Origin of the sequence: Methanosarcina sp. 1.H.A.2.2, from assembly GCF_000979975.1 — an archaeon.
Taxonomy (GTDB): domain Archaea; phylum Halobacteriota; class Methanosarcinia; order Methanosarcinales; family Methanosarcinaceae; genus Methanosarcina.
The window spans coordinates 1-57671 of the sequence record NZ_JJQL01000053.1 but is presented as its reverse complement, the minus strand read 5'-3'; the positions used below and the strand labels follow the sequence as shown (position 1 = coordinate 57671).

The 57671-nt window shown below is 44.1% G+C and carries 56 protein-coding genes, 2 tRNA genes, 1 other RNA gene and 1 pseudogene (1 of these 60 running past the window's edge); 24 read left to right on the top strand and 36 right to left on the bottom strand.

Going from position 1 to position 57671, the window contains the following annotated elements:
- Nucleotides 1–83, bottom strand: partial view of a M20 family peptidase gene (locus tag EO93_RS07950; protein ID WP_052735412.1) — the start only. The gene continues 1441 nt to the left of window position 1, outside the view; 83 of the gene's 1524 nt are visible here — the first part of the coding sequence; its start codon is at nt 81–83; the stop codon falls past the left edge of the window.
- Nucleotides 84–138: 55 nt separating this feature from the next.
- Here EO93_RS07950 and EO93_RS18435 point away from each other — a divergent pair, with 55 nt between their 5' ends.
- Complete coding sequence (locus tag EO93_RS18435; protein WP_255350204.1) at nt 139–267, top strand: hypothetical protein; 129 nt, start codon at nt 139–141, stop codon at nt 265–267.
- Between the two features lie 310 nt (nt 268–577).
- Here the strand turns inward: EO93_RS18435 and EO93_RS07945 are convergent, their stop codons facing one another.
- Nucleotides 578–946, bottom strand: a complete 369-nt coding sequence (locus EO93_RS07945; protein ID WP_048161927.1) for a hypothetical protein — start codon at nt 944–946, stop codon at nt 578–580.
- A 208-nt stretch (nt 947–1154) separates the two neighbouring features.
- Here EO93_RS07945 and EO93_RS07940 point away from each other — a divergent pair, with 208 nt between their 5' ends.
- A complete protein-coding gene (locus EO93_RS07940) occupies nt 1155–1439 on the top strand; it encodes a hypothetical protein (protein ID WP_048134731.1) in 285 nt (94 codons plus the stop codon).
- Between the two features lie 153 nt (nt 1440–1592).
- Here EO93_RS07940 and EO93_RS07935 read toward each other — a convergent pair whose 3' ends face one another.
- The gene (locus tag EO93_RS07935) at nt 1593–2510 is read right to left on the bottom strand and encodes a S16 family serine protease (protein ID WP_048161905.1); all 918 of its coding nucleotides are present in this window, start codon (nt 2508–2510) and stop codon (nt 1593–1595) included.
- Between the two features lie 137 nt (nt 2511–2647).
- Nucleotides 2648–3103, bottom strand: a complete 456-nt coding sequence (locus tag EO93_RS07930; RefSeq protein ID WP_200898096.1) for a CU044_2847 family protein — start codon at nt 3101–3103, stop codon at nt 2648–2650.
- 264 nt (nt 3104–3367) lie between these two features.
- Here EO93_RS07930 and EO93_RS18660 point away from each other — a divergent pair, with 264 nt between their 5' ends.
- On the top strand, nt 3368–3499 hold the full coding sequence (locus EO93_RS18660) for a Cys-every-fifth RiPP peptide CefA (RefSeq protein ID WP_200898097.1): 132 nt from the start codon (nt 3368–3370) through the stop codon (nt 3497–3499).
- 88 nt (nt 3500–3587) lie between these two features.
- Here EO93_RS18660 and EO93_RS18430 read toward each other — a convergent pair whose 3' ends face one another.
- Nucleotides 3588–3713, bottom strand: coding sequence for a hypothetical protein (locus EO93_RS18430; RefSeq protein WP_255350203.1), 126 nt, complete (start codon nt 3711–3713; stop codon nt 3588–3590).
- A 187-nt stretch (nt 3714–3900) separates the two neighbouring features.
- Here EO93_RS18430 and EO93_RS07925 point away from each other — a divergent pair, with 187 nt between their 5' ends.
- A complete protein-coding gene (locus EO93_RS07925) occupies nt 3901–4752 on the top strand; it encodes a winged helix-turn-helix domain-containing protein (protein WP_048161924.1) in 852 nt (283 codons plus the stop codon).
- A gap of 102 nt (nt 4753–4854) precedes the next feature.
- Here the strand turns inward: EO93_RS07925 and cysS are convergent, their stop codons facing one another.
- The 6 genes from cysS to EO93_RS07895 form a co-directional block, all read right to left on the bottom strand.
- Nucleotides 4855–6276 (bottom strand): cysteine--tRNA ligase, encoded by a 1422-nt coding sequence (gene cysS / locus EO93_RS07920; protein WP_048161903.1) that lies wholly within the window; start codon nt 6274–6276, stop codon nt 4855–4857.
- 147 nt (nt 6277–6423) lie between these two features.
- The gene (locus EO93_RS07915) at nt 6424–7017 is read right to left on the bottom strand and encodes a Maf family nucleotide pyrophosphatase (protein WP_048161902.1); all 594 of its coding nucleotides are present in this window, start codon (nt 7015–7017) and stop codon (nt 6424–6426) included.
- An 80-nt stretch (nt 7018–7097) separates the two neighbouring features.
- Entirely contained in the window at nt 7098–9116 is a 2019-nt protein-coding gene (locus tag EO93_RS07910) for a cation:proton antiporter (RefSeq protein ID WP_048161901.1), read from the bottom strand.
- A 504-nt stretch (nt 9117–9620) separates the two neighbouring features.
- A complete protein-coding gene (locus EO93_RS16510; protein ID WP_052735411.1) occupies nt 9621–10280 on the bottom strand; it encodes an isoprenylcysteine carboxylmethyltransferase family protein in 660 nt (219 codons plus the stop codon).
- An 88-nt stretch (nt 10281–10368) separates the two neighbouring features.
- Nucleotides 10369–10737, bottom strand: a complete 369-nt coding sequence (locus tag EO93_RS07900; protein ID WP_235284153.1) for a rhodanese-like domain-containing protein — start codon at nt 10735–10737, stop codon at nt 10369–10371.
- 230 nt (nt 10738–10967) lie between these two features.
- On the bottom strand, nt 10968–11681 hold the full coding sequence (locus EO93_RS07895; protein WP_052735410.1) for an isoprenylcysteine carboxylmethyltransferase family protein: 714 nt from the start codon (nt 11679–11681) through the stop codon (nt 10968–10970).
- A gap of 348 nt (nt 11682–12029) precedes the next feature.
- Here EO93_RS07895 and EO93_RS07890 point away from each other — a divergent pair, with 348 nt between their 5' ends.
- On the top strand, nt 12030–12437 hold the full coding sequence (locus tag EO93_RS07890) for a PaaI family thioesterase (protein WP_048161898.1): 408 nt from the start codon (nt 12030–12032) through the stop codon (nt 12435–12437).
- 146 nt (nt 12438–12583) lie between these two features.
- On the opposite strand, the gene EO93_RS07885 is transcribed toward EO93_RS07890, so the two are convergent.
- A tRNA-Gly gene (locus EO93_RS07885) sits at nt 12584–12655 on the bottom strand.
- A gap of 76 nt (nt 12656–12731) precedes the next feature.
- On the opposite strand from EO93_RS07885, the gene EO93_RS07880 reads away from it, so the two are divergent.
- The 4 genes from EO93_RS07880 (at nt 12732) to EO93_RS07870 (ending at nt 15766) form a co-directional block, all read left to right on the top strand.
- The gene (locus EO93_RS07880; protein WP_048161897.1) at nt 12732–12920 is read left to right on the top strand and encodes a hypothetical protein; all 189 of its coding nucleotides are present in this window, start codon (nt 12732–12734) and stop codon (nt 12918–12920) included.
- A 194-nt stretch (nt 12921–13114) separates the two neighbouring features.
- Entirely contained in the window at nt 13115–14377 is a 1263-nt protein-coding gene (locus tag EO93_RS07875; RefSeq protein ID WP_048161896.1) for a diaminopimelate decarboxylase, read from the top strand.
- Nucleotides 14378–14919: 542 nt separating this feature from the next.
- Entirely contained in the window at nt 14920–15075 is a 156-nt protein-coding gene (locus tag EO93_RS17760) for a hypothetical protein (protein WP_162198692.1), read from the top strand.
- Nucleotides 15076–15100: 25 nt separating this feature from the next.
- Nucleotides 15101–15766, top strand: coding sequence for a hypothetical protein (locus tag EO93_RS07870; RefSeq protein ID WP_048161895.1), 666 nt, complete (start codon nt 15101–15103; stop codon nt 15764–15766).
- Nucleotides 15767–15905: 139 nt separating this feature from the next.
- On the opposite strand, the pseudogene EO93_RS18655 reads toward EO93_RS07870, so the two are convergent.
- The 7 genes and pseudogenes from EO93_RS18655 to hpt all read right to left on the bottom strand — a co-directional run.
- A pseudogene (locus EO93_RS18655) lies at nt 15906–16167 on the bottom strand (DUF2148 domain-containing protein); the annotation flags it as partial.
- A gap of 175 nt (nt 16168–16342) precedes the next feature.
- Complete coding sequence (pscS, locus tag EO93_RS07860; RefSeq protein WP_048134722.1) at nt 16343–17503, bottom strand: O-phospho-L-seryl-tRNA:Cys-tRNA synthase; 1161 nt, start codon at nt 17501–17503, stop codon at nt 16343–16345.
- A gap of 389 nt (nt 17504–17892) precedes the next feature.
- Nucleotides 17893–18171, bottom strand: a complete 279-nt coding sequence (locus tag EO93_RS07855) for a DNA-directed RNA polymerase subunit L (protein WP_048134721.1) — start codon at nt 18169–18171, stop codon at nt 17893–17895.
- A gap of 116 nt (nt 18172–18287) precedes the next feature.
- A complete protein-coding gene (locus EO93_RS07850; protein WP_048161893.1) occupies nt 18288–19298 on the bottom strand; it encodes an exosome complex RNA-binding protein Csl4 in 1011 nt (336 codons plus the stop codon).
- A gap of 439 nt (nt 19299–19737) precedes the next feature.
- Nucleotides 19738–20331, bottom strand: a complete 594-nt coding sequence (locus tag EO93_RS07845) for an METTL5 family protein (RefSeq protein WP_048134719.1) — start codon at nt 20329–20331, stop codon at nt 19738–19740.
- A 62-nt stretch (nt 20332–20393) separates the two neighbouring features.
- Nucleotides 20394–21401 (bottom strand): diphthamide biosynthesis enzyme Dph2, encoded by a 1008-nt coding sequence (dph2, locus tag EO93_RS07840; RefSeq protein WP_048161892.1) that lies wholly within the window; start codon nt 21399–21401, stop codon nt 20394–20396.
- Nucleotides 21382–21951 (bottom strand): hypoxanthine/guanine phosphoribosyltransferase, encoded by a 570-nt coding sequence (hpt, locus tag EO93_RS07835; RefSeq protein WP_048161920.1) that lies wholly within the window; start codon nt 21949–21951, stop codon nt 21382–21384. The genes dph2 and hpt overlap by 20 nt, the downstream gene beginning before the upstream one ends.
- Nucleotides 21952–22173: 222 nt before the next feature.
- Here hpt and EO93_RS17360 point away from each other — a divergent pair, with 222 nt between their 5' ends.
- Nucleotides 22174–22497: a hypothetical protein gene (locus EO93_RS17360; protein WP_156161262.1), complete on the top strand. Its 324-nt coding sequence runs from the start codon at nt 22174–22176 to the stop codon at nt 22495–22497.
- Here EO93_RS17360 and EO93_RS07830 read toward each other — a convergent pair.
- Both EO93_RS07830 and cofD read right to left on the bottom strand, forming a co-directional pair.
- Nucleotides 22444–23601 carry an FmdE family protein gene (locus EO93_RS07830; protein ID WP_235284152.1) on the bottom strand — a complete coding sequence of 386 codons (1158 nt, stop codon included), beginning with the start codon at nt 23599–23601 and terminating at the stop codon, nt 22444–22446. The genes EO93_RS17360 and EO93_RS07830 overlap by 54 nt on opposite strands.
- A 335-nt stretch (nt 23602–23936) precedes the next feature.
- Complete coding sequence (gene cofD / locus EO93_RS07825; protein ID WP_048161890.1) at nt 23937–24860, bottom strand: 2-phospho-L-lactate transferase; 924 nt, start codon at nt 24858–24860, stop codon at nt 23937–23939.
- Nucleotides 24861–24990: 130 nt separating this feature from the next.
- On the opposite strand from cofD, the gene EO93_RS07820 reads away from it, so the two are divergent.
- The 5 genes from EO93_RS07820 (at nt 24991) to EO93_RS07800 (ending at nt 28198) form a co-directional block, all read left to right on the top strand.
- Nucleotides 24991–26196 (top strand): HD domain-containing protein, encoded by a 1206-nt coding sequence (locus EO93_RS07820; RefSeq protein ID WP_048161888.1) that lies wholly within the window; start codon nt 24991–24993, stop codon nt 26194–26196.
- 18 nt (nt 26197–26214) lie between these two features.
- The gene (locus EO93_RS07815; protein WP_048161886.1) at nt 26215–26595 is read left to right on the top strand and encodes a hypothetical protein; all 381 of its coding nucleotides are present in this window, start codon (nt 26215–26217) and stop codon (nt 26593–26595) included.
- The gene (locus EO93_RS07810) at nt 26595–27146 is read left to right on the top strand and encodes a UbiX family flavin prenyltransferase (RefSeq protein WP_048134714.1); all 552 of its coding nucleotides are present in this window, start codon (nt 26595–26597) and stop codon (nt 27144–27146) included. Before EO93_RS07815 ends, EO93_RS07810 begins: the two co-directional genes overlap by 1 nt.
- Before the next feature lie 152 nt (nt 27147–27298).
- Nucleotides 27299–27373 (top strand) — tRNA-Pro (locus EO93_RS07805).
- A gap of 396 nt (nt 27374–27769) precedes the next feature.
- A complete protein-coding gene (locus EO93_RS07800) occupies nt 27770–28198 on the top strand; it encodes a hypothetical protein (RefSeq protein ID WP_048134713.1) in 429 nt (142 codons plus the stop codon).
- A gap of 179 nt (nt 28199–28377) precedes the next feature.
- Here EO93_RS07800 and EO93_RS07795 read toward each other — a convergent pair whose 3' ends face one another.
- From EO93_RS07795 to EO93_RS07780, 4 genes are all read right to left on the bottom strand, one after another.
- Nucleotides 28378–30423 (bottom strand): ATP-binding protein, encoded by a 2046-nt coding sequence (locus tag EO93_RS07795; protein WP_235284151.1) that lies wholly within the window; start codon nt 30421–30423, stop codon nt 28378–28380.
- The gene (locus tag EO93_RS07790; RefSeq protein WP_048134711.1) at nt 30413–31753 is read right to left on the bottom strand and encodes a DNA double-strand break repair nuclease NurA; all 1341 of its coding nucleotides are present in this window, start codon (nt 31751–31753) and stop codon (nt 30413–30415) included. The genes EO93_RS07795 and EO93_RS07790 overlap by 11 nt, the downstream gene beginning before the upstream one ends.
- Nucleotides 31754–32087: 334 nt before the next feature.
- A complete protein-coding gene (locus tag EO93_RS16505) occupies nt 32088–33926 on the bottom strand; it encodes a TIGR04279 domain-containing protein (RefSeq protein ID WP_052735409.1) in 1839 nt (612 codons plus the stop codon).
- Between the two features lie 879 nt (nt 33927–34805).
- Nucleotides 34806–35012, bottom strand: a complete 207-nt coding sequence (locus tag EO93_RS07780; protein ID WP_235284150.1) for a hypothetical protein — start codon at nt 35010–35012, stop codon at nt 34806–34808.
- Nucleotides 35013–35282: 270 nt separating this feature from the next.
- On the opposite strand from EO93_RS07780, the gene EO93_RS07775 reads away from it, so the two are divergent.
- From EO93_RS07775 to EO93_RS17355, 8 genes are all read left to right on the top strand, one after another.
- Nucleotides 35283–36287 carry a PHP domain-containing protein gene (locus EO93_RS07775; RefSeq protein WP_200895054.1) on the top strand — a complete coding sequence of 335 codons (1005 nt, stop codon included), beginning with the start codon at nt 35283–35285 and terminating at the stop codon, nt 36285–36287.
- A 515-nt stretch (nt 36288–36802) separates the two neighbouring features.
- Nucleotides 36803–38563 carry an ABC transporter substrate-binding protein gene (locus EO93_RS07770; protein WP_235284149.1) on the top strand — a complete coding sequence of 587 codons (1761 nt, stop codon included), beginning with the start codon at nt 36803–36805 and terminating at the stop codon, nt 38561–38563.
- Between the two features lie 14 nt (nt 38564–38577).
- Nucleotides 38578–40227: an ABC transporter substrate-binding protein gene (locus EO93_RS07765; RefSeq protein WP_052735408.1), complete on the top strand. Its 1650-nt coding sequence runs from the start codon at nt 38578–38580 to the stop codon at nt 40225–40227.
- Between the two features lie 132 nt (nt 40228–40359).
- Entirely contained in the window at nt 40360–41307 is a 948-nt protein-coding gene (locus EO93_RS07760; RefSeq protein ID WP_048135710.1) for an ABC transporter permease, read from the top strand.
- Nucleotides 41304–42218, top strand: a complete 915-nt coding sequence (locus EO93_RS07755; RefSeq protein WP_082107603.1) for an ABC transporter permease — start codon at nt 41304–41306, stop codon at nt 42216–42218. Before EO93_RS07760 ends, EO93_RS07755 begins: the two co-directional genes overlap by 4 nt.
- The gene (locus tag EO93_RS07750; RefSeq protein ID WP_048161881.1) at nt 42215–43180 is read left to right on the top strand and encodes an ABC transporter ATP-binding protein; all 966 of its coding nucleotides are present in this window, start codon (nt 42215–42217) and stop codon (nt 43178–43180) included. The genes EO93_RS07755 and EO93_RS07750 overlap by 4 nt, the downstream gene beginning before the upstream one ends.
- Nucleotides 43171–43863, top strand: coding sequence for an ABC transporter ATP-binding protein (locus tag EO93_RS07745; protein WP_235284148.1), 693 nt, complete (start codon nt 43171–43173; stop codon nt 43861–43863). Before EO93_RS07750 ends, EO93_RS07745 begins: the two co-directional genes overlap by 10 nt.
- 256 nt (nt 43864–44119) lie before the next feature.
- On the top strand, nt 44120–44449 hold the full coding sequence (locus EO93_RS17355) for a hypothetical protein (protein ID WP_156161261.1): 330 nt from the start codon (nt 44120–44122) through the stop codon (nt 44447–44449).
- Here EO93_RS17355 and EO93_RS07740 read toward each other — a convergent pair.
- The 4 genes from EO93_RS07740 to EO93_RS07725 all read right to left on the bottom strand — a co-directional run bounded on the left by EO93_RS07740 (nt 44396) and on the right by EO93_RS07725 (nt 48025).
- Nucleotides 44396–45115: a dihydromethanopterin reductase (acceptor) gene (locus EO93_RS07740; protein WP_048135704.1), complete on the bottom strand. Its 720-nt coding sequence runs from the start codon at nt 45113–45115 to the stop codon at nt 44396–44398. The two genes, EO93_RS17355 and EO93_RS07740, sit on opposite strands and share 54 nt — an antisense overlap.
- Nucleotides 45116–45226: 111 nt before the next feature.
- Nucleotides 45227–45856 carry a DUF447 domain-containing protein gene (locus EO93_RS07735; RefSeq protein WP_235283035.1) on the bottom strand — a complete coding sequence of 210 codons (630 nt, stop codon included), beginning with the start codon at nt 45854–45856 and terminating at the stop codon, nt 45227–45229.
- Nucleotides 45853–46899 (bottom strand): triphosphoribosyl-dephospho-CoA synthase, encoded by a 1047-nt coding sequence (locus EO93_RS07730; protein ID WP_048161878.1) that lies wholly within the window; start codon nt 46897–46899, stop codon nt 45853–45855. Before EO93_RS07730 ends, EO93_RS07735 begins: the two co-directional genes overlap by 4 nt.
- Entirely contained in the window at nt 46886–48025 is a 1140-nt protein-coding gene (locus tag EO93_RS07725) for a methanogenesis marker 9 domain-containing protein (protein ID WP_048161877.1), read from the bottom strand. Before EO93_RS07725 ends, EO93_RS07730 begins: the two co-directional genes overlap by 14 nt.
- Before the next feature lie 405 nt (nt 48026–48430).
- Here EO93_RS07725 and rnpB point away from each other — a divergent pair.
- An RNA gene (rnpB, locus tag EO93_RS16515) (RNase P RNA component) lies at nt 48431–48791 on the top strand.
- A gap of 202 nt (nt 48792–48993) precedes the next feature.
- Here the strand turns inward: rnpB and EO93_RS07720 are convergent.
- The 7 genes from EO93_RS07720 to hdrE all read right to left on the bottom strand — a co-directional run bounded on the left by EO93_RS07720 (nt 48994) and on the right by hdrE (nt 57014).
- A complete protein-coding gene (locus EO93_RS07720) occupies nt 48994–50163 on the bottom strand; it encodes a geranylgeranyl reductase family protein (RefSeq protein WP_048161874.1) in 1170 nt (389 codons plus the stop codon).
- A 530-nt stretch (nt 50164–50693) separates the two neighbouring features.
- Entirely contained in the window at nt 50694–51692 is a 999-nt protein-coding gene (locus EO93_RS07715) for an NAD(P)/FAD-dependent oxidoreductase (protein ID WP_048161873.1), read from the bottom strand.
- 656 nt (nt 51693–52348) lie between these two features.
- Nucleotides 52349–53464, bottom strand: a complete 1116-nt coding sequence (gene tnpB / locus EO93_RS07710) for an IS200/IS605 family element RNA-guided endonuclease TnpB (RefSeq protein ID WP_048161870.1) — start codon at nt 53462–53464, stop codon at nt 52349–52351.
- A 168-nt stretch (nt 53465–53632) separates the two neighbouring features.
- Nucleotides 53633–54256, bottom strand: a complete 624-nt coding sequence (locus tag EO93_RS07705; protein WP_048161868.1) for a DUF116 domain-containing protein — start codon at nt 54254–54256, stop codon at nt 53633–53635.
- Nucleotides 54249–54884 (bottom strand): DUF116 domain-containing protein, encoded by a 636-nt coding sequence (locus EO93_RS07700; RefSeq protein ID WP_048135690.1) that lies wholly within the window; start codon nt 54882–54884, stop codon nt 54249–54251. Before EO93_RS07700 ends, EO93_RS07705 begins: the two co-directional genes overlap by 8 nt.
- A 100-nt stretch (nt 54885–54984) precedes the next feature.
- Nucleotides 54985–56229: a dihydromethanophenazine:CoB--CoM heterodisulfide reductase subunit HdrD gene (gene hdrD / locus EO93_RS07695; protein WP_048161866.1), complete on the bottom strand. Its 1245-nt coding sequence runs from the start codon at nt 56227–56229 to the stop codon at nt 54985–54987.
- A gap of 2 nt (nt 56230–56231) precedes the next feature.
- Nucleotides 56232–57014: a dihydromethanophenazine:CoB--CoM heterodisulfide reductase subunit HdrE gene (gene hdrE, locus EO93_RS07690; RefSeq protein ID WP_048135685.1), complete on the bottom strand. Its 783-nt coding sequence runs from the start codon at nt 57012–57014 to the stop codon at nt 56232–56234.
- Between the last annotated feature and the right edge of the window lie 657 nt (nt 57015–57671).

Genomic DNA, 57671 nt, shown 5'->3' with positions numbered 1-57671 from the left:
GCAGCTACATCCTCATCCACCGGCACCTCCACCACAGCGACATCTATCATCTGCAACGAATCAAATTCTCTCTCGGTAACCATGCAATTCCCCCTTGATATACGAAATTATTTTTCGCACGTTGTCTGCACAACGATTGTGCGAGGCACTCGTCGAATACCTGAACGCCTCGATCTAACTTTTCTGGAAACTCGTGGCAATGAACCATGCCAGAATCTCTTCCTCCTGCTTGCCCGTGCCGAACTACACCGCGACGGTAATGCTTGATGGAGATTATAGTTCGTCTTTCTGTAGAAGGAGAGGGAGCAGGGGATGGCTTATTACATAAAAAATACACGTGGTTTTATAAAAAAAGGCATATTAATCAGATGTACTGAAATTAGATAAGGGATTTTAAAATCGAATTTGAGATCCTTTGCAATAGCATATACTGGCACCGAGCACGGAGTAGAAGCCTATCCGGAAGAATCTGTTTTTGATGAAGCGGCTGTCATATTAAAGTCGCCGCTATCAAATAAAAGAGGATGCCGAAAAGAAAAATTTCAGGAATTAACTCATTTACCACACTCAGTGCTAATCACAACTCTTTTTCCGAAAGCTTTTCGACCTTTTCCGAGAGCTCTTTGATCATCTTCCGCATCTCGGCAAGCTCGTCCTGCACCTCAAGGATCCTGTCATACATGGGGCTCCGGTTGTCTTTAACGGCCTGTTCCTGGGAAAAACGCTGTTTGCTCGGCAGGACATAAACGTACACAAACCACATCGCAACAAAGCCTATGATACTCAACCCCGCAAAAAAGAGGAAATACTGCGGAAAAACGGTCCTGATATACGAATCCCCTTCACTATAATACTGAAGCCGGGAAATCATCAGGAAATTGAGGATTGAAAACAGAAACATTGCCTCCCCCATAAGGGTAAGCAGCCCCCCGACCCGGGTGGACATTTTCCTCTGTTTTGGTATAAGTTTTTCAAACACTTTGGTCACCTTTGGAATCAAAAATAGGAGATAGAAGTTTAGATATAAAAATTATGACTATCAAAGAATATAAAACATGGCAGGATTCGGCTCATTAATTATTCGGGTTTCCGGGGAAGAGTTCAAGCAAGCTTTTTTTATAAAAAAGCCCATATTATAAAAGAGGGGAATTGCTATGGTATATGTTGTTATAAAGCATAAAGTAGAGGACTATTCCAGATGGAAATCTATTTTTGACGAACACGGAACTACAAGAGGGAAAGCAGGATGCAAAGGCGGGCAGCTTTTCTGCAGTTCGGACGAAACAAACGACCTTTGTATCCTTTTAGAATGGGATAAAAAAGAAAACGCAACAGGATTCTACGAATCCGAAGACCTGAAAAAAACAATGCAAAAAGCAGGGGTTATTGGCAAACCGGAAATATATTTCTTAGAGAAAATAGAAGATTTTCCGGTCTGATTTGTAAAATATCCCATAAAAACCGTTAAGGCAAAATGAAAGGGAGAGGAAAAATCCCTTTCCCTAACTTTGTTAGAAATAAAAAAGGTAAGACAGCTTCGATTTTACTTATCATCAATCTTGCTTCTTATTCGATTTTACGTCCCATTGATTTTAAATTTCATACTTCAGCACGTCCTCAATCGTATCCACGTACTCGATATCTATCCCGACATTATCCTCGATATATTCCTCGGCGTCCACAACTTCCGGGACTCTTTCAATGACTTCAAAGCCGCTGACTTCCCTTTTTACTAATTTGTAAGTGACAAGCTCCCTGTTTTCACCTGGAAGAAGGAAGAGAGTTTTTCCCCCGGCTTCTGCTGCCGTAGCTTTTTCGAAAACTCCGCCTATAGCGCCGATATTGCCTTCATCGTCAATGGTGCCGGTAAGGGTGATGCTATCATTAAGTTCAGTGCCGTTGATAGCGGAAATTGTAAGAAGGGCCATTAGAGCCCCTGCACTCGAACCGTCAACACCCGGGATTTCCTGATCAGAAGTAATGCTGAAAATAACATCGCTGCCTGAGAGAGAAACTCCGGTCTCCTTCTGGGCCACGAAAACTGCAGTATTTGCAGCGTCCTGAAAAATCACGCCCATAAGAGGAGTGGTCTGGACAAGCACCCGGCCTTTCCCAGGCCTGGTTTCAACCGAGATATTGAGAAGGGTACCCTCTTCAGAAACCGCCTCCCGGATAAAAGGACCTGACCTTTCCAGTTCAACTTTCTGGAAGACGGCAGGCGCCTGCAACGTGGCAAAACCTTCCAGACCTGCAGGGCATGTTTGAAGGGTATTTTCGAGTTCAAAGACTCTCTCACGGTAGAAGTCCACCTGGGAAGCATAGGACTGGAGAGACTGGTTATTCTGAGTTATTTTTGTTTCAAGCCTTTGATTCTCTTTTTCAAGGGAATTTATACGTGCCTGCATTTCCCGGACCTGCTCCCCCTCAACCGGAGCTTGATATAAAAAAACAAAGTAAGCATTCGCAACAAGCGAAAGGGCAAGGATAAGGGCAAGAAGCCTGGATTTCATATAATGAATTATTTTGCTCCGGCTCGTACTTATTTCTTCCTTAAAGAAACCCGTATTTTTGAGCAGATACATTTGCTGAACAGAAACTTATCAGGAAGGTTACCTATAACCGGTTTTTGGCTCGGACAGCTGGTCTTTCAGGAGTATAGCCCTCGTTTTACATCACTTTCCTCTATATATTGTTCCCTGCCTTGCTCTATAATTTCTTCCCCGTCTTTCCCGTCGTGCTTCCACATCAGTGTTACTTTCAGATTTGTTTCCTTTTCGGACTTGGTAATGACTGCCCTTCCATCCGTAGTCAGGCGAAGGCTAAAAGCCAGCTGTACCTGAGAAGGTCTGCGCTCAACAGGGATTTCCTCAACAGTGTCTCCAACCTTTCTCGAGAGCTCCTTGATAATAAGCATTGCACTGGAAATTGAATCTATGGACTTCTCTTCCACGGCTTTCGGAGATACTAGCGTCATTTTTATCGTGCCTGGAGCATGCCCCAGTTCGGCTAAAATCGGCCCTGTTTTTACAACTTCCTTGCCGGACTTTTCATTATCATCTTTATTGTTGCTCGCGTCTTTATCAAATATGCCTTTAAAATTCATGCATTGTCATCCCCCGGAGGCGTTAAAGGGACGTATGACAGAAAAAAGAATACGGCCCAGAAAGAGCGAAATAAGATAGATAAAATAGTATATAATTGGATAAATAATTGATGATATATTTTAGATGTTGCTGGCTTTTGCAGTTAATCTCTCTGTCTGAAATTGAGGAGAAGCAATAAAAATAGAAAATTTGGAGAAAACAACTAAAAACAGAAAAGTAAGGGGAAAACAGCTAAAATAGAAGGTTGAAGAGAGAACAATAAAATAACAGAGAAACTTTGCAGTATAGATTTTTGCAGTATAGATTTTTGCAGTATAGATTTTTGCAGTATAGATTTTTGCAGTATAGATTTTTGCAGTATAGATTTCCAGTTTTCAAAAAAGAGAGTGCATTAATTACCCTTATTAGAAGGGCAATTAGTGCTGTAGACATCTTTTTCGGGTGGTGTGTAGTTAGTTAAATGGTATTCATACCATTCATATCTCACTTTTTCTTCTTTTCCTGTTCTTCCGCAAGAGCAACCTTTTTACCGCAAAGGTCGCAGTTCCCTTCTTCAGTTATACAGGGCTGTTTCGGAGCTTCCCCTCCACAAATTCCGCACTTTACCATACTATTTTCACCTCCCCTTCAAGTCCCTGGCATTTATGCCATTAGTAATCAGCCAGTCATTGATTTATACTTAATCGGCATCAAAATATACTAAATGCACTCCAGTACCCGAGGGAATTAGTATATCCCAATGACCTTCAGGGTCGTAACAGAAACTTTATAAGTGAAGCCGGAAGATGTAAAAAATATGAAAGACAGCGGCAAGAAAAAAGAAAACTTTTCTGAAAACCCGGAAGATCCGGAAATAGCGGAAATGGCGGAAATAAAAGCTATCAGGGAAAAGCTTTGCGATATGCATAGCGATATCAAGAAAGTTATGGAATATTCGAACAGGCTGCGCTTTGAAACTGCTATGGAATGTTCGAGGCAGGAATACTCAAATGCAGTCCTCAGCCACCTTATTGAAGATATCGATACCGGACTTGAAAGAAATATGGTAAAGAAATGCCCTGAAAAAGAAAACTGCAGGTCTTCCTTTACAGCCCTTCTTCAAAGGAATGCAGGGCTTATAAAACAGGGCAGAGTAGATGAGATACTCCTTTCAAATAATAGGGAAAAACTCGAAGAAATGAGATGTGGAGCCCCTTACAGCAAATGTGACCAGTGTTTTTCCGAAGTATCCGGCCTTTTCACAAAACAGGTCAACCTTATGCACTCGATGAGGATTTATGCTGGAAATCAGGAACAGAAGCCCGATATTTTAACCCTTGAGCCCGGCGCACTTGTGAGAGAAATCCTTGAACCGGTATCCAATCCCCAGCGCCTGGAAATCCTGAAGGCTGTGGCTTTTGAGACGAAAAGTTTCTCAGCCTTTTCCGAAATTACAGGCCTTAGAGGCGGAAACCTGCTCTTCCATCTACAGAAGCTTATGGACAGCGGACTGATCCTGCAGCAGCACGAAAGAGGGGATTATATGATTACGGAAAAGGGGTTCAAAATTCTGCAGGTATTAAACGAATTATATTCCTCACTTCAATACTCCCCACTGCAGCTCCCTGCCAGAAAAACACCCGGGGAAAAAGAAGAAATTCGGATTTAACTCTTTTACCCGGAGCCGATCAGGGAAGGAAAAAGCTAAGATTTAGGCAAAAAACTGAGTAGTCAGGGGTATCTGTTATTCCTGATTTCAACTCTTCTATTTTCAAATTTCTTCGGCTTTCTTTACGTTAGGCCCTTCTTTTGTGTCCTGTACGACATAGCCAAGTGCCTTTATTTTCTCCCGGAGGGCATCGGAAGCTTCCCACTCTTTCTTTTTTCGGGCAGCCTCGCGTTCCTCCACAAGCCTAACAACTTCTTCCGGGATTTCCTCTTTTCCTGTTTGTGCAAAAAGGCCCAGAACATCCGAAAACTGTCTGTAAAGGGAGTAAACTTTTTCCAGAACTTCCCTGTTTTTACAGGATTCAAGATATACGTTAGCTGCGCGCGAAAGTTCCCTGAAAACGGTCAGGGCTTTAGGGGTATTGAAATCGTCCTCAAGGGCCTGCCTGAACTGAGTCTCAAGTTCCGGAAGAGTTTCAAGGGTTTCAAGGTCTCCGGGGTACGCTTCATCTTCTGCGCCCTTCAGGGCAAATTCAAGGTTATCGAGAGTCTCTTTAAGCCGCAGATAATTGTTTTTTGCATTTTCGGCAAAGGCTTCGGAATAGTCCAGCTTTTTCCGGTAGTGCACTGAAAGGAACATGAAACGTACGACCTCACCCCCGTACTTTTCAACGATCTCGGGAAGAGTGAAAACGTTTCCTTTGGATTTGCTCATCTTCTCCCCTTCAACTACAAGGTGCTCTCCATGAATCCAGTTGCGTACGAAGGGCTTTCCGGTTGCACCCTCTGACTGGGCGATCTCGTTTTCATGGTGCGGGAAGATCAGGTCCACACCTCCGGTATGGATGTCCAGGGTCGGACCAAAACTGTTCATTGCCATTGCCGAGCATTCGATATGCCAGCCAGGACGGATTTTCCCCCAGGGGCTTTCATAATAGATCCCCCTTTCGATTTCCTCAGGCGCAGAGGCTTTAAGGAGAGCAAAATCCCGCGGGTTGTCTTTATCATACTCGTCCACGTCCACAGACGCGCCAATTATGATGTTATCAAAATCAATCTTTGAAAGCTTGCCGTAATCCGGAAACCCTGAAATCCTGTAATAAACAGACCCGCCTTTTTCGTAAGCCAGCCCCTTATCGATCAGTTCCCGTGCAAGTTCGATCATGCCTTCAACGTTTTCTGTTGCCCGCGGATACAATGACGCCCGCTTTATGTTCAACAGATCAAGGCCTTTGAAGAATTCTGCCGTGTATTTATCCGTAAAGTCCTTAAGAGACATCCCGGCTGCTTTTGAGTCCCTGATAGTTTTGTCATCGATGTCCGTAATGTTCATTACGAGTTTTACCCTGTACCCGAAGTATTCGAGAGCCCGGGCAATATTGTCTGTCATCAGAAAGGTCCGATAGTTTCCTATGTGGGGCATATTGTAGACCGTAGGCCCGCAGGCATAAATCGAAACCTCACCTTCCTTTACAGGTTTGAATATCTCTTTTTCTCTTGTCAGGGTATTGTAAACTTGCAGCATTCGGAACACCTCTGGTTATTTAATAATGGGAAAAATTAGCCCAATCTGTTACTGTTACTATTACTTCTAATTGCTTTATTACTTTTGGAGCTCCTGGTAAACAATCCTGAATCAAAAAGCCTGAAGCTCCCGAGCAGGAAAGGAGAGTCAGGAAAAGCCTTCTTCAAACACCGATACCCCAAGCCTTTGCAGAATTTTACCCAGCCGAAAAAGAGGAAGTCCAACCACATTAAAGAAATCCCCCTCAACTTTTTCCACCAGCACCGCCCCTTTTCCCTGAGCTGCAAAAGCCCCTGCTTTATCCAGAGGTTCTCCCGTCCTTACGTAAGCTGAAATCTGTTCTTTACTTATGTTAGCCATCCAGACGTTTGTTGACTCGGATTCACTGATTTCCTGCGCGCTGTCAAGGTCCAGAACCGTGAGTCCGGTTATAACCTGAATCTTCTTTCCACTTAACTTTTCCAGCATTTCCTTAGCTTTTTCCGGCAGGTGCGGTTTTCCCAGGATTTCTCCATTATAGAGCACCGACGTATCAGCAGAGATTACAATCCCGGAATCGAAGTGTTTTGCCACATCCCTGGCTTTTTCAACGGAATGCTTCAGAAGAAGCTCTTCAGGGTTCAGCTCCGGCTGAGGAGGTTCTTCATAAGAACTTGGACAAACAACAAAATTGTCCCCGATCAGCTGTTTAAGCAGTTCTTTTCGCCTTGGGGATGCGGACGCGAGAATTATCCTGCGCATGGGGAAAAAATCTGGACGGATAGGATATATTTGTATGGATGGAATGGGAGAAATTAAAAAAATAAGAGGAGAAGTGCCGGTTATCCCCGGGCACTTTTAAAAAACTTTCTTACGTTATACAGTTCCTCAGGTTTTCCCAGGAGGATACAGGCATCATTTTCCTGAAGAAGGAAGTCCCCGGCTGGAGTAGAGATCATATTTGAACGCCTGCGAACCGAAAGTACAGTTACTCCATGCTTTTTCCTGAACTCCAGGTCTGCAAGGGTTTTTCCGTCGAAATCAGAGCCTCTGCCCACTTTAAGGACCTGAATATCGATTCCCGGAAGCCCGTCCTTTATGCTGAACCCGCTGTCAACGCCTGTGTCAACAACAAGTTTTCGCAATCTCCTGTAACCGTTAGCCCTCACATCATCGACCATTTTTTCGATGTCTTCCCTGGGGACAAGATATTTTTCAAGCAGGCGGACAAAGATCTCTACTGAAGTTTCGTATTCTTCCGGGATTATTTCATCTGCACCCAGTGTATTGAGCCGCTTCATTTCCTGCAGGTCGTGTACCTTTGCAATGATGCAGATGTTAGGGTTCAGCTCCTTTGCCTTCTCTACTATTTTCCTTGTAGCATCTGCGTCGGAGATACCAATTACAAGGACTCTTGCATTCTTTATTCCCGCATGTTCCAGTACAGCCCCAAATACTGCATCTCCATATTGTATTCGTTCCCCTTTCATCGTTTCCTGCTTAACAATTTCAGGGTTTGATTCTACAATAATATATGGGATGTCTGCGGTTTTTGCTGCATTTGAGATTGTCTTCCCGGAAAAACCAAATCCTACGACTATAAGGTGGTCTTTCATGTCAGGCTCGACATTTTCTTTCTCTTCAAAGGATTCGGAGTACAACCCTTTTACCAGTTTCATACCGAAATCAGTGCCAGATACCTTCTTGATAAGAAAGTCAGCAGGTTTGTAAGAAGCATTAATCAAAAAGGGTGTAACTCCCATAGTAACGATTGAAACTGCCAGAAATGCCTGGTAAGTCTCCTCTGTCAGAAGAGAGTATTCCAGCCCCAGCCTCGAAAGGACAAAGGAGAATTCTCCTACCTGTGAAAGTGCGAGTCCTGTAAGTATAGTTGTACGTAGCGGGTATCCCAGGAGGAAGGTTATAGCGACCCCTGCTACTGCTTTTATAAGAATAAGGGCAACTGCTGCAAGGATAAGAAGAGGGAGATTATCAAGAAGATAACTGATATTAAGAAGCATACCTATGGACACGAAAAAAAAACTCATGAACATGTCTTTCAAAGGTAAGATATTACCCATTGCCTGCTGGCTGTACTGGGACCCTGATATAACGATCCCGGCTAAAAAGGCTCCGAGAGCTAGAGACAGCCCGATACTGGAAGTAAAGACTGCTGCGGATAAGCAGATGAAAACAACACTCACAAGAAAGAGTTGTTTGCTACCTGTCCTGCCTACATGGTAAAATATCCAGGGAACCAGAAATTTGGCGCTCAGGATAAAAACCAGTATAACGAGGGAACCTTTGAAGAACATACTCTGAAGGGCTCCATCAAAACTCACAGAACTTCCTGCAAGTATAGGAGTGATCAGGATCAGAGGTACGATAGCCAGGTCCTGAAAGATCAGAATTGCAAGCGATGTTTTTCCCTGGGGAGTATAGACTTCATTTCGGTCCTGAAAAACTTTGAGTACTATCGCAGTACTGCTAAGTGAAATTAAGAAACCGAGAAAAGTAGAGGTAGCAGGACTAAAACCGAGATATGAGCATACAATAAGAACTATCGCGGTCGTTAAGAGAATCTGGAGAGAACCCCCGACCATTACGGCCGTTTTCATTTTCCAGAGTTCTTTTAAGGAGAGGTCAACTCCTATCGTAAAAAGCAAAAAGACAACCCCGAGCTCGGAATTCAGGTCTACATTCTGCCCACCGTTAAGAATTCCAAGCCCATAAGGCCCGATCAGCATTCCGGTTACAAGAAAGCCCATCACCGGAGGGACTTCAAATTTGGAAAATATGGTAAGGATGAAGATGGCAAAGCCAAGAATGACATCAACATGTGCCAGTACAGAGAATTCCATTTCGTTTTGCGCCTCTGGAAATCAGAACAAAGATAGATTAAAATTTCTGTAAGTGAAGTTTCTTGAATCTTTAAGGGACATAATAGCTCGGAGTATAGATGAAACACTTAACTCATTATGAAACACTTTATACTCACCTGTCCAGTAAATAATTTATACTGTAGATAAACAAATATTTATCAAGAGATATAGTGTTTACGATAGGATATTGGGTATATAAATATTTGTGATTGTTCTCATTAGCAGGTGAAATTAGAAGAGAAAAAATGTAGCAACCTGGTTTAAAAAAAGAGATGAAGATTAATAATTTAAAAATGTTTGGGCACAAAAGAGTATAGAAGTTTGTGAATAGGCCCGGTCCGTTCATCAGTCAAGAAATATCAATTGTTGCCTGACTGATTGCCTGACTGATTGCCTGACTGATTGCCTGACTGATTGCTTGACTGTGTTTAAGCTTATCATAATTTAAATCTACGATATTTTAGTCCACCATACTTTTTGGGTTTACCACACCTTCGGGACCAGCCTGTCCGTTCTTTTTACATAATCTCTGTACCCTTTCACTTCCCGTATTAAGACTTCTTCTTCGAGCTTTAACCTGTATAAGAACAGGAAGATAAGTACTGCCGATATGCTGAGGGAATAGTAAGCATTGAGGATAAGAGGAATTCCTGCAGCCTGTATTATATTTCCTGCATAAGCCGGATGCCTGATGAATTTGTAAGGGCCGTTTTCGATAAGCTCATGGTTGTCCTGGATCTCTATATGGACAGAGAAGTATTTACCAAGTGTCCATATACCCCAGGCCCGGAGAACCGTCCCAATTACTGTCAGCACTGCTCCTGTAATTATAACGGCAAAGTTGTACCGCGGAAAAAGGCTGTATTCGAGAGCCGGGACAATTAACAGCAGCCACCAGAAGAATAAAAGCAGGTGGTGAGTCCATTTATTTGACTGTGTTCCTGAAAGGTCCGAGCCTTTGTATGCGAATTTTTCTGCCCGCAGATAGAATACAAGGACTCCTACGTAAAGATAGACCGGCAGATGGTTTAAAGAGCCCCAACTTTTGTCCATTCTAATCCAGGTTGCAGCCGCCAGTAAAAGCATAAAGATGCTTATAACCCAGCTTATCCGGTCTTTTTTCCTGCTATTTTTCCCTATCATTTACATGCTTAATCGAAATGATTGTTTTTTAATTTTTCCTGGATGTATAGCGTCTCAGCGCGTGTTGACCGCCGGTTTTCCGGCCTGCTTAACTTACGACAGGGTGTCCTGCCGCTATCCATTCATTGATTCCGCCTTCCATGTTATAAACACCAGTGTAGCCGGCATCAACCAGTATCTGGCTTGCAGCAGCACTTCTGCGCCCACTCCTGCAGTAAACCAGTATTTTTTTGTCTCTGGGAACTTCGCTTATCCGGGCTTCAAGCAGCTGATCAGGGCTCAAATTCGATCCGCCGGAATTCGTAACAGGAATCAGGGTTGCCCCTTCGATATGCGATTCGTTGAACTCGGCAGGAGTGCGGACGTCAAGAATGAAAATATCGCCTTTTTCAATCAATTCCCTTGCTTCGTCCACGTTCACGGTTTCAAACCCGGAAGGACTGTCTTCCTCTTGCATTGTAAAAATTAGTAAGATTACCAAAAACAGGAAAAAAAGAGCACCAAAATACATTAAACTTTTTTTATTCAGGCAGATTCCTCCATTACTGCGTTTAACATCTGGAAGAGTAGTTGGGTACGTATTTTATCAAATGCTATCTTTATATAGAAATTGCTTCTTGAATATAATTCTATTTACTTGCAAAAATTATAATCTGTTTTGGATATTTACCTGCTTTTGCAGCAGCCTTACCAGATGAATGGAACAAGCCGGTACCTTACTTTCTTTGTATATTCCTTATATCCTGAAAGCTCCTCGTAGAGCATCCGGTCTTCAAAGTAGGTACGGAAAACGAAAGCAAAAGCAAGTAACAGTGCAGGGATCAGCCCGTATAGAGATCCGATGATAAACGGTGCACAGCCGTAAAACAGAATCATCCCGGTATAGCCCGGATGCCGGACGATGGCGTAAGGCCCGGTGGAAACAACCGTATGTTCCCGGTCCTTCTGGATGCGGACCGTTGTCTCAAAAAACTTGTTTTCGACCATTGCCCACGCTACAAACAGCCAACCTGCGATGAACATTATCACGCCAACCGCCAGAAACTCCATTCCAGGGCTTGAAAGCTGAAACTTTCCCACATCGAGGCCGCACACAATAAACATCAGGATAATAAGCAGGATGTAGAGCACCACAAAAATCCTGTCCCACCACTTCATTTCCTCTCTGGTTATTTTGCTCCGTGCCCTGATGACCTCCGGGTTGAACTTGAGGAAAATAACCATATTGGAGAGCAATGAAACGGCATAAAGCCCGAAGAAAAACCATGCCCTGGGCAGGTCGATCCGACCGGCAGAGAGAAAGAAAACCGCCACCATCAGGAATAAGCCTGTAAGGACCTGTACAGCCCTCCTGGAAAATGCCTTCCAGAATTCGGCGTCCTTTTCCACCATTTCAACCATGAAAATCCCCACCTGACCCCTTATGCCTTCAGCCAGGAAGCCTTGCCAGTTTCAGAAGTTTCAACTGAAAGCTCTTCCTGAGATCATTGGTTTTTGTCCCCTATTTACTCACTACGAAGGAATGACTTTTGATGCTCAAAAGGATTTTGATGACTAAGTTCAGGGCATGGCAGAAGGGAAATAAAAGAGAAATGAAATTAGAGAGAAGTGAGATCCGGCTGGCGCAGTTCTGGATGAATAACTTTAACTGTGAACATGTTAAATGAACCATGACTTTACGAAAAACGAAGGCAGAATGCCCGTCATTTCAATGATGGGTAGTTCACTGACAATTATCGGAGTAATTACATGGAAGATCTCAAACGGCTTTTTAAAAAAGACAAATTCGCTGCACATACAGGAATAGAACTGCTGGAAGTTACCCCAGGATATGCAAAAGCCAGGATGGTAATTGAAGAAAAACATCTTAATGGTTTAAATATAGTTCAGGGAGGAGCATTGTTTACCCTTGCAGATCTTGCTTTTGCAGCAGCCTCAAACGCATACGGAATTGCTGCAGTTGGGATCAATGCAAACATTTCCTTTGTAAAAGCTACAACAAAAGGAACTCTCACAGCTGAAGCAAAGGAAACTTCAATAAACCCTAAAATTGCCACATATACTGTAAATATCACTGATGAAGAAGGAGACCTCGTGGCAATATTTCAGGGAATGGCCTATAGAAAAAAGTTTTCACTTGATTTTTCAGATGTTTGAAGCCCGAAAATTAAACGAAAATTAAAAATTCTGCCGTAAACAAAGATTAAATTAAACGTAAAAAACACTTAAAACCAAAAGTAAACAACGCTTAAAATTAAAATAATCATTTTTTTTGCAGATTGAAGTTTTAAAAAAGCTAAGGATGCGACCGCCGGGATTCGAACCCGGGTTCTAAGCTTGGGAAGCTCAGGTCATAGCCACTAAACCACGGTCGCAAACTGTCTTAAGGAACTGCTGTGTACTCATCTCATGCATCTTTTAGATATTAAAGTTTTCGGTAAAAGGGACTAGATGTCGGAGAATACTGGTTTACCCCTCGATGAAAGTGAATATCTGTTTCTGAAACTTGAGGGGGCAATGACGCGGTTTAAAGAGCTTGCAGAACTTATTGAGGAGGTTGAAAAGCTCACGTCCTATAAGAAAATCATAAGAGGATTGCTGAGTTTTTTGGGAACTCAAAGGGGACGAGATGAGGGATAATCCGGAAATAGCCGAGTTATACGAGACTGGCATTAAATAACGGAAAGTTAACGTATTTTAAAACAACGTTCTATTTCCATAGATCAATACTTTTTTATGCAGTACCCGAGATAGTGGAAAAACTAATAAAGGAATAAAAGTTCAAATTGGTATTAAAATCGATTTAAACAAAAATCAGGCAAAAGGTTACAATAATGGTTTCAAAGGACCTCCCCTTCAACAAAGAAGATATCCTGAAAATAATGGAAAAATATCCCACCCCTTTTCATATTTACGATGAGAAAGCCATTCGGGAAAACGCCAGAAGAATGAAATCCGCCTTTAAAGACGTTCCCGGCTTCAAAGAGTTTTTTGCTGTAAAAGCTCTCCCTAACCCCTTCATCCTTAAGGTCCTCAAAGAAGAGGGTTTCGGGGCGGACTGCAGTTCCCTTCCCGAGCTGATCCTTGCGGAAAAAGCAGGGATGGCCGGCGACGATATTATGTTCAGTTCCAATGATACGCCGGCTGATGAGTTTGTAAAAGCAAAGGAAATGGGAGGCTACATCAACCTTGACGACATCAGCCACATCCCCTACCTGGAAAAGTATGCCGGACTTCCGGAAATAGTCTGCTTCAGGTACAACCCCGGCTCCCTGAAAGAAGGAAACGAACTCATCGGAAAGCCGGAAGAGGCAAAGTACGGTTTTACAAAGGAACAGATGTTTGAAGGGTACAGGATCCTCAGGGATAAAGGCGTAAAGCGCTTCGGAATGCACACAATGGTTGCCTCGAACGAACTGAATCCCGATTATTTCGCGGAAACCGCAAGGATTCTCTTCGAACTCATAGTTGAGATCTCAAAGGAACTTGGAATCCGTTTCGAATTCGTAAATCTCGGCGGAGGAATAGGCATCCCCTACAGGCCCGAGCAGGAGCAAGTCTCCCTGGAAACCATAGCAAAAGGCGTGAAAGAAGCCTACGACGCCACCATCACAGCTAACGGGCTCGCTCCACTCAAGGTCTACCTTGAATGCGGCAGGGTCATCACAGGCCCCTACGGCTATCTTGTCTCTCAGGTCAGGCACCTCAAAAGCACGTACAAGGACTATGTTGGGATGGACTCCTGCATGGCAAACCTCATGCGCCCTGGAATTTATGGGGCATACCACCACATAACCGTCCTCGGAAAAGAAAAGGCAGCTCCAGTCCACAAATACGACGTAACCGGCTCCCTCTGCGAAAACAACGACAAGTTTGCAATCGACAGGATGCTTCCCGAAATCGAAATAGGTGACGTCCTGGCAATCCACGACACCGGAGCCCACGGGCACGCCATGGGATTCAACTACAACGGAAAACTCCGCTCTGCCGAACTCCTGCTGAGAGAAGACGGAAGCATTGTACAGATCCGCCGGGCAGAGACCATCAAGGACTATTTTGCAACCCTTGATTTTGAGGAACTGAAAGATTTCAGGTGAAAACTTAAAAGCTTAAAAACAGGCCATATAATACCGGTAATGTGCCTGAAACTTTCTATTTTTTCCATTTTTTGACTCGGTATTTAACCTGCTCACCTCTAATTTTGTCTTCTAAGTCTATCCTATAAATCCGCCTTTGATTTTATTGACCAATATGTCGATGAGGAAGTAATTTATCCTGCCGCAACGGAGCCTGGAAAGACCCCAATGCATCAAGATTTAATCAGTCGCCTGGAGCCGATAAATTCCCGTTGTATTTATTCTGTAGCCTAAAATGTTTCCATGCTCCAAAAACCAAATGCTGCAAGGGTAATAGAGTAATTGCTCAAAAATTCAAAGATCCAACGTAAGGGGATTCATACTCATTTAAAGAATTTGGATTAAGGTGAAATACTCTGAAAGTATGGAGCTCAAGAACTCCTGTCTTCTTCTTTAATTTATAATCCAAAATATGCGGCATCATAGTATAAAAGAAAAGAAAAATGATGTCGCCGTTAACTTAAATTGTAGCGAACGTTCTCACTGAAAAATGAAAAATATTATTGGAAGAGGAGCCTGAAGATTACACCAAAAAAAATATCAAAAGACGTATTATAAGGAGAATTCCTTCTGAATATAATTTCCAAAATTATATCGTTGGCAGGAATAATTCAAACAACAAAAACGGAATTCAAACAATAAAAAAAGTAAATTATTGAGTGGGAAAACATAGAGGAGGCTAAAATGAAAACTAAAAGAAATATAGCAATTTGTCTTGGATCTTTACTGATTTTGATGGGCATGTTTGTGCCAATTGCGGTTGCTGGAGACGGTGGAGGAGAAGACGATGGATTTTCACCTCTGGCGATGGTTGTATCCCCGGATAATTTTGTGATTGAAACTAATGCTAAATACATATCCGTTGTTATTGAAGATACTACTGAGACAAACAATACACCTTTAAGCTCTGTGTACCTGGATCCCGAAAGCATTATTCTGAAGATTGATGTCTATGAAGAAAATGAGTTAGTGGATAGTGGAACATTCAAATGGAAACGTTACGAGGATAATAACGATGAAGATGAGGATAAATTACTTGCCCTGATACTGATGTACGAGAGGGCAAATCTGTTTGAACCCACTACACCCGCCAAACGTGCTATTGATTCAGAGCTACTGGATGTTAGCGAAGCTACATTGCTGGTATTTACCGTAGAAGGATATTATAAGGGTGAAACTGGCTTCAAGGAGGCATATAGGGTCACACCGATGCATGTCGGTCCTGGAAGCGGTAAATCAAAAAAGCCCGCAGATAAAGAAAAACCGGAGACACCTGGTAACGGACCTGGAAGTGGAGGCTCTGGAGGTAACGGACCTGGAAGTGGAGGATCCGGAGGTAAAGGAAAGTAAAACTTAAGCCAGAGGAATTTTTCATTTTTGACAAATTTAGGGCAGGATTTGAGAAAATTTTAAGCTCAAGTCCTGCCTCAAAAATATAAAAAACGTATACTTTTTTTATTCAGTTTCGTAGAATTCAGCCCTTTATCGGTCAGGATTTGGCTTTCCTCGTAGACTCCCTGTCAAAGAAAATATTCTTCCCCTTCACGCTCAGCGGAATTCCCATTGCCACATCCGCGTCTATCATCTCAAAATAACAGGCTGCACCCCTGCCAAATACAGCACCCTGTTGCCAATACAGAGGTCCTTTGCTTTTGCAGCAGCCGAGCCCACGGCAATCCCGGGTCCAGATACTTGATCATGCACTGAGGACCGAGAAACTCTTACTGCACCTTTTCGTGTTCAAGCATCTTTTCAGAGAAATCCATCATTCGGAATAAGACCTTTTCAGAGAAATCCATCGTTTGGAATAAGAGTCTAATCCCGGTTTCAAAAGGTAGATTCAAAAAAAGTAATCATGATGCCCGGATTTCGGGACAGACTGTCAGATTACTCCCAGGCATCAAAAACGATCTGATTTCGCGGATTTTAAATAGTCTCGTACTTTTTCAGGATATCCTCGAAGGCTTCCGCAACAACACCGAGCTTTTCCTTTCCGACCCCGAAGGTGCTGAGCTTGAAATACTTTGTCAGCCCGGACTTGATGCCGTGGATGTTGCGGCTCTTCAATTCCTTGTATAGGAAGTATCTGCCGTTCTTTACCTTCTGGGATATCTCGTAGAAACCCGGTGCTTCGAAGAACATAAGGTCGTGATTGTGGGGGTTTTGTCCGCGCTGGATAAAGCCCAGGTCCTGAAGCTTTGCAGAGAACCAGCGGGCGTTTTCGACTTCCTGGTCCCAGTTCCGGACGCGCTTTACCACTTCAGGGAAAGAAGCCATCAGGGTCATAACCGTTGCCCCGCGGGCAGTGCAGCCCAGAAGTTCGACTTCCTTTACCTTGCTGTGTACGGATTTCCTGAACACGATTGGGGCATATTCCTCACTTACGCCTAGCACTCCGACAGGCCCGGACGCTGCCATCGACTTGTGCCCGCTGCCCACGATAAAGTCGGCTCCGATTTCTTTTGCGGAAACAGGCATCCTTCCAACACAGTAAGCCCCGTTCAGGAGGAGAGGAACATCGTATTCGTGGCAGACGGACGCTATCTTTCCGGCATCCGGGATGTTTCCGTAGCTCCCGTCAGGATATGTTACAAGGGCAAGAGCTGGAGGTTTTCCACTTTCTTTGATAACTTCTTCAATTGCAGTTCCGTAACCTTCCGGGTCCATGCGGTATTCGGGGCTGCCTGCATGTGGTACGGCTTTGATATTCAAGCCGGCTCTTTCGGCTGCAACGTAAGAGGAGTAATGGGCAAGCCCGTCAAGCACGATCCAGTCCCCGGGCTTTCCCATGGAGTGCATAACTGCAAACTTGGACTCTCTTGCCCCGTTTGTGACCCTTGCCTCATCACAACCCAGGAACTCTGGAAGAGCCTGGTGTACGAAATCATGGATAGGAGGCTTTTTGATCTGGTCCAGAACCCCTCCACAGAAGTCGCAGACAGAGTAACCGTCTCCCCATTCAACAAGAGTCTGCCTGGCAGCCTCGGTCAAAAGCCCGCCAGTCTGAAGAGGGTCAATATTTATGCTGCCAAGGGTTTCCCGCTTTATGAAACCAAACTTCTGTAAATATGAGTCGTCAAGTGTCATATTATGTATACCTCAGTGATAACTGTAAATTTATGATGTGAATAATTAAATTCTTGCCTGGACTAAAAACATTTACTGTGGATTGATTTAGCATTTTTTATGGAAATTAACCTGCTTAGAGCTCTACGTACCAGTGATATTATCACGAATTAATAAAAATGTATTCCAGAAATAGCTATAAAAAGGACAGTGAACTACCGTCGAAGTAAAATTCCGTAGAAGAAGACTGCCATAGAAGGGATAGACGAATTTCATTTATATAAAAGCGTAAAATGAAAAGGGAAATACTATCCAAAAACCTTTACCTGAAAGTACAGAGCAGGAAAGGGTTCCTGATAAAGAAAAAGGAGCAAAACGTCTATTAAAGAGACGTCCTGCAGTCATAGGCTTCAGGCATTTACTGCCTTGCCGAAGACCTCAATAAACTCATCGCACTGAGCAACAATTATTGCTGCCGTTTCCTTTAAGATCAGAATCGGGTCCGTACCATCGGTTTTGATGTAAAGGATAGGATCACTGATGCTCACGTGTTTCATATCGTAAAAAGCTGCTTCAACCCTTTCATCTTTAATCAGGAGGTCCTTGAGAAGATTGAGAAGGGTATGAGTTTCGCCTCTGAACTCGACTTCGAGCTCGTTATTTGTTTTGTTAATGATGTTCAGTTCCATTGGTGACCACCTGTAAATGGTGAATAATATAGCTTGCTATAAACAGCCTGCCATAAAATACATAATTTATCATAAAATGTCGAAACCTGCATAAAGTAAGATAGGGAAAGAGAAATTTACCTAATTCCTTTCCCGTACTCGGTTGAAATCTTACGGGTTTCAGTCATATTGCAGACAGGGCATTTAAGCTTTTTCCCTTCCAGCACAAGTTCCCCTCTGCAGTTTGAGCAGTAAGCTTTTACAACTCCAAGAGAATCTTCGGCTGTGGTAAGGCGCATTCTGTCAACTTCAATGACTTTGGCTCTTATAAGATCAGACGGTCTGAACTCATCTAACAGTCTCTTGACATAGGCATCCCTTACATTTGAAACGTGGATATCTCCGGGCCTTGAGCTGACAATTTCCCTGTTTTCTTTTCCTTCAATTGCTGCAACTTCCACCATTGCCCCGGACTCGCGGACGTCAGTGATCCTGCCGTAAATGATGTTTCCTACTTTAAGGAGATTTGGAGTAAGAGTATTTGGCTTAACCAGGACCACTCTGGCTTTTCGGTCAATGAGTACATTGCCTGTAGCAGTAGAATAAATATCTCCAGCAATTACCGCTGTTCCTTCGCCTGGTTTGAATTCCTCTGTAGTTCCGACAAGTTCTCCCGGAAGAACAAAACCTCCTTTTTCAAGGTCTTCTTCAGATCTCACGGCTTCTTCGACAGGAGGCCTGGATCCTGACATTTCCTTCCTATCTCGGGGAGTTTTCTTAGGATATGGGAACCTTCTCTTTTTGTTAGGGTCGCCTTTGAACTGATCTGTGGGCTGGTCTCTAGACTGACCCTTGAACTGATCCCTGGGCTGACCTCTGGATTGGCCCCTGGGTTGACCTCTAAACTGGTCCCTTGCCGGACCCTTGAACTGATCCCTGGACTGGGTTCGGGGCTGGCTTTTAAACTTGTCCCGGGACTGCTCCCTTTGAGGGCTCCTTGACGGGTCCCTTGACTGGTCACTTGACTGGTCCCTTGACTGATCCCTGCTTTCTGCAGTTGCAGGGACCGATTTATCAGCAATCGTCTTTCCTTCACCAGGACCTGTTAATTTTTTCCTAGTAGTTTTATTTTTTCGGATTCTAATCATGATCCCTCATTCGAATTATCGCTATTAGTGGATAGATAAGTCGTTTTAATGGTTTTTCAGTAATCTTTAGAGAGTTTTCTTTATAGAGTTTTTGGCGGCAATTGAACTCATAGAGAACTCATCTTCGGGAGGAATAGGAGTAATTTCCTTTCTTAATATCTTCAAGTTAATTCTTCCCTTGCAGCATGGCATACATTTCAATACATACAAATTAGATTATTGTAAAGTACCCCAGCTTATTTATTTCAGATTATCTGTCCCAAAGTATCTGTCTACGCCATGGATTTATTCTATGTATTACGGATTTATTCTTAACACCATGACATGTTCTCTATACAATACTCTATACAATAGAGTTATTAATTCCGCCTTTTAAAATGAAATCTGAAGATGTAAAGCTGTAAAACATGAGGCCTTAAATGGCTCCTGAACACAGGCTTTATTCATGAACAGCAACCCTGTAAATCTCTACCTCAATAATTTCTCTTTCTTTTTGATGGAAATCGAAAGTCCTTTTTAGAGGGAATTTCGCAACGTAAGAGTGTGTAATGACCGCAGGCTTAATGAACTTTTGGATAAAAGCAAGGCTTCCGCGGTTGTGGATGGAATATATTACCTCACTTGTTCTTAATGCTGACGAAAGAAAGGGTCTGTCCCTGCCTTTAACTCTTGCCCCGAATGGAGGGTTCATAAGTGTGGTTTTTACATGCCCTGAGACTTCCGTAATATCGGAGCAAACGAACTCCACCTCCACTCCAAGTTTTTCGGCATTTTTTTTTGCAACCTCAAGCGCCTTCGGGTCCGTATCATATCCCACGACCTCCCTGGCTCCCAGAAGTTTTGCCCCTATTGCAAGAATACCGGTACCACAGCCCAGGTCCTGGACTGATTCTTCAAGGTCTCCCTGCATATAAGCAAAATGGAGTATTTCCGCAGCAAGGGGAGAAGGAGTCTGGTATTGTTCCAGATCAAGTTCGGGATCGGAAAAACCTTCGACTTCTTCAAGCAGCATTTCAAGTTTTCTCTGTTTCATATCTTTTGTTTTCTTCTCTGTTTTATATCTGGCAAAAAGTTATACAGGCATTTGGTAAAAGGTTATACAGGTTCCTCGGTAATTTCATCCAGCACAAGCTTTTCCCATTCACGTTCTCCAAGCACGATCTCAAACTCCTGTGGGGTCAGCATAGGGGAAGGAAAACGTCCCACTTCATCCACAGCAAGCCTGGGACAGGCGGTGTTTACGAAAGCGTCTACCTTGAACTGAAGCAGCTGATCAGGAGTTACGAGATCGATAAGGATCAGGTGTGCTTCTTTTCCATGTTTCCTTGCAAGTTCTTTGAGAGAAGAAGCAAGTTCTATCCTCTTCTGCCCATTTTTGCTTGAGACAATGATCCCGAAAACCTGCGCATCCAGAGACTTTGCAATTACCGCACTCCGCTGGCGGAGAACCTTTGAAGGGTTAACCTCGCGGACTTCACCGGAAAAGGGATCAGCTGCAAGGACACGTTTTTTTGTGGAAAGGGATACCCCGAGGGGATGGAAATCCCCACTTCCGATATAAAGGTACTCATCACAATCTTCATCCCTCGCTGCCGAAAAATTGCAGCCGAGCACCTGCCCTGCATAGGCAATCCTGGAGTCACCACGTCCGATAACACAGGTTTTTCCCAGTTTTTCAAGCACACTGCATGCATCCGGAAGCTTATGGACATGCTGGACAGTGGTGATCAGACCTATTCTCTCTCCTTTAAGTTCCCGGACAGCCTTCTCAACAACAGGCCGGACATCAATTGATGAGCGTGTTTCGATAAAGTACACTTTATCTGAAAGCTTGACATCTTCCAGTTCCGCATGCCCGAAGTGGAAAAGAATATCAACATGATCAAGGAGAGTCCGATCAAGGTCACATGCCCCAAAACAGGGGTCTCCTGAGATGAGAACCTCAGCTCCGGTAGCCTCCTCAATGGCTTTTGCAAGTTTCGGACCTTTGCGTTTCAGCCCTTCAGGAAACTGAAAGCCCACAAGCTTTGCTTTCGTATCCTTAATTACGCTGATTATATAGTCAGGCCTTAAATCGAATGCTTCACTGATCCCCAAAGACATCCTTTATCTCCACGCCTTTCTCACTAACATCAATTGTGACGAGAACCTTGGGTTTAAATCCGAGTTCCTTTAGCTTAAGATAGCCGTCTCCGCGCCCTATAACGGAAATTACATCTTTTACTTCGACGCCCATATTTTGTAACGCTCTTACAAGTGCAAGAAGAGTTCCACCCGTACTGATAACGTCGTCAACGATAATTATTCTGTCTCCCTTTTTGAGCCCGTTTATATAGAGGACACCTTTCGAATAGCCTGTGCTCTGGGAGAGTTCCACTTCTCCTTCAAGGAAGTAAGGGCGCTTCCGGACGATGGTAAGAGAGATTCCGGTTTTAAGGGAGAGGGCATTTGCAACCGGGATGCCCATAGCTTCCACAGTCAGGATAGTGTCAACGTTCATATCTGCTATCTCTGCGATGTAATCGGAAATCTCTTCTACCATATGGGGATCGATGGAAGGTACACCATCAGAAATAGGATGGATAAAATAGTTATATTCCCCTCGCTTTATCACAGGGGAGTTAATTAGTGAATCTTTCAGTCTTTCAAGCATGGTTTTAACCTTTTTTGGCTGTCTCAATATTCCGGGAAGTAAAAAACCCTGAAATAATATCCTGCTCCCTTGAGGATACTGCCCCCCGAAGCGGATACGGATATACAAACACGCTACCGGGAAAGATAAATCAATTTCAGGAAACATTGAAGTACTTGATATAACTTTGGTTTTCCAGTTCCATTTACATCCGGGATGCAGGAGAATTTGTAATAAATAGTTATGTCAGTATTAATAAATTTAAGGATAATAAAGGTAAAGAATTCTGGAAAAAATAAGAGAGCTATAAAAAAGAATAGTTTGACTGTGGAAAAACGAAGACGGAAAAATAAAAACAAACATGAAATTCTTCAAATAACAAGCACAAAGAAAAGAAAGTACCTTTCAAATTACGTACCTTCATACCAAAGAAAAAAAAGCAAAAAAAAGCAAAAAGAAAAAGGGTTAAAAAACCCGTCAAAAGCTCTCAACTATAAAATATCAGGCTTTCATTCAGGCTTTAGATTTATTCATCCATCTGCCGATGCCAGGAAACCCGTTTCTTGAGGGATTGACATTTCCTGCCGGGTTGAGCAGTCCAAGAACAACATAGGGATTGGCACCCGCCTGTTTCATTTCGCTCAGGGTATCCTCATCAATGTCAATGACTGCGATTTCCGTAACAAGTCCTTCCTTATCCCAGTTTTTCCTGTCCATAAGACAGAGATCTCTCAGATATTTAGAAACCCAGGCAGGATCGTCTTCTTTTGCCCCACATTCCGCACTCAACGCATCAAAGTCAAACCCGAGTACCACTGCCTGCATAGTTCCGGCGTTTTTATCCGTAACCACGAAGATTCCGGCAGGAGAGCCACCAATGGCTTCTATTTCTTCGGCTGTCAGCGCAGATACCCAGACCCCTCCTTTTCCAGGAGATGCATCCCAGCGCTTTACAAAAACATCTTCTTTACACCAGTTGGGGCAGGAGAAAACCGTATAACTTACCCCTTCTTCAAGCGGGTAATTCTCTTCCATCCAGTTCGCAAGTACGTAGCCGCTTGAAACCCCGGGACAGAAGTGGTTGTGCAATTCCAGGCACTGCATCAGTTCATAATCTAAACTCCCGGTAGCCCAGCCGTTAGAGATTGTAAGGATGGCAAATTCACGCCCATCAAAAACCTTTGAGCCTACTTTTTCATTCCAGGCTGCTACGGACTCCGGGCTTTCGGAAAGGGCATCAAAGTTTATATTTTCCGTTACCTGGTAGCTGACCTTATTTTCATCTCCATATGAAACCTCGATAAAAGTACAGTCTCCACTGGATTTGTCAAAGAAAGCAAACCAGAGAGGGGCATTCCTTGCGTTCTGGACTATAAGCAGGTTCTTTGTGTACAGTAACTCCCTTCCATAAAACTCCGAATAGAAATCGTCCAGAAAAACATAAGACTCCGCAGGAGAACCGATGTCCGTGATTATAAGGGTGTCTTCAGGTCCGATGTCTCCGAGGCTTTCTTCGGCTGCGGCAAAAACCCGAGTCATCAACTCCTGGTTATCGGCTTCAGCTGCCATCCCTTGAATAGAACCAAGGGAGAAAACAAGTATTGTAAGTAAAACAAAATCTATGATTTTTGTTTTGATTTTCCTGTTAGCAATTACACTTCTTCCAATCATGCTTTTTCCTCTACTACCCGTTAATAAGTTATTTAATCGGGAAAAATAATGGCATTTACCACAGAATTAAACTTAAAAATTAAGACAAAATTCCAATTTTATGTTTTTTAGTGTTACAAAAGAAGAAAAAAGGGTACATAAAACTTTCGAATTATGTTAACGTTGAAGACCATATAAGTAGAAAAAAGAGAAAGAAAAGGAATTTGCGGGAAAAAGAAAAGAGAGAAAAAAGTTAAAAAGAAAATTTAGGGGAAAGAAAAGAAAGAAAAAAAGTTAAAATGGAAAATTACGGGAAAGAAAAGAAAGAAAAAAAGTTAAAATGGAAAATTGAAAAATCAGAATACGGTGTCAAAAAGTCCGACTACGAACTCTGCCAGTTCCCTGCTTTTCTCTGTTGAGGTCATCAGGGTATCAGCACGACAGGCACGGCAGCCAAGTCTTTCGAAAGCGAATTCGTCTGCCCTGTCCCTTTCATCGAAAACAAAGACGTCAAGGAATTCCTGATAGTACTCTGCAACTCCCATGGAAGAGACTTCAAGCCCGCAGGCCTGCATCAGCTTCCCTGCAGGTCCGCTGACAGGAGCATTGCCTATTATAGGGCTGACTGCGACCACCTTTTTCTTTTTCAGCAGTTCCCTCATTCCCGGCAGGGAAATAATAGGACCTATGCTGGTTATGGGGTTGCTCGGGCCTATGAGGACTCTGTCATCCGTCTCAAGGGCTTCCAGGACCTTTTTAGCAACTGAAGCTTCGGAAACGCCTCTTATGTCAACTCCAAGCACATCGGGCTCTCCGTGTTTTCCAACCCAGAAGTCCTGAAAATGCATAACCCCATTCAGGGTCTCGATACAGGTAGAAACCGGGTCATCTGACATAGGTAGAATGCTTGCATCGATCCCTAAAAGGGATGCAAGCTTTACTGTAGCTTCCGTAAGAGATGCCCCATCCCGGATGAGGTTTGAACGGATAATATGGGTTGCACGATCCCGATCCCCGAGCCTCAGGCTTTCTTCAACCCCGAGTTCCTGCATGCGCTCATAAGTCCGGAAGGTATCGTTTTCTATACCCCACCATTTCTTCCGGTCGATCTGGTCTGAGAAGAGATAGAGCACTGTATCGAGGTCTGGAGAGATCAGGTTCCCAGAAACCCACAGGTCTTCGGCAGTGTTTACAACAACGGTCAGTTCCTCCGGCGGGAGGATTTCCTTGAGCCCGTCAAGGAGTTTGGGAGTTCCGGTGCCTCCTGACAATATGATCATGATAATACCTTTTCCCTGATTTTGTTTCAGCCTTCGGGTAGGCAGGTGCTTCTGTAACTTATGCAGTATCAAAGTAATAGCATCAAAGTAATAGATACAGCAATATATAATGACATCTGTCTAAAGAATAATGAAAGTTGTCCTTGATCCCGTACACGGTTACATCGAAATGGATGAAATCGTCCAGGAACTTCTGGCTACCCCACAGATGCAGCGCCTCAGAAGGATCAAGCAGCTTGGCTTTTCAAACCTTGTATATCCGGGAGCAAACCATACCCGTTTTGAACACTCCCTCGGGACCATGCACCTTGCCTCCATGCTGATGAAAAACCTCGACTCTATTGAAGAGGATAAAAAAAAGGAGATAAGAGCTGCCTCCCTTTTGCACGATGTAGGGCATGGGCCTTTTTCCCACGTAACCGAGAATGTTATCGACAAGTATACCCGGCACAGGCATGATGATGTAAAGGAAATTGTAGGGAAAGGGGAAATAAAAGAAGTGCTGAAAAAGCACGGGATTTCCCCCGGAGACCTTGCAAAACACGTCAAAGGCGAGACCTCTTTAGGGCAGATCCTCAGCAGTGAGATCGATGTGGACAGGATGGACTACCTTGTCAGGGACGCTCATTACACAGGCGTTGCTTTCGGGGTCGTTGACTACAACCGCCTGATCAACCAGATGCACTTTTACGAAGACAGGCTTGTTGTCGACTACGGAGGATTGAAAGCTGCCGAATCCCTTCTGGTTTCCCGTTTCTGGATGAATACCTCGGTTTACTATCATCACGTGACCAGAATCTCGGAAGCAATGTGCTCAAAAGCCGTGGAGTACATGATCAAAAATAGGGAACTTGACCCGTCCAGGCTCAGGCAGATGGATGACACCGACCTGATAGCAGCCATGCGAAACGCAAGCGGATATGCAGGAGAACTTGCAAGGCGGCTGGATGCGCGCAAACTCTATAAGCGGGCGCTTTATACAGGGCTTGAAGATGCAGGAAAAGGTGTGCTCAAGCACCGTGATAAAATTGAGAGAACTGAAAAGGAGATTGCAGAACTTGCAGGAGTAGACCCACAATTCGTGATTGTGGATATTCCAAAGACTCCTGAAATGCTGGAAATGAAAGCAATGATAAAAGCAGATCACAGGATGATCCCGCTTAATGAAGCTTCACATTTCGTATCAATCCTGCAGGAAGCCCATATGGATAACTGGAGGATGGGAGTATACAGCCCGAAAGAGCACTGCGAAGCCGTGGGAAAAGCTGCAAAGGAATACTTTAACGTAAAAAAAACCACAAAACAATTTAAGCTGAGTGATCTGGAAAAAACTTAAAATACAGGAGTAAAACTTTTGTTTAAAACCACAAGGAAAGTTGGCAGTGTAGAAATCATACTCGAAGCAAAAAAGCTAGGGGAAGACTACCTGCTGACCCTTACCGGCGGAGAGGAGCATGCAGGTGCAGTTGCGGTCGGGCTATTTGATGAAAAAAGCAGGAGAGCCAGCTCTTCTGTGATCACACTGCCCGGACACAGGGAAGAGCAGCTTGCCCTGGACAGCGCAAGGCGGGTAAGCAGGGCAACAGGAAAGACATCGGTATTTGTTGCCGGAATTCATGTGGATAATATCAGCCAGGAAGAGATAGGGGAAATAGTCTCAGCCGCAGAGGAGATGGTTGGAAGCTTCATCGCCTCCTGTGAAAAAAGTGACATGACAGCAAGGAGAAGCGAATAATGGAAATAACTGTAGGAATTAGCGGGGCTTCAGGGGTACAGTATGGGATCCGCCTTCTTGAAGTGCTGGCGGAAAAAGGGATTAAGACCCATCTTGTACTGACCGAAGCTGCAAAACAGATAATCGAGATCGAAACTGATTATTTACCCATTGAAGTGGAAAAACTTGCAACCTGGAATTATTCCCAGAAGGACTTTTCAGCGCCTATCGCAAGTGGTTCCCATAAAACGGCAGGCATGGTTATTGCTCCCTGCAGTATGAAAACTCTCGGGGCAGTTGCAAACGGGATATCTGACACCCTCCTCACAAGGGCTGCAGACGTCTGCCTGAAAGAAGAGAAGAAACTTATCCTGATGACTCGCGAGACCCCTCTTAATCTCATACACCTCGAAAACATGCTGAAGGCTAAAAAAGCAGGGGCAAGTATTCTCCCGGCATGCCCTGGCTTCTATTCCAGACCGAAAACCCTGGATGACCTCATAGACATCATGGCTGGCAGGGCGCTTGACCTTTTAGGAGTGGAAAACGACATCTATCAGCGCTGGGAGTGACGGAAAAAGGCTGAGGATAAGGGGGATCCCAACACAATGACAAGAATTAATGAAAGTGGGGCTGGAAGTTTTGAGTCGTAAAGTCAGAGTACAGATGCATGTTCTAACGAAAGCTATATAAAGGATAATAACCTTTGAGAGGAAGTACCCTTGGGATAGTAGGGTAGCTTGGTCCATCCTCGAGCGTTTGGGACGCTTGGACCGCGGTTCAAATCCGCGCTATCCCATCATTTTTTATCTTTTTTATAAAATGTTTAATCTTTTAGATAAAATCCTGGATTTTTTAGATAAAATGTTTAATCTTTTAGATAAAATCCTGGAAAGGAAATGTCTGTTTAATAGTTAAATTACTTCAGTTTACAGCATAAAAGATATTATTTTTGAGAATTACAATAGAAAAATATTAATTTTTAGGTTATATCTTTATAAATGACGGGTAATTTTAATACAGAAAACAGATAATCCTGTTTTAGGTGTGAGTTAATAACTCACAGAACTAACTGATTTAGAATCATTTTAATATAGAAAACTTACTACTTATTTTAGGTGTGAATGAACTACTCCCTGGAACTCACCCTTAAAAATAAGACTATGTGAGCCATATTATGTAGGGGTAACATATCATGAAACAGACTCTTGAAACATTAAAAGGAAAGATAGCCGAAAAAACCCTGACATCCGACGACCTCTTTGCATTTACGGAAAGGCTGAAAGAAAGTATGCGAGAAGGAGCCCCGATTGTCAGGAACGTCTCGCCTGCAAACATCGACCTGCTCGAGATATATGCATTTGCCCTGCAGAAGATGGAAATGGCAAACGCAGACAGAGACAGCGGACTGAGGGCTGCGGACTGGAGAGAAAGTATCGATGACTTCAGCAAACTCAAAGCGTTCGTAGACAAACTGCAAGAGAGCGAACTTATCAAAAGAGTTTCCTGGAATGTCGGAGGCATGGCAATTTACGACATCGTCGACTCCGAAGCCTATAGAACTTATGTATACTGGAATATCCAGGCTGTTCTGGACAATATGCTGCTTTTCGAAAAACTCTGAAACGGCAAAAAGAAGATAAAACCTGAAAAAACAAAACCTGAAAGAAAATGCCGGGAATAAAAATTGCCCGGCAGAGAGGAAAAAGTACATGCCTGCCCAGTAAGGGCATGTGCTGACATCCCCTTTCAGGATCAGGTTTTAAACATTTTGGAATTTCCTTTTTTGTGGACTGTATTCTCTTAGCGGTGTCTCACAACGCAGTTTGAAAGCCCGAGGATTTCCACAATATCACTGTTGTCAGGGCTGTGGATTATCATCTGCCCTTTTTTGAGATAGGGAATCCTGCGTTCGTATTCTTTAGGGACTTTTAAGGCTGAGATTGCAGCATCATTATTGAGGTTAAGGATCAGCTTTGTGTTGACCTGCTTGAAGACGGTGTCATCAATATCCTGAGGGTCCTGAGTGATCAAAAAGAGCCCCAATGCTTCTTTTCTTCCCTGGCGGGCTGCATCTGCGAAACGGGAGATGATAAGGCGGGAATGTTCCCCGTTTGCACTGGAAAGATAGCGGTGAGCCTCATCAAGTGCCAGGATTATTGGAGTTTCTTTGATCGCCTCTACACCCGAGGTGCTGAGTTTATTGTCAACAATCAGGCTCATGATTGTGAGCACTATGAGATCCCTGATTCTGGGAGAACTTATGTACTCGGTTGGGAAAACCGAAACCTGCCCTGGCTTGAAGATTTTATCCAGAATTTCGGTGATTGGAGTTGCATCCTGGTCAAAAACCTTTGAGAAAAAGCGGCTTTTTACTCTCCGCACGATCCCATCATAAGAGGACTCATGCAGTTTTCCACTGTCAACATAGTCGGAACGAGTACCTTCATTTTCAATATGGCTAATGAAGTTCAGGTAGGTATGGGGAACGCTTGATTTAAAAAAGTCCCCGAGGAGCACTTCAAGCCCTATATGCTGAAGTTCGGACATCCCGGCTGCCGCAATCAGCCAGGAGTTGTATTCCACAAGAGAAAAAGGAATTGTAAACTCGACCTGTTCTGCCCTTGACCTATCTCCGGGATATTTCTGCCCTTCGACCTTTGCTACAAAAGCCTTTGTGGACTGAATCCTGCCATAGGTGACATTTTCAGACTCGAACCTGAATTTGTCCTCTTCGGTAAGGGTTTCGTTATCCTCAAAAAGCTGAGAATATTCATCCTGCGGGTCCATGATTACCAGGCAGGGATTTTTCTGGGCTTTATCGGGAGAATTCCTCAGCCGATACCTGTTGTCTTCAGTCATGAACTGGCGCAGGATGTTTTTCGAGAGGAAAGTCTTTCCTGTCCCCGTGCTCCCGCAGATCAGCATGTGCCTGAAAATAAGGGGGTCGCCCAGCAAATAGTCGTTTCTCAGGTAATAAGCAACTGTTTCGGGCTCTGAGTGGGTCTTTACAAGTTCTCCTCCAACGCTGAGATGCCCGAGGAAAACACCCTCTTCCGGAATGTTCAGGCCCGTCTGGACTTCAAGCCTGTCCGTAACAGGCAGTATGGGAGTGTTCGGACGGGGAATTCTGTCTGCCATCCTGCGCGTGAGTGCACTCTCTGCTTTTTTCCGGTACAGGATGCAAAGGGGATCAAGGCAGGCAAGGAACTTGTAGTCTGCCTCATTCATAGGGCTTGCCCGGGCATTCAGCATGCGCCTCGAGTGGATTTCAGTTGCATCATCTACGGCAAACTCCTGCCTGTACTGAAGTTTTCCTACCCTTGCAAAGAGTTTTTCTCCACCCTCATACGGCACAACAACATATGTCCCGAGCCGGATCTCACTCCTGCGGGCAGAAGCAATGTATCCTGCAATTGTAGCTCCGGAAGGGGTAATTTCAAGAGGTTCTATGCCAGTTGTGACTATCCCGAAAGCTTCATCCAGAGATGGAGTAACTCCGGAGGTTCCGATATCATAGTCATCAAATGCTTCAAATGGAAGTTCGTCTTTTCCGGAAAGCCGGGAAATGGAAGAACCATCCGGGAAAAAAGAGTTCTGCGGGTCATCTTCCATGGGAGCCTCAGCTGAAGGAACAGAGAATTCTTCAAAAGCTGGCAACGAGTCCGGACCGGAGGCTTCCGTAAGCAGATCCTTTTCCAGGTATTTATTTTCCGGGCCTTTCGCCTCATTCTCGGGACTTTCCTTTGATCCTGCAATTTCTTCTGATCCGGCATCCTTTTCAGGAGCAGAAGTCGGTTTTGACTTATCGGAAATAAAAGCCAGAATATCGGAATCTTCATATTTCATTGATATTACCCCACCGAGTGTCATTATAAGTGATATCAGGACTCATATTTTCAAAGAATTTATCGATCTCTCCCCTCTCCACTTTCCTGATTTTTGCGAGGTGGTCTGCCTTTGTGAGGGTAAGGGGAAACCCATGCAGAGAAAGGTCAAAGAGCACTTTTTTGGTAATTTGCATGCGCAGGGAATCATCCTTAATAAGCCCATAAGGAGCTTCAACCTTAAAAACCACATCTGTGGAAGGCACGTAAAGCATGAAGAAACAGAGGGCATAATCCTCAGGCGAAAACTTATGCCTGAGCTTTTGCTGGAGCGTGTCCCCGGCTGCAAGAGGGGAAGTCCCGTTAAGCAGCTTCTCGTAAAACCTGTTGGGCTGTAAAAACCAGTTGGTGTAAGTAATATAAGTATTTCTGGAACCGTTAAACTTACCGTTTTTCCCGTTATTTTTGGAATTCCTCCCATCATGCCCCTGCCCGGATGGGCTATCAACTTTCTGAGGGGAGAGGAGGTTTCGGAAAAACTGAGCGTCAAGCATCCAGGGCAGGTCAAAAGCTTCCCTTTTCTTCCGGACACTGTCCATGATCTGCACGTCAGTCGGATTTTTGACAAATCCTATCACAGGTTTCTGCTTTTCCAGAAAATGATCCATAATATCAATGTAATTCTGAAGGATTTTTCGGGCGTCATTGTTCTGCCGGACTTGCACTTCCTCGTCGTCCAGCACCATCCAGTACATGAGCTGTTTCGGATAAATAGGCCCGTCAATTATGAAAAAGCTCTCCGGCTCCAGCATGTCCTTCATAAAAAGCATGTGCTCGGATTCTGCCAGGTACATGGCAAAACTATGCACCATGTCAGGAGCCTTTCTTTTCAGCTCGTCCGGAGCAATTGTGACCAGCTTTGCCCTCCCAAGCCCTTCATCAAAAGTTTCCCAGCCTGATGTCGCCTGCATTGCTATCCTTTGAGAAGAGGAATAAGCAGCACAAACAATTGTCCTGCACCTCTGTAAATCAAGATCAGTAGGTGTTGCAGCCAGCCCGCAGTGGCAAAAATCCACAAAAAGCCCGCTGTCATAAGTCTTCGGGTTCGTGCTCCCGCTGTCACAGGCATAAGTAACCGGATATGGGTCCTCGCCCTGTGCCATCAGTTCGGTCCTGACCATCCCCCGAAAGAGCCTGCCCACGGCCTTCAGGATGACCTTCCCGTCAATCTTCAACTCCTCAAGCAGAGAATAAATATCTACAGCCGTCCTGGTTTCCTCAAACTCAAATGAACGGTCAATCCTCTCTGCAAGCTCCGAGATCTTATGCATATGCACGGGCTCAAGGGTCATGAATAAAAGATACTTTAAGAGTAATATATATTTGTTGAGTGGGAGACGGAATTGGCGGCAGATTGCCTGGAAAACAGGTGCTGGAAATAAGGAAATATACAACTGTTTTTAGAAGAATCCTCTCAAATGATAGAGAAAGATGTTAGAAAATGGAAATCACAAGCTAACTACAATTAGTGGGTTATCTTAGTACGCAGTCCCCCCAGAAAGAGATACTTTTAAAGGATTCCCAGCTTTAATTTTCAATCGTCACTGAAAAAGAAAAAAGTCTATCAGTAATTGTCGGACGGCCTGTTTAGGGTGAGGTGGCCGCCCGCAATGTGATTTTTCGGTTTTATCTATATTTCCTCAGTACAGCAAGCCCGATCAGGAGGGTTCCTGAAAAACCTAGCAGGAAGGAGGGGATTTTTGGAGGATTTCTTACGACTTCTACTGATGCTCTTGCCTGAATATAGGGTTTGATATCTTTGGATATGAATACGTCTGGAGTTTCGAGATGGGAGTTAATTCCCAGCAAGGAAGAGACTGTGTATTTTCTTGGAGAGATATTGCCGAAGATCTGATTTCCTGAGCTGGATTTCGAGCCTGACCCGTATGAGTTTTCGGCGGAGATCCTCAGTTTTTTCTGGGATATACCTGCAAGGCCCTCGTCATTTTCATAGGCACCTGCAAGGAGGAGGTAGTCTCCGGGAGGAAGTTCGAAGCTTTTTAGGGAAAGGATGCTCTGGTTTTTTTCGCCTATACTTATCATGCCGTTGCCTTTTCCGATAAGGGTCTGGATATTGCTCTCAAGTTCTCCTTTTCCGGTTTCGGACTCAGATTTTATCAAACTGGTTTCTAAACTCCTGATAATATCGATCCCGTTCACGATAGGCCTGATTCCGGTATTCATCCCGCCTGGATTTGTACCTTCATATGTTGTATAGGCATCTTCCCTTATCAGTACAGCCCAGTACGTATAATTCTTCTGAGCAGGTGCATTCTTCAGGTTCAGATTGACTTCAAAACTTTCGCCTTCTTCGAGGGTATACGGAACTCCGGCTTCCAGTTCGTATTTGAGAACTTCGAAATAGTTCACTAAAAGAATCTCTTTTTCGGATTCAGGCTTTTTAGTTTCGTTTCCTGCGAGGGTTATAAGGACCCAGTAACTGCCAGCAGGAAGAGAACCAACATTTAGGGGAGATAAGTCTCCGTATTTGTTCAAAGTCGTAGGTATCTGGATGTAAGACTCTGTATTATTATTGAAAACATCATCAAGAGGGATCGTGTTTTCATTTATGCCGTTTGAAATGGCATTTTCAGGAAGGTACGAACTTTTTTCCTTGACAAGATATATGTCAATTCTCTGCTGTCCGAGAGTTTCAGGCCCTCTATAGATTATCTTCACGATCTCGTTTACAGTATAAAATGAACGAAGAGAATAGGGATATGATTGTATGAGTTTCAGATTGTTCCAGCTACTACCCTCTGATTTTATCTCAGGTATTACCGACTCGTTTTCTGCGCTGTCTTTCCAGTTGTATACTTTTATTTCAGGATTCACTTCCCCATTTTCGAGGGATTTTGTGCCGTTGTATGCTTCGGTTTTTGATTCAGTTTTCGCTCCGATATTTTTTTCATTACTTACATCTGTTTTTTGTTCAGAGTTAACTTTAGAGCTTTCCTGACAATCTACTCCGGGACTTGCATCTGTTTTTTGTTCCTGATCATCTACTACGTCACTTGCATCTGTTTTTTGTTTATGGTCATCTACTACATTACGTGCATCTGTGTTTTGTTCAGGATCATCTACTACATTACTTACATTTGATTTTTGTTCAGGATCATCTACTACGTTACTTACATTTGATTTTTGTTCAGGATCATCTACTACGTTACTTACATTTGATTTTTGTTCAGGATCATCTACTACGTTACTTGCATTTGATTTTTGTTCAGGATCATCTACTACGCCACTTGAATCTGTTTTTTGGAAGGTAACATCTACTACGTTACTTGCATTTGTGTTTTGTTCAGAGATATCTACTACATCACTTGAGTGGCTTTTTGTGCTGTTATCTGCTCCTGTAGCTGATACTGAAATTATTGAAAAAACAAGAATTAATAAAATCCAGGTTACTCTCCATTTTCTACCAGATATTATTCCTTTACACATCCCTGATTTTTTCTTCAATCACTACACCCCTTAATTATCCTTTTTTCAACTTAAGTTTGGGTTTTACGTTACTTTTCAAAGTGTCATCTTGATTGAAACCCAATTTGTTTAGAATTTAACTCTTTAGAACCCTTGTACCTACTTGTCGTATAATAATGGAAATCGGCCAGGAACCTATCCGAAAAGTGTTGTGACCTACCGTAACTTTCACAATATGCAATATTCACAGACGTGAAGGATGCTCGGATATTATAGATCTATTGTAACTTTTGAACATGCATTACTGACTTTTCAGATAGGCTCTAAGGTTTTTTGATAATCGTTCGTAACTTGGTTGCAGTTGGTTACGGTTTCTTATAAAAATATATCTTTTTGTTACAGTTACAATAAAAGCAAACCAGTGTTTTGGTCGTCCACTTATACAGGATTGGTGTTTTCAGGATAGAATACCAAACGCGACTTTTGATTGCTTTTTGATGCCTTTGCAACACGATGGCTCTACAAAAACCAAACTCACGGAGAAAGAACCGAGGGTAGACGTTATTGCGATTACTGTGAAATAATAACAAAGAAATACAAATGGACGACCTACTTTGCTTTTTTGGCTTACGCTCATATAATTTTTGATAAAGACACTCCAAGCAGCGAAGAACATGAGAACGAAATAGTAAGCACTTCTTTTTCGGATTTCACACCATATTTTGACCAGGACTCGACTGAATTACAGAAAGAGGCTTTTTTCGATGATAATTACAAGGGCAAATATGTAACATGGTCTGGTACTGTGTCATCTGTGTCTGAAAGTTATGGTTCATATGCTGTGCAAGTAAAACATAAATCCAGTACATTGATATCAGACGTGCGTGTCGAAATGAGGATAACCAAAGGGATAAATTATTACAATTGGAAGACAAGGTCAGGATCGCAGTCAGATTCTACGAATCGCGTATGTTTTCTTGCCATATCCGTAGTCCACTGCACGATGGAGAAGTTTTTTTCATCGAAGAGGTCTACCACATATTTTTCGAAATCATCTCCTTTTTGCTCGGACTCGTTTTCAAAAATGACGCTTAGAATCTTCCTTAGCTTTCTAAATAGACCCATAGTTATACCACTATTGTTTTTGTGAAAAATATCGAGGTATTAAAGTATATTTGTATAAATGTGGTGATTTGGATTGGGTAAAAAAGTGTACAAGGTGATAACGCCGGAAAAGTCCCAAAAGAGTTTTTCCATGAGTCAAAAAACTTCCAGATTCTGATATGAGTTTCTCAGAAAAACTTAATCTAAAAAAAGGATAATACTATAGTAGGAGAAATATAAAACATAATTAAAATAATCGGGACAAATTTAAAATCCCGGGATTCTACGCCTATGGGGAGAAGGCCGAAGAATTATCAGGAAAAGCTGATAACACCTGAACGGGCAGCTGAGCTTATGGAGGAAGGCTGGAAACGGGCAGACCTGCATGTGCATACAACCTGTTCTTTTGACGTGCTCCCGGCAAAAGATTTGCGTCCCGAGAGTCTCTATGAAAAAGCCCTCGGGATGGGCATGGATTTTGTCACATTTACGGATCATGATACAATCGAAGCATACGAAATTCTCGGACGGGACAGGGAAAAACTGGTCTCTGGCGTTGAAATGACCATATATGATCCGAAGTTTGCAGGGCACACCCTGCACGTGAACGTTTTCGAACTTTATCGGGAGGACTTTCTAGAACTTACCGAAATTGCAAAAATAGAACATGACCTGAAGAGTTTTATAGGATATCTCAAGCGCCATAAACTACCTTTTATCTACAATCACCCCTTCTGGTTTGAGCTTCACGAGGAGCCTGAGCCCTCTGCCGTCCCTGAACTGGCAAAACTCTTTCCTGTACTTGAATATAATATGCATGAGCTAAAGCAGAAAAATGAGCTTACGATCGCCCTTGCGGAAAGATTTGGCAAAGGTATCGCTGCAACAACGGACACACACTCGGGGGGGCTGGGGAAGGTATATACTCTTGCAAAAGGAGAGAGCTTCAGGGAGTATTTCAAAAATATAGAGAGAGGGAAAAGTTACATTGTTCCTGAAGACCTTACAAGGGAAATTCTGATAGAAGAAATGAATACATGGATAGACCTGATATTTGAAAAAAGTCAGAAGACCCGGGATATAAAAAGTTACCTTACAGGAATAAAGTCCCTGGATACAATGGTAAGGATCTCGAGGAGTGCACTTTTAAATTGCTCACCCAGGTTGAACAGGACAACCATGGGCCTGCTCTACTTGATCTCAAATACAGGGCTCCCGGCTTCACTCTATATCCACTCGAAAAAAGTCTTTGCAAAAGAAATTGAAAAAAAGATTGAGATTGAAAGTCAAAGATAAAAACGTATATTTTTGCTATTTTTCCAGTTAGATTAAAATATTCCAGTTTGATTAAAATTTTCCAGTTTGATTGAAGTTTTCCAGTTTTATAGAAGTCCAACACTTAAAAAAAATGCTGTGCATGGATCTGTTTTTCAAAAGAATGTTAAAAAATCAAAAGGTTTATATTACGAAATTGTTTAGGTAATATAACATAAAAAAGAATAAATTAGTATGATTTTTAATTATCTAGAGATATAATCTTAATAAGAGATGCAAATAAAATTAAAAAATAGAGCACATTAAGGTTACCATTATATTCCTTACTCATAGTTCACGCATAGCATTGCCCACGCCCTCCATTGATGCAGAGGAGAGCAAGATGACAATTAGTTTATCAAAAGAATCGGAACCTTTGGTGCTATTTCTGTAATCCGGGAGACAAGAAATATCCGGGAGAAAAAAAACATAAAACAGGAGTAGGTAGCAGGATGAAACAGGAGAAAAATATTACGGGATCAGGATTAAACAGAGGATTGAAACAGTGGCTGACCTTTGCCACACTCATCTTTATTTTTTGTGCAAACATGTATCCCGCAGTAGCGGCAGGAACTGAGGATTCTGGAGAAAATCTTACGTCCTCGAATGACGGGATTTTTGACCGGGTCATTACATATATTAAAGGCCTGTTTGGAGGAGAAGAAAACCTGCAAGACTCGGGAATCAGCTCGGGAACCAGCGTGGGAACCAATTTAGAAGCCTCGGCCTCCGGTGTGGAGCCGTCAGCAGATACCGAAGTGTCCCTGAAAATCGCAACTCCAAGCGTAATAAAATCGGCATCATTTCTCGGGGATTCAAGTCTTGGAGTTTTTGCCCATCTCTCAAACCCACCCCTCATGAAAATGGACTCTGAGGGGCACCTTACAGGCCAGCTTGCTGAAAGCTATGAGGTTTCGGAAAATAATACATGCTGGACCTTCTACCTGAAAGACGACCTCTACTGGAGCGACGGAGAGCCGGTGACCCCCGAAGATATTGAGTTTTCAATCCGCCACTACGGGAAAGAGACACCCTGGGCAAGCTGGATAAACGATACCCTGGAAAGTTCGGCTGTTTCTGATGCCGACAATTCCGTAACCTTCAGATTTAACAAGCCTTACACCCGCATTGACCTGGAATTTGCAACCTACAACATCCTGCCCGCCCATGTATGGGAATCTATCGAGAACCCCATGGAATACTTAAACGAAGGCCCCTACGTGGGCTGCGGGCCCTATTACCTCAAGCAGATAGACCTTAATGCCGGAAAACTCGTTTTTGAGAAAAACCCATACTGGAAAGGGAAGGCTCCGGCATTCGGAAGCGTGGAGGTCCACTTTTACTCCAATATGGACGTAGCCACCCTGGCCCTTGAAAACGGGGATGTTGATACTTATTACAAGTACGCAGGTTCATACCCTTACCCCAACATAGAACAGCTTGAAAAGACCGGGAATTTCGACTTCATGGAAAAGACAAATATCGGGCTTGTCTTCCTGGCCCCGAACCTGAAGAAAGCCCCCCTCTCGGACCTGCAATTCAGGGAAGCGCTTTCCTATGCCATAAATTACGAAGAAATCATCAAGCTCGAGACCCTAGGCTATGGGGATGTCCCGAACCGCGGCTTTGTGCCACCTTCCATGGAGGCCTTCAAAGAAACTGAAAAACTTGAGTACAACCCTGAAAAAGCCAGGGAAATCCTGAAAAAAGCAGGATATTCGGACAGCAACGGAAACGGTATCCTTGAAGGCAAAGATGGCAAAGACATCAAACTTGAAATCCTGATAAGGCCGGACTATGCCCGTATAGGCGAGCTTCTTAAGGAATACCTGGAACAGGTGGGCCTTGCTGCAGACCTGAGGACTGTGGACGCAGATACCTGGTTCACCCTGAAGGACAACTATGAATATGACCTGACAGTAACCCGCTCAACCCCCTGGGGCATGCTGATGCACGCAAACTGGGGAAGCGGCTACTTTGATTCAAGAAGAACCGGGCAGGGAGTCATGCACAACGTGGACGACCCCGAGTTCTTGCAGCTCTGCGATGACATCCTCGCAACCACGGACCCTGAAGAGCTTCAGAGCTATGCATATGAGCTTCAGGACTACTATGCAGGGAACCTGCCTGCAATTCCCCTCTACTGGGATAACGTGGTTACTCCATTCAACAGGCAGTTCGAAGGCTGGTATGCAGACCCCCTCTATGGGATCTATAACCTTGACAACTTCCTGAATGTGACGAAAACCCCTGCTTAAGGAGAGAGCAGCGTATGAGATGGACAAAAAGCAGGGTGTTCTGTATTGCAGCCCTCTCTTTACTATTTTTAGGAGGGATTTACCTGTTAATGCTGCCTTCAGAAAGTGAGGGGGCTTCGGGGATTGAAACTCCGGCTGCGGAAGCGGATGCAGAAGCGGATGCGAACTATTCAGAGGGACCTGAAAAAGTCCTGAAGATCGCGACCCCTAACGTCATAAAATCCGAATCCCTGATAGGAGACTACTACCTGGGCATCTTTGCCCATCTCTCCAATCTCCCCCTCATGCAGATGTCCGAAGACGGCAAGATTGTTGGCAGGTTGGCAGACCATTATGAAGTTTCGGAAGACCACAGGGAATGGACCTTCTACATCCGGGACGACCTTTACTGGAGTGATGGGGTAAAAGTGACCCCTGAAGACGTACGGTTCAGCATGCTTTACTATGGAGAAAAAGACCCTGCAGGCCGCTGGATAAACGATACCCTGGAAAGTTCCTCCGTTTCAGAGGCAGAAAACTCAGTGACCTTCAGGTTCAACAAGCCTTATACCCGCATCGACCTGGAATTTACGACATACAACATCCTGCCCGCCCATGTATGGGAATCAATTGAGAACCCCATGGAATACTCAAGCAAAGGCCCATATGTGGGCTGCGGGCCCTATTACATAGAATCCGTAGACCTGAACACCGCCCGCCTCATCTTCCGGAAAAACCCTTACTGGAAAGGCAAAAACTGTGCCTTTGATAAGGTCGAGGTGGACTGGTACGCAAGCGAAGATGCCGCCTGCCTGGCCCTTGAGAAGGGAGAAGCAGACACCTACTACAAATACGCCTCCTCCTACCCGTATGCAAACATAGAGCGTCTGGAAAAAACAGGGGACTTCAATTTTGTCGAAAAGGACAGTACAGGGATGTGTTATCTTGGAATTACCTTAAATGAAGCCCCCCGCTCAGACCTGCAGTTCAGGGAAGCCCTGGCCTATGCCATCAATTACGAAGAACTCATGCAGCTCGATACTCTGGGCTACGGAAGCGTTCCCAACAGGGGGCTGGTCCCTCCTGGCATGGAATACTACAAACCCACGGAGAAATGCACTTATGACCCGGAAAAAGCCAGGGAAATCCTGAAAAAAGCAGGATATGAAGACCGCAATGGGAACGGGATTGTAGAAAACAAAAATGGAAAAGATATCCTCCTGGAACTCATGATCTTGCCGGGCTACGAAAGGGATGCCGAACTTTTGCAGGAGTACTTCCGGGCCGTGGGAATAGACATTGAAATCGAAAACGTTGACCAGAATACCTACATGGACCGAAAGGACACTTCCAGGTACGAGCTTGTCTTTTCGAGGACCACGCCCTGGGGTATGCTGATGCATTCGGGACTGGGTACCGGGTACTTTGATTCCAGACGCTACGGTTACATCGAAGACCCTGCATTTACCGGACTTTGCGATCAGATCCTGAATACGACGGATTCCGAAACCCTGCGTTCCTGTTCGTACTCCCTGCAGGACTATTATGCGGAGGAACTGCCGGTAATTCCGGTTTACTGGAAAAAGGTTGTCACGCCCTATAACAAAAAGTTCGAAGGCTGGCACTACAACAACCTGGATGGGATTTACACCTTGGACACCTTCCTCGATTTACATGAGGTATGAAGGCAGCTTCCGGATGACAATACTGTCAGCTACTCCTCCCTGTTAGATCCGGTAAACCGGAGCTTCTGAGGGGGGAATCCTGCTCAGGCGGTTGAAAACGACAAACCGATATGAAAACGGCAAGGTGATACAATGAGTGAAATGGTTAAAAAAACGCTCAGGTATGCGGCTTCCTTTTTCCTCATAGTTACCCTCAACTTTGCGTTCCCGAGGCTTATGCCAGGGGATCCCGTAAAGAATCTCATAGGGGAGGACGTCTACGTTTCGGAGGCCGTAATGGAAGAGCTGAGGGCCGAGATGGGGCTGAACAGGCCGCTTTACGAGCAGTTTACAGCTTACATCGGAGACCTCCTCCGGTTTGACCTGGGTTACTCATATCATCTTCACAGCCCCGTGGCTGAGGTTTTGAGGGAGAGGATTGGCTGGACCCTCCTTTTTGTGGGGATTTCCGTACTTCTGGGAGCAGTTCTGGGGACGCTGCTCGGGGCATACGCGGGCTGGAAACCTGAAACAAAGGTAAACCGCCTCGTATGCTGCGGGTTTATTGCACTCTCCTGCACACCTCCCTATTTCCTTGCCCTGCTTTGCCTGGATATCTTTGCCTTTGAACTGGGGCTTTTTCCTTTCAAGGGATTTTATGATGTCCCGACCCCTGGAAGTGTCATGTACCACATGTTTTTACCGGTAACTGTGATGGCCCTCTTTTCCGCCTCCAGGAACTTCCTGATAATGCGGGGGAGTGTCATACAGGAAAAAGGACAGCTTTACGCCCTCTATGCCCGGGCAAAGGGCCTTTACGATATATCCATTCTTTTCAGGCACGTCATAAAGAATGCCTCCCTTCCCATCATTACCCTGCTGGCCCTTGATTTTGGATTTCTCTTCAGCGGAGCCCTTTTTACAGAGATAGTGTTTTCCTTAAACGGCATGGGGACCCTTATTTATGATGCAATAATAGGAAAAGATTACCCAGTCCTCCAGGGATCTTTTCTGGTAATAGCCCTTGCGGTTTTGCTTGCGAACATGCTCGCAGACCTGCTGTATGCAGTTGCTGACCCAAGAGTCAGGAGGCCGACATGATGCAAAAGGAAGTGTACATACAGGAAAGTGTCCGGCAGTGGAAAGATATTATAGCCCATCATTTAAACCTCGATATTCGGAAATATGGAAGAACCTTAAAAAAATTCAACCGGGGAGGACTTTTTCTCTTCGCCTTTTTCCTTATCCTTGCCCTGTTTCCCTCCCTTTTTGCTCCTTACTCCCCGACTGAGCGTTTCATTTCTTATGAATCCCCATCGACTGCCCACCTCCTTGGGACAAACGACATAGGAAATGACATACTCTCGGAGCTGATTTACGGGGCCAGAATCTCGATGATGGTGGGCTTTGCCTCGGCTTCCATCTCAACCTTAATAGGCCTCATGATAGGGCTTTGTTCAGGTTACTTCAGGGGGATGCCGGACGAGCTGCTTATGGGTTTTACCGACGTTGTCCTGACAATTCCGAAGATCCCCCTGATCATAATCATAGGTGCTTTCCTGCACCCGAGCATCTGGACCCTTATCCTTGTCCTGGGGCTTCTTTCCTGGGAGTCCATTGCAAGGGTTGTACGCTCAAAAACCCTGCAGATAAGGGAAGCAGGTTATGTCAAAAGTGCCCGATGCATGGGATTTTCCTCTTTTCACATCATGGCCTCAGACATCTTCCCGAACCTCATCCACATCCTGCTGCCCAAGTTCATGCTGGCAACGGCTTCGGCGATGATTTCCGAGGCCTCGCTCTCCTTCCTGGGACTCGGGGACATAAGCATGAAAAGCTGGGGGATCATGCTTTCCTTTGCCTTTTCCCGGGGCGGTTTTATAAGGGACATGTGGTGGTGGTACCTGCCCCCTGGGATCTGCATCACGCTCTGTGTAATGTCCATTGCACTGATAGGGTTCGGGTTCGAAGGAGGGAAAGAAAACGGAAAAAGAGGAGTGGATACGGAATGAAAACCCTTCTGGAAGTAAAAGACCTGAACGTTTCTTTTCAGGAAAATGAAAAAGAAAAAGGAAAAGAAAAAGAAAACGTGACCGCTGTTTTCGGCGTTTCATTTTCTATCAGGGAAAAAGAAACCCTGGCCCTCGTAGGGGAAACGGGCTGTGGGAAATCCGTTGTTGCACATGCGATTATGCGTCTGCTCCCCCTGGAATCCAGAGTTAAAGGGACAATAGAATTCGGAGGCAAAAACCTCCTCGAACTGAGCGAAAAAGAGATGACAAAGCTCAGGGGAAAAGAAATCTCCATAATTTTCCAGAACCCTTCTCTTGCTTTAAATCCTGTATATTCCATAGGGCACCAGCTTGCAGAACCCCTCCGAATTCACGGACAGAAAAAAAAGGAGAATACCAGCCTCTCAAAAGTTGCAGGAGCCCTTAAGCGAGTGGGTTTTTCAAATCCCCATGAATACATGAGATACTACCCCTCCTGGTGTTCCGGAGGGATGAACCAGCGCTTTTTGATTGCAGCTTCGACAATGCTTAACCCAGTCCTCCTTATAGCAGACGAACCCAGTAAGGGGCTCGACAGGAACCGCGTAGCTGAACTGGAAAACGAACTTGAAGGACTGAAAGAAAAGAGTGAAACCTCCCTGCTTCTCATAAGCCACGACCTCGGCTTCGTGCGGCGGCTTGCAGATAGGGTTGCCGTAATGTATGCCGGAGAAATCGTTGAGATTTCCGACCCCTCGAATCTTTTTGAAAGACCACTACATCCCTACACCAGGGGGCTCCTGAATAGCTTACCTGAAAGGGGATTTGTGCCCATACCCGGTTCATCCCCGCCCCTCAGCAGCCCGCCTGAAGGCTGCAGGTTCCATCCGAGATGTCCTGTTAAAGAAAAAAGATGCATGCAGGAGCGTCCCTACCTCAAGGAAAGCAATGGAAGGGCTGTGAGGTGTTTTTTGTGTCTCTGAAAGCCGAAAACCTCTCCAGGGCGTACGGGTCCGGCCTGCTGGGAAAGGGAAAATACATTTTCCGGGACGTGTCTTTTGAACTTGAAACCGGGAAAACCTTCGGGCTGATGGGCCCCTCGGGAGAAGGGAAAAGCACACTCGGAAGAATAATTGCAGGACTTGAGGGCCCCACAGATGGCGCAGTCCTTTTTAACGGGAATCCACTTTCCAGAATGAAAAAAGCCGAATACTCAACTTTCCGACGAAGGGTCCAGATGATGTTCCAGGACCCGACAGATGCCTTTAACCCCAGGAAGCGAATCGAGCATTCGATTTTCGAAGTCCTGAAACTGCTCGAGATCTCCGGAACCGAGCGTATCCGATGTACAAAAGAAATGTTAAAGACCACAGGCCTCCCGGAAGAAGTGCTTTTCCGCTACCCTTCCCAGCTCTCAGGCGGCCAGCTCCAGCGTCTTGCCCTGGGCCGGATTCTCCTGCTCGATCCGGAATACATTATCCTTGACGAACCGACCTCTGCTCTTGATGTCTCGGTCCAGGCCCAGGTCCTCCACCTGCTGAAAAAAGTGCAGGCCGAGCAGGGAATAGGTTACCTCCTTATCTCCCATGATGAGGCTGTGATCCGTTTTATGTCCGATAGCTGCGGAGAGCTTGAAAACGGGCAGCTGGGCTTGATTGAAGTGTGATACAGGGACCGATCCCGAAACAGGCAGATTATAAGGAAAAGTGAATAAAAAAGAGCTCTTCGTTGTTTTGTATGGATGTCCTCACAAAAACCAACGTGGTCTTGAATTGAAAATCATCTTATCCATAGAGACTGACGATGAACCAAAAAAAGTGAATACGGAAAAGTAAAGGCCGGTTTGAATTTGCACCAAGAAGTAAGATTGGAAATAGAAAGGGAGAAAACTTGGCAAGAGAAATTGACAAACATAAAGAATATTGGAGCCGGAAATGGAACCCCGGGCAACCACTGAATATAAAGAAAAAAAGAAGGGCGGCAGACCCTCCAAAATAACAGCGTTAGCAAAATATTTATATATAGGCAAGGAATACAAACCAATAACAAAACAATTTAAGTTGATTTTAAAATCTTTTGCCAAAGGAAATCTCCACAATTTCCACGGAAAAATGGATTATCCAGATAATCCATTTCCTTTTTTATTTTTTTCAAATTTTTCATTGCCTGAACGTTTTTTGGCCGGAAAAATGAAAAACTTAGAAAAGATCCAGAATGGCTTCCGGGCTTTCAAGTACAGTGATTCCCTGTAGCTCTTTTACAATCTCAACATTGCGCATGTCCACATCCCTGACCAGGACTTCAACAGGCCCGCCCTTGATGGCATTATAAGGGCACAATTCCTTGCAGATCCCGCAGCCTTTGCATTTCAGGAGTTCTATCTGGTCTGTGACACCGTTTTTCTCAGTTATTGCTTCGTGGGGGCAGTTTTCCCTCGGGGGGCAGTCCTCACAGTGCCGGCACTGTTTTCTGTCAATGTTGTAGGGCATTTCCGATACGATCGAGCCTTCAATGTCCACTGGCACGATATAGACCGGGACCCTTCCCTTAACAGCCTGGGCAACGGCATTGGTTACAAGGGAATCGGCAATCCCATAGGCGATTTTCGAGACTGTATTTGAGGTTGCAGGCGTAACGAAGAGGGCATCGTACCTGTCAAGGAGAAAGCGCCCGACTTTGGGAGAACTTGAACCCTGCTCGCTTTCCCGGAAAATCTCTTCAAGGTAGTCTCCTCCCGAGATTTTCACAAGCTTCTGCTCAAGCCCGTACATCCGGAGCACCTCTTCAGCTGCCCTGGAAATATACGTGTTTACGGAAAGCTCGTGGTCTCTTTGTTTGAGTTCCTTAAATACCTGGTAGCTGCGGTCCAGGAAATGTCCGGCTCCGGTAATTCCCCATGCGATTCTCTGAAAATTCATGAACAGAAGTCATGCCATAGAGGATAATATAATTTTCTAAAGAAAGCGTGACTTAGAATAGGGAACTGAAACCAGAAAGAATCAGAAAAGGGTATGGAGTTAGAGAGAAATTCAAATCCCCAGAACTTCATAAAGCAGTTTCATAGCTTTCTTTTCACTATCTCCCCCGCATTTGGAAGCAAGGGTCTCATAGTGTCGGATCCATTCAAGGTATTTTTCATCCCCCGAAAGCTGATAGCGGGTTGCATGAACTGTAGCCTCAAGCACGGCATTGAAGCCGCGGTTAGGGGTCGGGATCGCTCTCCTGTTCGCCTCAAAAAAGCCCGCCCCAAGTGGGAGAAGGTCGGATATCACAGTCTGTTCCGTATCTTTGAGGTTGGTGCACCTGAAAGCTACCCAGGAAATGGCCGATTTCAGGACAGGAAACTTTTTCCCGCCAATGTCCACAAAATCAAATTCGGAAGATTCAATGTCGAAGAAGGTGGAACGTACGAGGAGCAGAGGGTCATATACCACGTTTGCTACGAGAACCCCTTCCCGGACCAGGTTTTCCCCTGTATGGCTGCCTTTGAAAATGCGGACAAAAGTCTTCTGGTTTTTCCTGATAATCCCGATAGGAGCCGCATTGGGGTTATCAAGCCCCGTACTTACGATTGTCTCAGAGATACCTTCCAGAATCCCGTATTCAGAGAGGTCGATATCTGGTTTACAGATATCTCCGGATTCATCATATTTTTTCAAAAACGTAGTCCTCCAAGAAGGGCAATAAAAAGCCCTGCAATAATGATATCTGCCGTAGAGCCCGGATTGATCCTTTTTTTCAGAAGCTCGGAATCAAACTCCTGTACTGCAGGAAGGATGGATGCAAAGTCCCTGGCTGTTTTCCCTGAAGTTTCCCAGCTTGAAAGGATCTCACCTGCTCTGGAAGAAACATAATCTGCAGTTTCAATATCGAATTTGGTCTGGATGAAGGTATCCCTGTGCCTGGAAAGCAGTTTCAGGAAAGTATACACTACAGCCTCGTTGATTCCTGTGCCCGAACAGCTGGAAACTGAGCCTCCGGTTAAAGCTTCTGCCCCGCAGTTTCGTGCCTGCATGAACTCAAGAATACTTTTTGCTCCCTCAAGGCAGCGCCCGAAACCTGAGGTCCACTCATTTGCGATCAGGTCATACCCTCTGGCAATTTCCATAAGATCGTAAAGGGTAATATTCTGTTTCCTGAGATCGGCAGTTGATTCAGAGTCTTCAAGATCGAATTCTTCCACACTATTTACCCTGACTCCTGCATGCCCGAAAGCCCCATAGAAATCAACAGCGTCTTCGCAGTTCGTTGCACGGATAAAAGCATGGGCACGGGCAGCAAGACTCTCAAATTCCCCGGCTTCAAGCCGGAAACCTGCTTCCCCGGAGTGGGGGGGTTCTCTGGAGATTTCACCTGCAGCCATTGCCAGCGGAATCAGGAGTAAAAAAGCGCCAAAATGTGTATTTCCTCCCTGCTGCCAGGCAGAGCTTTCGCAAACCGCACCCCTGAGAAGTGCCCCTATACTGTCTTTACTCCTTGCAGCAAGCTCAAAGACAGGATAGACGGCAACTGAAGAAGCTACAAAATGCTCAAAACACGTATCAGGATAATTATGTTCCCTATCAACGTTCCCTGGTTTTGGAGAGGCTGAGACCTCAAGCAACATAGCAAGCTGTGCACGGCGTGCAATCAGGCTTGAGGTTCGGGAATCCTCCACCAATTCAGGGATATGACAGGAGAAAGCAGTGTTATTGGGATTCATTTACCGGAATCCTGGCATGATCAAGGACGTGTTTTGCCAGCTGCTCCTTAAGTTTCATGTACTCCGCATCAGAGAGGTTAAGTGTATTCAGTACACCGTTCCTGATCCAGCAGGGCTTTGTAATCTTACAGCACCAGACAAGGCTGCCGAAACAGGTATCCTCCCCGTATTCGAGCATTGTGCCTCTGGCAAATTCCATTTTTGTCCGGGCGAACTCTTCGGCAGTGTATCCCAGTTTTCGGAATTTCGCATGCACAGGGCAGGGTTTTACCGGAAGACAGCAGAAAGCCAGTGCCCTGAAGTCCCCTTCACTGCAAACGTGTTTGGGAGCATTATACCAGCCTATTGACTGCTGGTAAGAACTTACACTCTCTACAAGTTCCTTGACCAGTTCGGGGTTTTCCATGGCGCCTCTCGCAACAGATACCATGTCAGCTCCTCGGGAAAACATGTCCTTTGCCGTTGCAAAGTCAGTAACCGAGTTGTTGCCTATAAGGAAGAGCCTTGTAGCATCCCTGTAACTTGTGATCGCATCAAGGTCGGCTCCAAACTTTTCGAGCATGGAATCTACATGGATGATATCAGCCCCAGCCTTATCAATAAGCCTGGCAAGTTTGACATCATTCACCACATTTGCCCGTACCTTTACGGAAAGCACGACTCCGGTTTCCTTTATTGCCTTTATCCAGGCAGAAAGCCTTGGGAGGTCATGCAAAAGGGCTTCTCCGATGCCTGCCTCAAGCATTTCAGGCTGCTTGCAGTGGGCGTTTAACTCAAGGATTGCCCCTTCTTCCTTTACAATTTTAGCAGCTTCAATTAAAGGCTCAAGGGTGGTGCTTCTGACGTTTACTGCAACAGCACTGCCCGAGTTTACTGCCCGGATTTCCTTTTTTATAAGCTCCAGAGGTTCATCGGAGATGAACTCTTTTCTACCTCTGGCTACGAGCTCTGATGCAACTGCAATAGATCCTTCATCAAGATTGAAGGCTCCAAGCACTACCAGCCCGGCATCACCTGCATACTGGTTGGCAAAAGCGCTGTCGACAATTCCTGCCATTGGCGCCAGTGCAATGGGATTTCTAAAACGGACATATCCAATATGCAAATCAAATAGACAATTACTCATGTTTTACCTCTAAAAAATAAGACTGTAAACTGAACACAAAAATGATAGTTATAGTCACATATTAAGCTAACGAATCTTTTTAATCTGAATTGAATATTTTTTAAGAGATTTAGGAAATGGAAAATCCATTTCATTTTCTCGATTACAATACATATATATTAATATTTGGGCATATCCCTAACACGCAAACGATATATGGAGTACACGGAAAGAATGCACCCGTTCATCCAGAACCGGGAAAGAATTAAAATCAGCCAGAAAAATCATCCCGGAAAATCAGCCAGAGGTCGCTGAAGACAATTTTACTCAGGAGTCCTCTTTAATCAGTCTCCTTTTGCAGAAATATCATCCCATAAATATATATACCATCGAAAAATATATAGGGCAAGTTAATCAGCAATATGCGAGAGAGGCTGGGCGGCTGCCGGACCTTCTGGTCTGAGGAAAGTCTCCCCACCGTTCCGGACACACGAACATCTGTAAAGGATGTCGGGCGAGAGCCCGGGCCCTGGCACAGAAACGATAACCATCCCCTGCAAATGCGATGATGCCATAAGCTGAGGTCGCAGGGAGAGTGGATGAAACGGCGAATCCTCGTGGGTGCAAGTTGGAAATCGGGAATAACGAGCAGTTCGGAATCGCCCGATTGGTTTTGGTAACGCTTAGCCGAATGCCGTCGATGCAAGAGTCCTCAGGGATCATTTCTTCCACTGATGAGGTGGCAGGAATTTTTGCATGAACAGAAGGGAGCTTACACGCCTCACTCGCATACAATGATTATCTTCAGGTTTATTTTCAATCTTTGCTCAGAAGTTCTTTGTTTTCTTTTGGTTTCGTACTTTCGATCAGTTTCTTTTACCTGCTCTTAGGACCCCGAAGCTGTTCTTTCATTGCCCTTATCTATTACACCCCACTTTTTTTCCATTAATCCCTACTCTTATTTGTTAGCTCTTGCTTTACAGAAACCCTTACCGATTTCGTTCAGTTGTGGACTTAATTTTGGAGGAGGACTCAGCCAGACTGAAATTGAGCAATAACCACCTGACATAGTCTTTGTGGCTTCTACTGAATACAACTTCATCCAGATATTTATCCAATATTTCCTTCCTGCTGAGAACAAGTTTGAAAGAGGTCTCGGGAAAACGGTGCATAACCTTTTCCAGTTTAAGGGAACTGCCAAGGAAGTTTCCAAACTCCTGCCTGCACCTGGATTCATACTCTTTAAGGGCGCTCAATTTCCGGTCATAAAGCACAAGATCAGCTACGTTCTCCGCCGCAAGCTGCCCTGACCGGATGGCATATGCAATACCTTCCCCTATGAAAGCGTCCACGAAACCTGCGGCATCCCCGCTCAGAAGGACCCTTGAACCTATGGTTTTTCGTTTTATCCCTCCTACCGGGATAATATGGGAACTGACCTGCAATTCTCCTGAAAAACCGTTTGCCCGCAAAAAATCCTGCATTACCTTCTTCGGATGCTTCAGATATTCAGCTGTGCCCGTGACCCCCACGGAATAGTACCCTGCGTGAGGGAAAATCCAGCCGTACCCCCCGGGTGCAGTCCCGAAATGAATGTCTATTACACCGGGAAACCGATTCCTTATCACCTCGTCATCTTCAGGAACTTCCGAAACAAGGGCAAGCCCATATTCTGTTCTCCGGTCTCTCTGCGGCCTTACTTTATACTTAAGCATGCCTCCGGAGCCTTCCGCAATAAGGACAAACTTGGCAAGGTAAGTGTTCTGCAAAGTCTTAACCTCAACGTATTCTTCTCTTTCCTCGCAGTCCAGCACCTTTTCCCCGAAGTGGACCTCAATTCCAGTCTCCCTGGCTTTATCAAGCAGGAAATTGTCAAAGACATTTCTGGAGACCAGCAAAGCTAACCTGGAACTACTTTGCCTTTCAGTACAGTGCTCCCTGAAATGAATCCTTATCTTTGAAATATCCCTCTCGACTACGGACTCAGGGAGTTTGAAATCCAGGCAGGATAATGCATAAGGGGATAGAGCCCCTCCGCAGGGCTTATACCTCGGGAAATTTTCTTTTTCAAGCAAGAGGGTTGAGATTCCTGCTCTTCCAGCTACCCTTCCGGCAGAAGCTCCCGAAGGCCCTCCGCCCACTATAATCAGATCATACATACTCAAGACCCCAGCTTATTGATAAGAGACAGGCCATGAACATACAGCCTCAAATGAATTGTTTACCCCATAAAGTAGATTGATGCTCGAACAATAAAAAGATAGAGGAAAAAGAGAAAACGAAGGGGTCCCTGATAAAATCCTGAAGTGCCTTTAAAAATTCCGGCTTATTTTTGAAAATCCCCTATATTACCTGAGTTTAAAATTCAGAAGGGACCAGCGAAGATAATCCTTTAATTAATACTGAAATCCACAACTTCAAGATCTTTATCAACCATTTTTTCACTTGAAGTAAAGATTTTAAATGATTGGTTAGGGAAACGAGGTATTATCCTGGAAAACATAAGCGAATAATTAAGGTGAATTTCAAATTCGGCCTGAAAGAGGGACTCGTATCTGCTCAAATCTTTGAGATTCCTACCACCCGTGGAAAGTCTCTAAGGTAAGGTTCTTTGAGGAACAGGGCAATCAACGGTACTCTTTCTTACGGGTTATTTCATGGTATTTTATCAGGTTGATTTACGATTTCATCATCTATATACCATGTTCAAAAGTTTGAGAGGGTTTTTGCTGACAGCAAGTGAATAGTACGCGCAGGGATAAGCCAGAGGGCCCAGAGTTTCAAAAATAAACCTGTTTCTTTCCGAATGCTCCATTTTTTTAATCAAATGTTTCTTTATCAAATCGTTATAGGATTCACTTCGAGTTATGCTTCTTGCAGCAAAATTAGCGCTCTGGATTGCGTACCTCATCCCGAATCCCCAGAAGTAGTCCTGAAAACCGCCTGCTTCCCCTATGAGCATTGCCCCATTATCATCATACAAATGTTTCTTTATTTCGAAATGCCCGTAGCCACCGAATTTTTTCCCTGAAGCTAGCTCCCTTTTATCAAGAAAACCTGAAAAATATTCCACAGTAGTCTGGAGGAACTCATCGGAGCAGTGGGCCAGTTTGCGGTTAAAAACAGTTGCAATTGTTCCATGGCCGTTTTTGACCAACAGGTAAGAGTAAAATCCTGTGGCTATTTCACTTCCAAAAGCCATATGATAGCCACTCTCACAGTTCGTTTTGAACTTTATTCCTTTTACAAAAGCAGTTGCATTTTTCGGGCCTGTAGCGTTTACTTTTATAGGAACTTCCTTTTCCGGCACGGAAGCGAAGTGGATGTTTACCCCCAGTTCTTCAGCCTGCTCAAGTAAACATGTATCCAGGCAACCTTTACTGCCCCCTCTTCTAACCAGATAACAGCCATTTTTCACTTTGATTGTCTTTATTTTTCCGGAATAATGAATAGTTAATTCGGATATCGGCTCGTAATCAAAAGACAGGTCAATCCCGTATGATTCTATCTGTTTCAGGACATCAATTTTCTCTGACCAGTTCTCAATACCCTGCCAGTCATCATTGAATCTTGTACCAACATAATTCTTTTTTTCATAAACATTAACGCTATACCCATTTTTCCGAAGAATTATCGCACATGCAAGGCCGCTTATCCCTCCGCCCATAATATTTATTTCTTCGTTCAAATAAACACCTGCAGTGACTGGAATTCCCAAATATTTATACTTTTCTTTTTAACCAGGCAGTCTACAAAAATTAATTGGAAGATGTCGATTTTACGTAATAAACAAGGTTAATCACTACTCAAAGAAGGATGGAGAAACGTGATCAATAGCCAAAAGTTAAAGAAAATTAGCTCATGAAATTTGCGAATTGGATCTTAATAAAGAACACGATAAATATTGTTTTACTTAGGCTGAATATTCATTTTAATCAAATAATTTATGATACGATTTTGCAAAAATGTCGCATGATACCGACTCATGCGCTTAAACTTAAGCACATTAGATGCAAGGTAAAAGACATAAACCGAAATCGTCTTACTTCACAGATTTGTGGAAAAGCATATATGTGCCTAAAAAACCGAAGTTAGGTACAACTTTTACTGCAGAGTAGATTTCTTCTTCAGTAATGAAAAATTTGAAAAACATTCGTAAACTATGATGTAGTCACGTTCTTCGGTAATAGAAATAACTGAGGGAACAATTTCAACCCCCCTCCCACAAAATGGAGTACATGTGAACTACCCCTCCCTGCCTGATGGCGAGGAAGGGGCTTCTTGCTTCATCCCTCGAACTACTGTTCGCAAGTCCACAAGCCCATCCCCTACGTTCCGTAGGTGTCAGATAACTATAAGATTTTGATCTTGAAGAGAGAATTTTTTGATATTGATAGCGGCATTGATGTCTCTATCATGTTTTGTCTTACAATCGGGGCATATCCATTCTCTATCTTTCAAGGTCAGATTACCATTATGATAACCACAAACATGACATATTTTAGAGGAAGGTTCAAATCTTCCGATCCTTAGTATAGTCTTTCCTAACCATTCAGCTTTATACTCAAGTTTGGTTACGAAACTACTCCATCCGGCATCAGAAATTGATTGAGCCAGACAATGATTTTTTATCATACCTTTAACATTCAGAGTTTCCAACGCTATTGCTTGGTTCTCGCAGATAAGTTTAGAAGAAAGTTTATGCTGGAAATCGTTTCTCTGATTGCTAATAGTTTCATGGATTTTTGAAAGATGGTGTCTTGCTTTGTTACGGTTATTAGAACCTTTAACCTTCTTACTCACTCTTTTCTGCAAACATTTCATTCTTTTTAGAGAGTTTTTCAGGTATTTTGGATTCTCAACTTTTACCCCATTGGAAAGGATTGCAAAATCTTTGATACCTACATCAATTCCTATGGTACTTGATTCTGATATCCTCTGTTTAGCAGGAAGTTCATCTCCGTCATCCACAAGAATAGATATGAAGTATTTCCCTGTACTCGATCTTGAAATGGTTGCGGTTTTCATAGCACCTTCAAACTTTCTATGAAGTACTGCTTCGACTTCCCCAATCTTAGGAAGTTTGATGATATTTCTTTCAAAATCTACAGTATAATGTTGTGGCATTTGATAAGATTGCACTGGATTTTTTTTAGATTTGAAGTTAGGGAATCCAGATTTTTCTCTAAAAAATTTCGTAAATGCTGATTCTACATTTACTAAAGAGGCAAGTAGAGCCTGTGAATTAGCTTCTTTCAACCATTCGTTAGAAGGTTTTACTTCGTGAACTAAAATGTGCTGTAAATCAAACCTTGATATTGATTTGTTATTTTGCTGATAAGTTTTAATTTTCTGCTCTAAAGCCCAATTATAGACAAATCTACATGCACCAAAATTTACTTTTATGAACTTTTCTTGGTCTTTATCTGGGTAGATTCGGTACTTGTAGACTTTTAACATGCTATAAATTATGTGTTTTATAGATATATAGAAGTTTTGTTAAACTTACTATAATAAAGTTGACGGCTTTCATCCCCCACCTGTCGCTTCGCTCCGAGGAAGGGGACTTCCCGCCTTAGAGTTAAATTTAAAAATAATACAAAACAATTCAAAAAAAATAGTTTAGTATTATAAAGTTTTAAAATCATCAAACACTTTAAGCACCTTCTGGTAATTCACTTCTGTCCCGAAACAGCCATCGTTTTCCATAGTAACTCCATAGGTAATCACTTTTTTGCCTTTGAGGGCACGCATAACTTTATTGATTTCATAATCACAGGCAATTAGAAGGATACCATCGGCGGCTTCCATTTTAAGTATGTTCTTCACATATGAAGAGCCAGTCAGGATGAAAACTTTATACCCGTATTTTTCAGCATCTTTCTTTAACTGAGTAAAAACGCATTTCCCACAGGACTTACACTGGATCCCAGTCTGTGTAGAATGGGCAGGGCAGTCAAGAGCTCGCATGCAGTGGGGAGCAAGAATAATCCTTTTTTTTGTTTTTGCAAAGGCAGAAGCATGGGCTCTGATTTTCAGAGATGACATCCATTTGTCCAGAACACGGGTATCGGAAAACTTGAGAAAAATATGTCTCAGAGGCAAATAAAAGAAGTCGAGCACATTTGCAAAAAACCCTGCCAGCAAGACATTTTGTGTGAGGCTCTTGCGGCTGACAGCCAGGGCTACGGCTGAAAGGACAAGGGATAGGATGGTGACAAAAAACAATGCCTTTCCAATGTAGTTATACATCGCACATCTCCATTTTATGAATTATTTCCTCAACGTTTGCTTCCGTATTGAAGCACCCGTCCTTGAGGAGAAGGACTCCCTGAGTGGGGACAAACGAAACAGCCTGCATGTTCTCAGCAAGTTCATTATAGCAGGCAACCCCTAGACAGGCTTCCGGCTTATATTTCTTGAAGATCTTTTTTACAAAGCTGCCCCCAGGGACTACAAAAACCCTGAAACCATACTTTTCAGCAGCTTCGTAGAGTTTTGAAATGTCACAGAGCCCACAGCGCTTACACTCATACCCGTAGACCGGGTCGCAGCGGGCCTTACAGTTAGGGTGACGCAGGCACTGCGGAAGAAGCAAAATTTTCTTGCCTTTGGTGTGCAGGAAATCATCGTGCATAACAGCGTTCCGGACATCAATGAGAATATCGTCAACAAGGGTATCCCTTATCCGGAAAACTCTGCAGATCCATTTTGCAGGAGAATAGAAAAGGTAGAGTGTGAACAGTACGAAACTCGGAAAAATGATCCTGTGTTTTTTGAACGAGTAGACCCCTATGAGAAGGGCAAGCTCGGTACCTACAAGAGCAAGGAGCATCAGGTACACGAATACTTTTCCGAGAAATTCGTAAGGAATATGCATATTCAAGGGGAGGTAGGTATCGGTATTTAAGTTTTACTATAAAAAGTAAGACACCGGATCAAGAAAAAGAGAAATAAAGAAAGCTGGAAAAAACCAGCCTTCAAGCCTTTTTGGGTTCTTCTACACTGAGACCGAGGGCCTGTGCAACCAGTACAATTACGTCCTCAACCTCGATGTCGGCTTTGAGGGAGTCACGGCCATCCATGAGGTTCCTCTTACAGAAGGGACATGAGCTTGAGAGGATGTCTGCATTGGTTTCAAGGGCATCCTTAACGCGGGATTCGGCAACACCGAGGGCAAGATCGGGGAGACCTGCCTTCACACCACCGCCAGCTCCACAGCAGCGCTGGAATTCCTTGACCCTGTCCATTTCTACAAACTTAACACCCGGGATGTGTTCAAGCACAAACCTGGGAGCATCGTAGACGCCTACGTGGCGGCCAAGGTGGCAGGGGTCGTGGTATGTAATGGTCTTGTCAATGGATTTTTCCCATTTAACTTTGTCCTTCTTGATCAGGTCTGCAAGGAACTCTGTGATATGGACTACCTCAAAAGGCAGTTCTTCTCCGAGAAGCCTCGGCCAGTCGACCTTGGAGGCACGGAAGCAGCCTGCACATGCATAGAGGACCTTTGTGGCACCCTTTGCCTTTATGGCTTCTACATTGTGCCTTGCAGTTTCCCTGGCCACGTCATTGACATGGACCTGTCCGGTCCTGATAAGGGCGGAGCCGCAGCACCATTCTTCTTCCCCGAGCATGGCGAACTCGATGCCCAGCTTATTCAGCACACGGGAGGTGGCAAAAGCCAGAGCGAGCTGCTTGTATCCTGCAGTACAGCCGGTGAAGTAGACGATGTTTGCTTTGTCTGCAATCTTAACGTCTTCGGGGACCCAGGCAAGCCTGTCTTTCTGGTCAAGGAGGTAAGGGTTGTGGTACTGCCCGATAAGTTTAGGGAACATGCCCTGCTTTCCGAAGGGACCGATGCCTTTCTTGACAAGGTTTGTCCTCATGGATTCCCAGAGTTCCACAGTGTTGATACCTGATTCACAAACAGTTGCACAGATACCACAGGTGGTACAGCCGTGTACATCGTCTTTGAATTCTTCAAGTTCGGACTGGGGGATTTCCGTAGGGCCGAACAGCTTTGCTTTAAGCCCGTAGGACTTGTTCATGAACTGTCTCCAGCGCAGGATCTTGTCCCTGGGAGCTAACCCGGGCTTCTCGCCGGAAGCAGCGTAAGTTGGACACCATTTTACACATTCACCGCAACGGGTGCAGGAGTCGAGCTCCATGAGCTGGACTGCTGTAAGGTTCTTGGTGTCAATTGATGGAGTTTTTTTTGACATTTTTATTCTCCTCCCTTGTTTGCAAGGATTGCAAGCGGGGTGGCGATTACGTGTATGTACTTGCTGTACGGGATGTATGCGATACAGAAGAGCAGGGAAATTATGGAGTGGAAGAGAGCTGCAGGGGGTGCAGTTGAGGGGTCAAGCCCAAAGCTCCAGATAAATCCGGTCCTTATACCATCGGCAACAAAACCGGAAATCGTGACTAAGAAGACTCCTCCGAGAAGGACCCAGTCATACATTATGGAAGCTTTCCTTGCATCCGAGACAAAGATTCTCCTGACTACTGCAATCATGACTCCGATAAGCAGGACATACCCGAAAATATAGTTCGGGAGTGCGAGGAAATCTCTGAATTCGGCGGGGGTGAATGGAAGCTCGATTCCGAATTTTTCGATCATTTCCACTGCAAACATGAGCCCTGACAGAGCGAAAAGGGCCATCCAGCCTGCAACAATCGTGAAGTGCATGAACCAGCGCAACGGGCTTCTCTTGAGAATTCTCCTCTGGAACATAATGTCGAGGATAAGAACCTCAAGAATCGGTTTTCCGTGTCCGTGGTGAGACTCTTCTACTACCTGTTCCCACCAGGTCTTTAAAAATCTGATCGCACTTCCCTTGCTTCCTGCCTGAGGCTCAAGAGCATAGCCTGTGACGCCTGCACCCCATTTCTGGAAGTTAAGGATCATACCGTATAAGAAAATCACAATGGCTATTGTGCTGAATATCATTATCTGGACAAACGTAAGTCTGAGTGCATCCGAGAGCCCAGAGAAGTATGCCATCTCACTGCTAATAGTTTATTCCTCCTATATATGGGTAAAAACTGAAAACTGATACTGCTTCAAAATTATCATTGATGTTATAGAATATCAATAACAGTAAAGACAGAGCAAGAACCGTAGCAACTGTCTGTATAAGGTTTGAATAGTCTGTTAGTCTTTGTATCTATTATATTTAAACGTTATCTTTAACATACAATACATCGAAAAGATCGCAAGAGGCGCGAAAATAGGGTCGCATTAAAGCAGTCTAATGGGGAAAGAAAAAGGGAAACTGGAAAATTGGGGTAGAATTATAACATAAAAATTATAAAACATTCTTATTGAAATTTTTCCTTGATGAAAATGAAAATAAGGTTTCAGAGAGATCAGGAAATCGCTGAAAAAGATAAAATGGACTCCGAAAAAGCCGAAAACGATAGGGTGGAAAAAGCTGGGAAAGAGGGACATCTGGATTAAAATTCCTATAAGATGCTTAAAAGAACATTTTACTCTGAAGAAAAACTACCCAGCATTCTTCCTGAGATTAACTAATAATTAGTCTTCCTGAGATTAACTAATAATTATAGCCCCCTCTTTACTTCGTTACTCAGAGAAAGCTTGTAATTCCTTCCTTTCTTTAATGCCGTAATTTACAGTTATCCCCACTAAAAGTACAGC

Excerpts from the sequence above, each read along its gene's own strand:
- EO93_RS07945 (WP_048161927.1), bottom strand. The coding sequence starts at position 946 with ATGTCCACCCGGGTCGGGGGGCTGCTTACCCTTATGGGGGAGGCAATG.
- EO93_RS07940 (WP_048134731.1), top strand. The coding sequence starts at position 1,155 with ATGGTATATGTTGTTATAAAGCATAAAGTAGAGGACTATTCCAGATGG.
- EO93_RS07935 (WP_048161905.1), bottom strand. The coding sequence starts at position 2,510 with ATGAAATCCAGGCTTCTTGCCCTTATCCTTGCCCTTTCGCTTGTTGCG.
- EO93_RS07930 (WP_200898096.1), bottom strand. The coding sequence starts at position 3,103 with ATGAATTTTAAAGGCATATTTGATAAAGACGCGAGCAACAATAAAGAT.
- EO93_RS18430 (WP_255350203.1), bottom strand. The coding sequence starts at position 3,713 with ATGGTAAAGTGCGGAATTTGTGGAGGGGAAGCTCCGAAACAGCCCTGT.
- EO93_RS07925 (WP_048161924.1), top strand. The coding sequence starts at position 3,901 with ATGAAAGACAGCGGCAAGAAAAAAGAAAACTTTTCTGAAAACCCGGAA.
- cysS (WP_048161903.1), bottom strand. The coding sequence starts at position 6,276 with ATGCTGCAAGTTTACAATACCCTGACAAGAGAAAAAGAGATATTCAAA.
- EO93_RS07915 (WP_048161902.1), bottom strand. The coding sequence starts at position 7,017 with ATGCGCAGGATAATTCTCGCGTCCGCATCCCCAAGGCGAAAAGAACTG.
- EO93_RS07910 (WP_048161901.1), bottom strand. The coding sequence starts at position 9,116 with ATGGAATTCTCTGTACTGGCACATGTTGATGTCATTCTTGGCTTTGCC.
- EO93_RS16510 (WP_052735411.1), bottom strand. The coding sequence starts at position 10,280 with ATGATAGGGAAAAATAGCAGGAAAAAAGACCGGATAAGCTGGGTTATA.
- EO93_RS07900 (WP_235284153.1), bottom strand. The coding sequence starts at position 10,737 with ATGCAAGAGGAAGACAGTCCTTCCGGGTTTGAAACCGTGAACGTGGAC.
- EO93_RS07895 (WP_052735410.1), bottom strand. The coding sequence starts at position 11,681 with ATGGTTGAAATGGTGGAAAAGGACGCCGAATTCTGGAAGGCATTTTCC.
- EO93_RS07890 (WP_048161898.1), top strand. The coding sequence starts at position 12,030 with ATGGAAGATCTCAAACGGCTTTTTAAAAAAGACAAATTCGCTGCACAT.
- EO93_RS07880 (WP_048161897.1), top strand. The coding sequence starts at position 12,732 with ATGTCGGAGAATACTGGTTTACCCCTCGATGAAAGTGAATATCTGTTT.
- EO93_RS07875 (WP_048161896.1), top strand. The coding sequence starts at position 13,115 with ATGGTTTCAAAGGACCTCCCCTTCAACAAAGAAGATATCCTGAAAATA.
- EO93_RS07870 (WP_048161895.1), top strand. The coding sequence starts at position 15,101 with ATGAAAACTAAAAGAAATATAGCAATTTGTCTTGGATCTTTACTGATT.
- pscS (WP_048134722.1), bottom strand. The coding sequence starts at position 17,503 with ATGACACTTGACGACTCATATTTACAGAAGTTTGGTTTCATAAAGCGG.
- EO93_RS07855 (WP_048134721.1), bottom strand. The coding sequence starts at position 18,171 with ATGGAACTGAACATCATTAACAAAACAAATAACGAGCTCGAAGTCGAG.
- EO93_RS07850 (WP_048161893.1), bottom strand. The coding sequence starts at position 19,298 with ATGATTAGAATCCGAAAAAATAAAACTACTAGGAAAAAATTAACAGGT.
- EO93_RS07845 (WP_048134719.1), bottom strand. The coding sequence starts at position 20,331 with ATGAAACAGAGAAAACTTGAAATGCTGCTTGAAGAAGTCGAAGGTTTT.
- dph2 (WP_048161892.1), bottom strand. The coding sequence starts at position 21,401 with ATGTCTTTGGGGATCAGTGAAGCATTCGATTTAAGGCCTGACTATATA.
- hpt (WP_048161920.1), bottom strand. The coding sequence starts at position 21,951 with ATGCTTGAAAGACTGAAAGATTCACTAATTAACTCCCCTGTGATAAAG.
- EO93_RS17360 (WP_156161262.1), top strand. The coding sequence starts at position 22,174 with ATGTCAGTATTAATAAATTTAAGGATAATAAAGGTAAAGAATTCTGGA.
- EO93_RS07830 (WP_235284152.1), bottom strand. The coding sequence starts at position 23,601 with ATGATTGGAAGAAGTGTAATTGCTAACAGGAAAATCAAAACAAAAATC.
- cofD (WP_048161890.1), bottom strand. The coding sequence starts at position 24,860 with ATGATCATATTGTCAGGAGGCACCGGAACTCCCAAACTCCTTGACGGG.
- EO93_RS07820 (WP_048161888.1), top strand. The coding sequence starts at position 24,991 with ATGAAAGTTGTCCTTGATCCCGTACACGGTTACATCGAAATGGATGAA.
- EO93_RS07810 (WP_048134714.1), top strand. The coding sequence starts at position 26,595 with ATGGAAATAACTGTAGGAATTAGCGGGGCTTCAGGGGTACAGTATGGG.
- EO93_RS07800 (WP_048134713.1), top strand. The coding sequence starts at position 27,770 with ATGAAACAGACTCTTGAAACATTAAAAGGAAAGATAGCCGAAAAAACC.
- EO93_RS07795 (WP_235284151.1), bottom strand. The coding sequence starts at position 30,423 with ATGAAATATGAAGATTCCGATATTCTGGCTTTTATTTCCGATAAGTCA.
- EO93_RS07790 (WP_048134711.1), bottom strand. The coding sequence starts at position 31,753 with ATGACCCTTGAGCCCGTGCATATGCATAAGATCTCGGAGCTTGCAGAG.
- EO93_RS07780 (WP_235284150.1), bottom strand. The coding sequence starts at position 35,012 with ATGGGTCTATTTAGAAAGCTAAGGAAGATTCTAAGCGTCATTTTTGAA.
- EO93_RS07775 (WP_200895054.1), top strand. The coding sequence starts at position 35,283 with ATGGGGAGAAGGCCGAAGAATTATCAGGAAAAGCTGATAACACCTGAA.
- EO93_RS07765 (WP_052735408.1), top strand. The coding sequence starts at position 38,578 with ATGAGATGGACAAAAAGCAGGGTGTTCTGTATTGCAGCCCTCTCTTTA.
- EO93_RS07760 (WP_048135710.1), top strand. The coding sequence starts at position 40,360 with ATGAGTGAAATGGTTAAAAAAACGCTCAGGTATGCGGCTTCCTTTTTC.
- EO93_RS07755 (WP_082107603.1), top strand. The coding sequence starts at position 41,304 with ATGATGCAAAAGGAAGTGTACATACAGGAAAGTGTCCGGCAGTGGAAA.
- EO93_RS07750 (WP_048161881.1), top strand. The coding sequence starts at position 42,215 with ATGAAAACCCTTCTGGAAGTAAAAGACCTGAACGTTTCTTTTCAGGAA.
- EO93_RS07740 (WP_048135704.1), bottom strand. The coding sequence starts at position 45,115 with ATGAATTTTCAGAGAATCGCATGGGGAATTACCGGAGCCGGACATTTC.
- EO93_RS07730 (WP_048161878.1), bottom strand. The coding sequence starts at position 46,899 with ATGAATCCCAATAACACTGCTTTCTCCTGTCATATCCCTGAATTGGTG.
- EO93_RS07725 (WP_048161877.1), bottom strand. The coding sequence starts at position 48,025 with ATGAGTAATTGTCTATTTGATTTGCATATTGGATATGTCCGTTTTAGA.
- EO93_RS07720 (WP_048161874.1), bottom strand. The coding sequence starts at position 50,163 with ATGTATGATCTGATTATAGTGGGCGGAGGGCCTTCGGGAGCTTCTGCC.
- tnpB (WP_048161870.1), bottom strand. The coding sequence starts at position 53,464 with ATGTTAAAAGTCTACAAGTACCGAATCTACCCAGATAAAGACCAAGAA.
- EO93_RS07705 (WP_048161868.1), bottom strand. The coding sequence starts at position 54,256 with ATGTATAACTACATTGGAAAGGCATTGTTTTTTGTCACCATCCTATCC.
- EO93_RS07700 (WP_048135690.1), bottom strand. The coding sequence starts at position 54,884 with ATGCATATTCCTTACGAATTTCTCGGAAAAGTATTCGTGTACCTGATG.
- hdrD (WP_048161866.1), bottom strand. The coding sequence starts at position 56,229 with ATGTCAAAAAAAACTCCATCAATTGACACCAAGAACCTTACAGCAGTC.
- hdrE (WP_048135685.1), bottom strand. The coding sequence starts at position 57,014 with ATGGCATACTTCTCTGGGCTCTCGGATGCACTCAGACTTACGTTTGTC.